General features: G+C 40.3%; 46 protein-coding genes and 1 tRNA gene (2 of these 47 only partly in view). 24 read left to right on the top strand and 23 right to left on the bottom strand.

What is annotated here, in order from left to right; translation table 11 throughout:
* Nucleotides 1-489: the 3' portion of a 7-carboxy-7-deazaguanine synthase QueE gene (locus MB380_RS11000; protein ID WP_253522226.1), read on the top strand. The gene continues 123 nt to the left of window position 1, outside the view; the window shows 489 of its 612 coding nt (coding positions 124-612); its start codon lies off the left edge, out of view; its stop codon occupies nt 487-489.
* A gap of 64 nt (nt 490-553) precedes the next feature.
* Here the strand turns inward: MB380_RS11000 and MB380_RS11005 are convergent, their stop codons facing one another.
* Both MB380_RS11005 and MB380_RS11010 read right to left on the bottom strand, forming a co-directional pair.
* Nucleotides 554-1,108: a YbhB/YbcL family Raf kinase inhibitor-like protein gene (locus MB380_RS11005; RefSeq protein ID WP_253522228.1), complete on the bottom strand. Its 555-nt coding sequence runs from the start codon at nt 1,106-1,108 to the stop codon at nt 554-556.
* A gap of 66 nt (nt 1,109-1,174) precedes the next feature.
* Entirely contained in the window at nt 1,175-2,686 is a 1,512-nt protein-coding gene (locus tag MB380_RS11010) for a vanadium-dependent haloperoxidase (RefSeq protein ID WP_253522230.1), read from the bottom strand.
* A gap of 109 nt (nt 2,687-2,795) precedes the next feature.
* On the opposite strand from MB380_RS11010, the gene polA reads away from it, so the two are divergent.
* The 4 genes from polA to MB380_RS11030 all read left to right on the top strand — a co-directional run bounded on the left by polA (nt 2,796) and on the right by MB380_RS11030 (nt 8,284).
* Nucleotides 2,796-5,657, top strand: coding sequence for a DNA polymerase I (polA, locus tag MB380_RS11015; protein WP_253522232.1), 2,862 nt, complete (start codon nt 2,796-2,798; stop codon nt 5,655-5,657).
* Nucleotides 5,658-5,814: 157 nt separating this feature from the next.
* Nucleotides 5,815-6,432 (top strand): NTP transferase domain-containing protein, encoded by a 618-nt coding sequence (locus tag MB380_RS11020; RefSeq protein WP_253522234.1) that lies wholly within the window; start codon nt 5,815-5,817, stop codon nt 6,430-6,432.
* Nucleotides 6,432-7,331 carry a lysophospholipid acyltransferase family protein gene (locus MB380_RS11025; protein ID WP_253522235.1) on the top strand — a complete coding sequence of 300 codons (900 nt, stop codon included), beginning with the start codon at nt 6,432-6,434 and terminating at the stop codon, nt 7,329-7,331. Before MB380_RS11020 ends, MB380_RS11025 begins: the two co-directional genes overlap by 1 nt.
* Nucleotides 7,328-8,284: a glycosyltransferase family 9 protein gene (locus MB380_RS11030; protein WP_253522237.1), complete on the top strand. Its 957-nt coding sequence runs from the start codon at nt 7,328-7,330 to the stop codon at nt 8,282-8,284. The genes MB380_RS11025 and MB380_RS11030 overlap by 4 nt, the downstream gene beginning before the upstream one ends.
* 6 nt (nt 8,285-8,290) lie before the next feature.
* Here MB380_RS11030 and nudK read toward each other — a convergent pair whose 3' ends face one another.
* Nucleotides 8,291-8,875, bottom strand: a complete 585-nt coding sequence (nudK, locus tag MB380_RS11035; protein WP_253522238.1) for a GDP-mannose pyrophosphatase NudK — start codon at nt 8,873-8,875, stop codon at nt 8,291-8,293.
* A gap of 54 nt (nt 8,876-8,929) precedes the next feature.
* Here nudK and MB380_RS11040 point away from each other — a divergent pair, with 54 nt between their 5' ends.
* Entirely contained in the window at nt 8,930-9,682 is a 753-nt protein-coding gene (locus MB380_RS11040; RefSeq protein WP_253522240.1) for a DeoR/GlpR family DNA-binding transcription regulator, read from the top strand.
* Nucleotides 9,683-9,715: 33 nt separating this feature from the next.
* Here the strand turns inward: MB380_RS11040 and MB380_RS11045 are convergent, their stop codons facing one another.
* The 4 genes from MB380_RS11045 to MB380_RS11060 all read right to left on the bottom strand — a co-directional run bounded on the left by MB380_RS11045 (nt 9,716) and on the right by MB380_RS11060 (nt 18,119).
* A complete protein-coding gene (locus MB380_RS11045; protein ID WP_253522243.1) occupies nt 9,716-10,864 on the bottom strand; it encodes a DUF1624 domain-containing protein in 1,149 nt (382 codons plus the stop codon).
* A gap of 249 nt (nt 10,865-11,113) precedes the next feature.
* The gene (locus MB380_RS11050; protein ID WP_253522245.1) at nt 11,114-13,138 is read right to left on the bottom strand and encodes a beta-L-arabinofuranosidase domain-containing protein; all 2,025 of its coding nucleotides are present in this window, start codon (nt 13,136-13,138) and stop codon (nt 11,114-11,116) included.
* A 34-nt stretch (nt 13,139-13,172) separates the two neighbouring features.
* Nucleotides 13,173-14,702 carry an alkaline phosphatase family protein gene (locus MB380_RS11055; protein WP_253522247.1) on the bottom strand — a complete coding sequence of 510 codons (1,530 nt, stop codon included), beginning with the start codon at nt 14,700-14,702 and terminating at the stop codon, nt 13,173-13,175.
* Nucleotides 14,703-14,858: 156 nt separating this feature from the next.
* Nucleotides 14,859-18,119, bottom strand: coding sequence for a YCF48-related protein (locus tag MB380_RS11060; RefSeq protein ID WP_253522249.1), 3,261 nt, complete (start codon nt 18,117-18,119; stop codon nt 14,859-14,861).
* A gap of 495 nt (nt 18,120-18,614) precedes the next feature.
* Between MB380_RS11060 and MB380_RS11065 the strand changes: the two genes are divergently transcribed.
* The 8 genes from MB380_RS11065 to MB380_RS11100 all read left to right on the top strand — a co-directional run bounded on the left by MB380_RS11065 (nt 18,615) and on the right by MB380_RS11100 (nt 28,212).
* The gene (locus MB380_RS11065) at nt 18,615-19,955 is read left to right on the top strand and encodes a Gfo/Idh/MocA family protein (protein ID WP_253522251.1); all 1,341 of its coding nucleotides are present in this window, start codon (nt 18,615-18,617) and stop codon (nt 19,953-19,955) included.
* A gap of 62 nt (nt 19,956-20,017) precedes the next feature.
* Nucleotides 20,018-21,274 carry a sugar MFS transporter gene (locus tag MB380_RS11070; RefSeq protein ID WP_253522253.1) on the top strand — a complete coding sequence of 419 codons (1,257 nt, stop codon included), beginning with the start codon at nt 20,018-20,020 and terminating at the stop codon, nt 21,272-21,274.
* Nucleotides 21,275-21,348: 74 nt separating this feature from the next.
* Nucleotides 21,349-22,527, top strand: coding sequence for an acetyl-CoA C-acyltransferase (locus MB380_RS11075; protein WP_253522255.1), 1,179 nt, complete (start codon nt 21,349-21,351; stop codon nt 22,525-22,527).
* Between the two features lie 55 nt (nt 22,528-22,582).
* The gene (locus tag MB380_RS11080; RefSeq protein WP_253522257.1) at nt 22,583-23,914 is read left to right on the top strand and encodes a hypothetical protein; all 1,332 of its coding nucleotides are present in this window, start codon (nt 22,583-22,585) and stop codon (nt 23,912-23,914) included.
* An 8-nt stretch (nt 23,915-23,922) separates the two neighbouring features.
* The gene (locus MB380_RS11085; RefSeq protein WP_253522259.1) at nt 23,923-24,783 is read left to right on the top strand and encodes a glycerophosphodiester phosphodiesterase family protein; all 861 of its coding nucleotides are present in this window, start codon (nt 23,923-23,925) and stop codon (nt 24,781-24,783) included.
* 137 nt (nt 24,784-24,920) lie between these two features.
* A complete protein-coding gene (locus MB380_RS11090) occupies nt 24,921-26,273 on the top strand; it encodes an amidohydrolase (protein ID WP_253522260.1) in 1,353 nt (450 codons plus the stop codon).
* A 98-nt stretch (nt 26,274-26,371) separates the two neighbouring features.
* Nucleotides 26,372-27,004, top strand: a complete 633-nt coding sequence (locus MB380_RS11095; RefSeq protein WP_253522263.1) for an L-threonylcarbamoyladenylate synthase — start codon at nt 26,372-26,374, stop codon at nt 27,002-27,004.
* A 275-nt stretch (nt 27,005-27,279) separates the two neighbouring features.
* Nucleotides 27,280-28,212 carry an SPFH domain-containing protein gene (locus MB380_RS11100; protein ID WP_253522267.1) on the top strand — a complete coding sequence of 311 codons (933 nt, stop codon included), beginning with the start codon at nt 27,280-27,282 and terminating at the stop codon, nt 28,210-28,212.
* A 37-nt stretch (nt 28,213-28,249) separates the two neighbouring features.
* Here MB380_RS11100 and MB380_RS11105 read toward each other — a convergent pair whose 3' ends face one another.
* Together MB380_RS11105 and MB380_RS11110 are read right to left on the bottom strand one after the other, a co-directional pair.
* On the bottom strand, nt 28,250-28,855 hold the full coding sequence (locus tag MB380_RS11105) for a LysE family translocator (RefSeq protein ID WP_253522270.1): 606 nt from the start codon (nt 28,853-28,855) through the stop codon (nt 28,250-28,252).
* Nucleotides 28,856-28,876: 21 nt separating this feature from the next.
* Entirely contained in the window at nt 28,877-29,434 is a 558-nt protein-coding gene (locus tag MB380_RS11110) for an NUDIX hydrolase (protein WP_253522272.1), read from the bottom strand.
* A 597-nt stretch (nt 29,435-30,031) separates the two neighbouring features.
* Here MB380_RS11110 and MB380_RS11115 point away from each other — a divergent pair.
* From MB380_RS11115 to MB380_RS11125, 3 genes are all read left to right on the top strand, one after another.
* Nucleotides 30,032-33,286 (top strand): TonB-dependent receptor, encoded by a 3,255-nt coding sequence (locus MB380_RS11115; protein ID WP_253522274.1) that lies wholly within the window; start codon nt 30,032-30,034, stop codon nt 33,284-33,286.
* 28 nt (nt 33,287-33,314) lie between these two features.
* Complete coding sequence (locus tag MB380_RS11120; RefSeq protein ID WP_253522276.1) at nt 33,315-35,084, top strand: RagB/SusD family nutrient uptake outer membrane protein; 1,770 nt, start codon at nt 33,315-33,317, stop codon at nt 35,082-35,084.
* Between the two features lie 130 nt (nt 35,085-35,214).
* A complete protein-coding gene (locus MB380_RS11125; RefSeq protein ID WP_253522278.1) occupies nt 35,215-36,741 on the top strand; it encodes a c-type cytochrome domain-containing protein in 1,527 nt (508 codons plus the stop codon).
* Between the two features lie 9 nt (nt 36,742-36,750).
* Here the strand turns inward: MB380_RS11125 and MB380_RS11130 are convergent, their stop codons facing one another.
* A complete protein-coding gene (locus tag MB380_RS11130; RefSeq protein WP_253522280.1) occupies nt 36,751-38,313 on the bottom strand; it encodes a GH3 auxin-responsive promoter family protein in 1,563 nt (520 codons plus the stop codon).
* 107 nt (nt 38,314-38,420) lie between these two features.
* Nucleotides 38,421-39,188, bottom strand: coding sequence for a 5'/3'-nucleotidase SurE (gene surE / locus MB380_RS11135; protein WP_253522282.1), 768 nt, complete (start codon nt 39,186-39,188; stop codon nt 38,421-38,423).
* A gap of 129 nt (nt 39,189-39,317) precedes the next feature.
* Here surE and MB380_RS11140 point away from each other — a divergent pair, with 129 nt between their 5' ends.
* Nucleotides 39,318-39,827 carry a GNAT family N-acetyltransferase gene (locus MB380_RS11140; RefSeq protein WP_253522285.1) on the top strand — a complete coding sequence of 170 codons (510 nt, stop codon included), beginning with the start codon at nt 39,318-39,320 and terminating at the stop codon, nt 39,825-39,827.
* Here the strand turns inward: MB380_RS11140 and MB380_RS11145 are convergent.
* Nucleotides 39,822-40,379, bottom strand: coding sequence for a YdeI family protein (locus MB380_RS11145; RefSeq protein WP_253522286.1), 558 nt, complete (start codon nt 40,377-40,379; stop codon nt 39,822-39,824). The two genes, MB380_RS11140 and MB380_RS11145, sit on opposite strands and share 6 nt — an antisense overlap.
* 114 nt (nt 40,380-40,493) lie before the next feature.
* A complete protein-coding gene (locus tag MB380_RS11150; RefSeq protein WP_253522289.1) occupies nt 40,494-41,528 on the bottom strand; it encodes a rhodanese-related sulfurtransferase in 1,035 nt (344 codons plus the stop codon).
* A gap of 134 nt (nt 41,529-41,662) precedes the next feature.
* Here MB380_RS11150 and MB380_RS11155 point away from each other — a divergent pair, with 134 nt between their 5' ends.
* Complete coding sequence (locus MB380_RS11155) at nt 41,663-42,304, top strand: deoxynucleoside kinase (RefSeq protein WP_253522291.1); 642 nt, start codon at nt 41,663-41,665, stop codon at nt 42,302-42,304.
* A 15-nt stretch (nt 42,305-42,319) separates the two neighbouring features.
* Here the strand turns inward: MB380_RS11155 and MB380_RS11160 are convergent, their stop codons facing one another.
* Nucleotides 42,320-43,792 carry an LptF/LptG family permease gene (locus MB380_RS11160; RefSeq protein WP_253522293.1) on the bottom strand — a complete coding sequence of 491 codons (1,473 nt, stop codon included), beginning with the start codon at nt 43,790-43,792 and terminating at the stop codon, nt 42,320-42,322.
* Nucleotides 43,793-43,871: 79 nt separating this feature from the next.
* The gene (locus MB380_RS11165) at nt 43,872-44,255 is read right to left on the bottom strand and encodes an START-like domain-containing protein (protein ID WP_101726918.1); all 384 of its coding nucleotides are present in this window, start codon (nt 44,253-44,255) and stop codon (nt 43,872-43,874) included.
* Between the two features lie 204 nt (nt 44,256-44,459).
* On the opposite strand from MB380_RS11165, the gene MB380_RS11170 reads away from it, so the two are divergent.
* Nucleotides 44,460-44,533 (top strand) — tRNA-Met (locus tag MB380_RS11170).
* Between the two features lie 852 nt (nt 44,534-45,385).
* A complete protein-coding gene (locus tag MB380_RS11175) occupies nt 45,386-46,987 on the top strand; it encodes an HTH domain-containing protein (protein WP_253522295.1) in 1,602 nt (533 codons plus the stop codon).
* Here MB380_RS11175 and MB380_RS11180 read toward each other — a convergent pair.
* Entirely contained in the window at nt 46,979-48,862 is a 1,884-nt protein-coding gene (locus tag MB380_RS11180; RefSeq protein WP_253522297.1) for a sigma 54-interacting transcriptional regulator, read from the bottom strand. The genes MB380_RS11175 and MB380_RS11180 overlap by 9 nt on opposite strands.
* 642 nt (nt 48,863-49,504) lie before the next feature.
* On the opposite strand from MB380_RS11180, the gene MB380_RS11185 reads away from it, so the two are divergent.
* Nucleotides 49,505-49,672 carry a hypothetical protein gene (locus MB380_RS11185; protein WP_253522299.1) on the top strand — a complete coding sequence of 56 codons (168 nt, stop codon included), beginning with the start codon at nt 49,505-49,507 and terminating at the stop codon, nt 49,670-49,672.
* Nucleotides 49,673-49,918: 246 nt separating this feature from the next.
* Here MB380_RS11185 and MB380_RS11190 read toward each other — a convergent pair whose 3' ends face one another.
* The 4 genes from MB380_RS11190 to MB380_RS11205 form a co-directional block, all read right to left on the bottom strand.
* The gene (locus MB380_RS11190) at nt 49,919-50,305 is read right to left on the bottom strand and encodes a VOC family protein (RefSeq protein ID WP_101726915.1); all 387 of its coding nucleotides are present in this window, start codon (nt 50,303-50,305) and stop codon (nt 49,919-49,921) included.
* Between the two features lie 89 nt (nt 50,306-50,394).
* Nucleotides 50,395-50,739 (bottom strand): hypothetical protein, encoded by a 345-nt coding sequence (locus MB380_RS11195; RefSeq protein WP_253522301.1) that lies wholly within the window; start codon nt 50,737-50,739, stop codon nt 50,395-50,397.
* A 557-nt stretch (nt 50,740-51,296) separates the two neighbouring features.
* Nucleotides 51,297-52,304 (bottom strand): DNA polymerase III subunit delta, encoded by a 1,008-nt coding sequence (gene holA, locus MB380_RS11200; RefSeq protein WP_253522302.1) that lies wholly within the window; start codon nt 52,302-52,304, stop codon nt 51,297-51,299.
* A 4-nt stretch (nt 52,305-52,308) separates the two neighbouring features.
* On the bottom strand, nt 52,309-52,935 hold the full coding sequence (locus tag MB380_RS11205; RefSeq protein WP_253522305.1) for an ACP phosphodiesterase: 627 nt from the start codon (nt 52,933-52,935) through the stop codon (nt 52,309-52,311).
* Between the two features lie 103 nt (nt 52,936-53,038).
* On the opposite strand from MB380_RS11205, the gene MB380_RS11210 reads away from it, so the two are divergent.
* Nucleotides 53,039-53,551, top strand: coding sequence for a peptidylprolyl isomerase (locus MB380_RS11210; RefSeq protein WP_253522308.1), 513 nt, complete (start codon nt 53,039-53,041; stop codon nt 53,549-53,551).
* Here the strand turns inward: MB380_RS11210 and MB380_RS11215 are convergent.
* From MB380_RS11215 to MB380_RS11225, 3 genes are all read right to left on the bottom strand, one after another.
* The gene (locus MB380_RS11215; protein WP_253522311.1) at nt 53,545-54,021 is read right to left on the bottom strand and encodes a dCMP deaminase family protein; all 477 of its coding nucleotides are present in this window, start codon (nt 54,019-54,021) and stop codon (nt 53,545-53,547) included. The genes MB380_RS11210 and MB380_RS11215 overlap by 7 nt on opposite strands.
* A gap of 192 nt (nt 54,022-54,213) precedes the next feature.
* Nucleotides 54,214-55,506, bottom strand: a complete 1,293-nt coding sequence (locus tag MB380_RS11220; protein ID WP_253522313.1) for a M43 family zinc metalloprotease — start codon at nt 55,504-55,506, stop codon at nt 54,214-54,216.
* 56 nt (nt 55,507-55,562) lie between these two features.
* Nucleotides 55,563-56,510 carry a PhoH family protein gene (locus MB380_RS11225; protein WP_253522316.1) on the bottom strand — a complete coding sequence of 316 codons (948 nt, stop codon included), beginning with the start codon at nt 56,508-56,510 and terminating at the stop codon, nt 55,563-55,565.
* A gap of 255 nt (nt 56,511-56,765) precedes the next feature.
* Here MB380_RS11225 and dnaB point away from each other — a divergent pair, with 255 nt between their 5' ends.
* Nucleotides 56,766-57,671 carry the 5' portion of a replicative DNA helicase gene (gene dnaB, locus MB380_RS11230; protein ID WP_253522318.1) on the top strand. 702 nt of this gene lie beyond the right edge of the window, so the window shows 906 of its 1,608 coding nt (coding positions 1-906); it begins with the start codon at nt 56,766-56,768; the stop codon falls past the right edge of the window.

The following is a 57,671-nucleotide window of genomic DNA, read 5'->3' on the forward strand; positions in this document are numbered from 1 at the left end:
TGGTGCGATGTGAAGGAGTCGTGGGATGCCTCCATTCATCCGCAATTTACTGTGGATGAAATTGTTGAGGGCGCTTTGGCCTATACAGGCAGAATGGCAGTAATTACAGGTGGCGAACCATTGATGTATAACCTTGATGAATTAACGGCTTCACTGCAAAAAGCCGGTTTTAAAACCAATATTGAAACGTCTGGCGTATATGAAATGAGCGGGCATTGGGACTGGGTGTGTTTCTCGCCCAAGAAATTTAAAACACCACATGAAAGCATCTATAAGCAGGCCAATGAACTGAAAGTAATCGTTTACAACAAGAGTGATTTTGCCTTTGCAGAGAAATACGCGGCATTGATGAATGAAAACTGTATTTTGCTATTACAACCTGAATGGAGCAGGCACCAGGAAATGCTACCGCTGATTATTGATTATGTAAAAGCAAACCCCAAATGGAGAGTGAGCCTGCAAACCCATAAGTATATGGATATTCCATGAAACCTAAATATGCCCCTTCCCTTCTAAAGGGATGGGGCTAAAGAAAATCTCCTTTAAGGTTCAACTATTGCCCATACTTAAAACGTTGCCCGTACATCACAATAGAGGCTATAGCTAAAGCATTGGCATGAAGGTTAAAACCTACTATGGCCGGGCTTGCATTTTTATCTAAATCAAGCTTTGTTTTCAAAGCATAAACTGTAATGAGGTATTGGTGCGGGGCACCCGGAGGAGGGCATGGGCCGCCGTATCCGTTTGTACCATAATCAGTAATGCTCTGGATAGCCTCTTTTGGAGCAATAAATTTGTTTATATCGCCCGCACCGGCCTTCAGTTCCGTAACGTTTGCCGGAATATTGAATATCACCCAATGCCAGAAACCACTGCCTGTCGGGGCATCCTTATCATACATGGTAACCGCAAAACTTTGAGTGCCTTTGGGAATACCTGTCCAGGATAATTGAGGAGAGATGTTCTGACCGGAACAACCAAAACTATTATAAAACTCTTTGATGGTGGCTTGCCCACCAAGGTCATTGCTTTTTAACGTGAAGTTCTGCGCCAATGCCACATTGCCAAGTAGCATCACGAATAGTAAATATACACCTGTTTTTTTCATATCAATTTGGTTTTTAGTTTTGAGTTTATCAATAAATTTTAGACCGAGTCTCTTAAAAACACATACCTACTTTTTATATTGAAGACGCAATGTATTTTTACCAATCATTTTCCCCATTGCCGCACCCTGTTCTATACCATCTCTGAAATGGATACCCCCATAAACCCTTGATATACTGCATTCGTTGGCTGCTTCCCAGAAAGAACTGAATTTGCGGGGCGCACCTACAAAATATTTTGAGTAATCAATAAAATTCTGGTTGTCGCCCATTTTTTCGGTAAGGATGGTAGCCATCGTTGCCGATTGCGCAGAATGCCCCGACGGAAACTCCGGGAATGGCGGGGTAAGCAGGGCTGGTTCCCACTTGCTGTCAATATAGCGTTTAATATACGCAATAGGCCTGATAAAATTCTGCTCGTATTTGGTTTTCCAGCAGGCAATAAAAGTATCATTCAGGCCAATTGTCAGATTACTGTAAAGCTCGGCGGCTACATCAAGGCTTTTCGGATTTTGTTTCAATACCTGTGTAAGAATAGAAATGGAGTGCCCGGGTGCCGAGTAAGTAAATGCTGCGGCGTCGTCCCAGAAATTGGCAATCTGCAGTTTCTTACTGTTGGGTTTTACTTCTTTTGAAATATTGTAGACTTCCATAGCCATCTTATAGAACTGAGAGCTGGGGTAAATAGAAAACTCAACCTTTGGCTTTATATCAACGCCATTCTGGTTTTCAAGCAGAAAAGTGCGGTTTTTCCCCCAATACGGATGCAGCGGCCCTGTGTTTTCGAGGTCGGCCACGCGGTTTATTTCAAAACATGAGGTACAAACAGGCAATTTATAGTTCATGTCATAAGTGCGCATAAAGGTATTATGCCCACCGTCTGTCATGGAATAATTATAAACCCAGTTGGCTATTTTTACACCATATTTTTGCGATTTCTCAACAGTTTCGGTTGGTAATTTTTTTGAAAAATAACTATTGATTGAATCTTTAAGGGCATAGACTTTTTCCATCCAGATAAACGGAGACGACACAAACATTTTGTCGACCATGGTAAACATGGCTGTTGAGGCAGCCAGAGGGGCGTTGAAATCGGTGCTGTCTATAAAGAGGCTGTCGGGCTTTTTGAAATCCTGTAACTGACCCGATAACGAAAAATTGTCGGTGTAGGCTGGTAAAATTGCCTCGTAAGCCGCAATATTAATGTAAGCGGTGTTTCGTGCGGCTACATTGGGGCTGTAGCCCTGGGTTTGTTCAATTAAATCAAAAATGAGCTCATGCCAATGCACCATCAGGTCAGAGGTCTCGTAATTGTATTTACGTTGAGGCTCCTTCTTTCTGAAAGTTGAACCTACATTTGCCGAATCTGCGGCCGATGCGTCGTCAATTTCTTCAATTTCTTCTTCCTGTTGTGTATTTACAGTTGCAGGCTTTACATTTGCAGTTGTTTTAGGAGGATTAGCTTTTTTAGCGGCCGGTACTTGCTTGCCAGTTGTTGTGGATTTGGCAGTTGGTTTTTGTTGCCCAAATACTCCTAAATAAACTATGATTAAAATTCCAGTCAAAAAAGATTTCTTCATAGTTGAGACATATTTATAAAAAAGACGAATATTTGAACCTTATTTCTATTTTCGACAAAAATCTGACTTAGAAAAGGTTTTTGCAACAATTTTTTAGACAATTTAAGTAATGCCGGACAAAAAACTATTTCTTCTTGATGCGATGGCCCTTATTTACAGGGCCCATTTTGCATTTCTGAAAGCACCAAGAATTACCTCTAGGGGACTGAACACCAGCTGTGTTTTTGGCTTTGCCAATTCGTTGCTGGAGGTGATTCAGAAAGAAAAACCTACACATATAGGCGTGGCTTTTGATTTGCCCGGTGGCACTTTCAGAAATACAATGTACCCTGAGTACAAAGCTAACCGGCAGGAACAACCCGAAGATATTACCGTAGCCATACCTTACGTAAAAAAACTGGTAGAAGCGATGGATATACCCACCCTGATGTTGCCAGGCTACGAAGCTGACGATATTATTGGTACGTTAGCCAAAAAAGCAGCAAGAGATGGTTTTGAGGTTTACATGATGACGCCCGACAAAGACTACGGGCAGTTGGTAGAAGAACATATTTACTTGTATAAGCCTGCTATTCTGGGTAAGGATGTTGAGATAATGGGGCCCAATGAGGTATGCACCCGCTGGAACATAAAAAATGTAGACCAGGTGGTGGATATACTTGGCCTGATGGGCGATGCCGTTGATAACATACCCGGCGTGCCTGGAGTTGGCGAAAAAACCGCCGCCAAACTGGTAGCAGAATACGGCACTATTGAGAACCTGCTTGCTAATAGCGACCGGCTGACAGGAAAACTGGGTGAATCGGTAAGGAATAATAAGGAAATAGCCTTGCTTTCTAAAGAACTGGCTAAAATAGAACTGAACGTACCCATAGAGTTTGAGGCCGACAGGCTGAAAATTATGCCGCCTCACGTAGAGTTACTTTCGCCGTTGCTTGATGAGCTTGAGTTCAGAACCTTAAGAAAGCGGCTTTTGCCAGACGAACCTGGAGCAGCACCAGCACCCAAAGCCACAGGCAGTGCAGATGCCGGCAAAAAATCGGCTATAGGCGCCAAGTCAGGTGAGCAGATATCTTTGTTTGAGTCGGCGCCGGCCGGAAATCTTTTTCCGGAAGAGCATGAAGAGGGCTTTGCGGCGCATTACGCTTCTAATAAAGATACCATTGAAACAGTTGTACATGATTATTATCTGATTGATACGCCAGAACTCCGTAAAAGCCTCATTTATTATTTATCGCAGCAGGATGAATTCTGTTTTGATACTGAAACTACCTCGGTAGATGCCATTGATGCCGAAATAGTAGGTATGTCTTTTGCCTACAGAAAAGGAGAGGCCTATTATATACCTATGCCTGAAAATCAGGAAAAGGCATTAGCCATTGTACAGGAATTTAAAGAGGTTTTTGAGAACGAAGCCATTATGAAAATTGGCCAGAACATTAAGTATGATTTGATGATTCTGCAAAATTATGGCATTGAAGTAAAAGGCAAACTGTATGATACCATGCTGGCCCATTATATTATTGAGCCAGAGCAAAGGCATGGTATGGATTACCTGGCCAATGTTTATCTGAACTATGAACCGGTTTCTATTGAAACCCTGATTGGTAAAAAAGGCAAGACGCAGCTATCTATGCGCCAGGCCGAACCAGAGAAAATAAAAGAATATGCCGCGGAAGATGCAGATGTAACCTTGCAACTGAAACAGGTATTAGCGCCAAGGCTGAATACGAGCCAGCAGCAGGAAAAACTAATGGCCAATGTTGAAATGCCTCTGGTAACGGTTTTGGCCGATATGGAAATGGCAGGGGTGAGGGTAAGCATGGAGACACTGCACGAAATGTCGCGCGTGCTTGATACTGATATTCAGGAAATTCAGGGGAATATTTTTAAGCTGGCCGGTGGAGAATTTAATGTGGCGTCGCCGAAACAATTAGGCGAGATTCTGTTTGAAAAACTGAAACTGGACAAAAACGCCAAGAAAACCAAAACAGGGCAATATGCAACCGGTGAAGACGTGCTGTCTAAGCTGGAAAGCGAACATGAAATTGTAAGAAAGATATTGGATTTCCGTGAGTTGGTCAAGCTGAAAAGTACTTATGTTGATGCCCTTCCTGCACTGATATCGAAGAAAACGGGAAGAATACATACTTCCTATAATCAGGCTGTAGCTGCTACGGGTCGTTTGAGTTCAACTAACCCGAACTTGCAGAATATACCGATTCGCACGGTGCGTGGCCGTGAAATCAGAAAGGCATTTATACCAAGAGACGAAAACCATGTGATACTTTCTGCCGATTACTCGCAGATTGAATTGCGTATCATGGCTGCATTCAGTGAAGACGACAGTATGCTTAATGCCTTCAACCAGGGTATTGATATTCACTCAACTACGGCTTCAAAAGTGTTTAAGGTAGCTTTAGACCAGGTAACCTCTGATATGCGCCGGAAAGCCAAAATGGTAAACTTCGGTATTATTTATGGTATTTCGGCCTTTGGATTAGCACAGCGCCTGGGGATTCCGAGAGGTGAAGCCAAAGACATAATTGATGCCTACTGGGTTGAGTTTCCGAAGATTAAAACCTTTATGGATAATGCCATCAATAAAGCCCGCGAAACCAAATATGTTGAAACCATTATGGGCCGACGCAGGTATCTGAGAGATATTAATTCTCAGAATCAGGTAGACAGGGGCTTTGCTGAGCGAAACGCCATTAACGCGCCCATTCAAGGTTCAGCAGCAGATATGATAAAGGTTGCCATGATTAATATTCATGACTTTATGAAAAAAGAAAAGTTGCAGTCGAAAATGATATTACAGGTACACGATGAGTTGGTTTTTGATGCCCTTAAAAGTGAGGTAGATTACCTGAAACAGAAGGTAGATGAACTCATGTGTACGGCAATTCCGTTACCAGTAAAGATGGAAACCGGTATGGGTGTTGGCAGCAACTGGCTGGAAGCCCATTGATATTGAAAATTTTTAATTTAAGTAAATTTTATAACCACCATAATGGTTGCTTTCATGTACCGGTTGCAGCACCTAATAGTTGGGTGTGTAAACCGTGCAGAGGCTCTGGGGTTATATAATCTAAAACAGTGCTTGTTAGTCACTTTAAGTAGAGTAAATGAACGTAAGTATAGTTATTTTAGCAGCAGGGGGGTCTACCCGCATGGGCGCCCCAAAACAATTGTTGCATGTTGAGGGGCAATCGCTTATGAAGCGTGTAGCAGAAATGGCCATGGATACACCCTGTTATCCGATTGTGGTAGTGCTGGGGGCTAATAAAGCGTTGGTGCGTAAAGAACTGGAGCGTATGCCTGTTACCCTGATTGATAACCCAAACTGGCAGGATGGCATGGCCAGTTCGCTAAAGATGGGGCTGGTTGGTGCCTACATGACATTTAAAGACCTGGAAGCCGTTATTTTTCTTACAGTAGATATGCCTTACGTATCTGTTGAGCTGATAGAACACCTGATTAAGAAAGCACAGGAAAACATGAGCACCACAAACGAAACCCCAGACATAGTGGCTTGCCATTATGATGGGCAGCTGGGGATACCTGTTCTTTTTAAAAGAAATATGTTTAACGATTTACTTGAGCTGAAAGGAGACACCGGAGCCAAAAAAGTGATAATGGCGCATCAGGATAAAACCGCTAACATAGATTTTCCGCAAGGTAAATTTGACCTTGACACAATTGAAGAATACAGGAATTTTTTGTCAAATTTTAATCAGAACTAATGCAGGCAGTTGGTTATTATATTTCGTTACCTTTTCTATACTTTATTTCGGTTTTACCTTTTCCGCTGTTGTATCTGCTTTCTGATTTTTGCTACCTGATAATCTATTATGTAATTGGTTACCGGAAAAAAGTAGTAAGAACGAACCTGAAAAACAGTTTTCCTGAGAAAAGTGAAGCTGAATTGTTGGCAATTGAAAAAGACTTCTATCAGTATATTGTTGATTTTTTTCTGGAGATGTTCAAGTGCCTTACTATATCAAAAGAGGCGCTGCTGAAAAGAGTAAGTATTGAAAACCCGGAAGTAGTATTGGAGCTCTATAAAAACGGGCAAAATTGCATCGTTTCAACGGGTCATTACGGCAACCATGAGTGGGTAAACCAGGTGTTGCCATTTCTGCTTCCGTTTAAAATAAAAACGGTTTACAGAGTACAGCACAACACTTATTTTGACCGGATGTTTCTTGATTTCAGGTCGAAATACGGGGTTGAAATGATTTCGATGGAAGAAGCGTCAAAAAAAATCACAAAAGCAGAAAAAGACCCTTTTCTTCTGCTGCTTGCCAATGACCAGTCTGCTCCGCCAGACAGAGCATTCTGGACGATGTTTCTGAATCAGGAAACTTCATTTTTTATTGGTACAGAAATATTTGCGCGTCGATTCAACATTCCGGTGGTTTATGGCTGTATAAAAAGAGTAGGCAGAGGCCAATACAAGGCTGTTTTTGATATGATCAGCGATGCCCCCAACACATTGCCCAAAGGTGATATTATTGCAGCACACGCGCAAAAGCTGGAGCGGGATATAAAGGCGGACCCATCGCCCTGGATGTGGTCTCATAAACGCTGGAAATACAAAAAAGTAAACGGCCAATACATTGATTTAAATTATAAAGAGTGAAAACTAAGTTTTTAATCTTACGGTTTTCTTCCATCGGAGACATTATACTCACCACACCCGTTGTGCGGTGCCTGAAACTGCAATACCCCAATGCTGAGGTACATTTTGCTACCAAAAAGCAATTTAAGGTGCTGGTTGAGAATAATCCGTATATAGATAAGTATTTTCTGCTAGATGGCCCGCTGAATAATTTTGTGGAAACCCTGAAAGCAGAGAACTACCATTATGTAATAGACCTGCATAATAACCTGCGTACATCGGTTATCAAGTTTCGGTTAGGAAAACCTTCGTTTGGCTATAACAAGCTGAATTTTGAAAAATGGCTGCTGGTTAATCTAAAAATCAACCGTATGCCAAATGTGCATATTGTAGACCGAAACCTGAAAACCGTTGAAAGCCTGGGTGTAATAAACGACAACAAAGGGCTTGATTACTTTATACCCGAACAACATAAAGTAAATCTATCTCAGGTTATTGGTGATACGCCTTCATTTGTTGCCTATGCCATAGGCGGGCAGCATTTTACAAAAAAACTACCTACCGAAAAAATTATTGAATTGTGCAGTAAAATTGATAAAAAAATTGTGCTGCTGGGTGGTAAAGAAGATGAACCCAACGGCGACATAATAGCCAATGCAATGGGTAACAAGGTCTATAACGCCTGCGGTAAATATAATCTAAACCAGTCGGCCTCTATATTGCAGCAGGCTGAATACGTAATAAGCCATGATACCGGCCTTATGCATATAGCATCGGCACTAAAGAAAAGAATAGTTTCTATCTGGGGCAATACAGTACCTGAATTTGGTATGTATCCGTATCAGACACAATTCAGTATTATTGAAAACAAGGGCCTGCCATGCAGACCCTGCTCAAAAATAGGGTATAGTAAATGCCCTAAAGGCCACTTTAAGTGTATGAATAACCTCGAAATAAACAAAATTGAGTTTTAGCGATTATCAATTATACTTTATTAATTGGTTGATTTGCGCATATTGTAGAAGCATAATGGTTTTGCCGTCCTTAATTTCACCGTTCTGCACCATTTTCATTGCCTTGCTAAAGTCTAGTTCCAGCACGTCAATGTCTTCTTCATCGGTTACCCCGCCACCTTCGGTTACTTTCTGGTCTTTGGTGTATTCGGCCACAAAAAAATAAAGGATTTCAGTTACAGACCCCGGCGACATATAGGCCTCAAATACTTTTTGTACCTGGTTAATGTGGTATCCTGTTTCTTCTTCTGTTTCGCGTTTAATGCAATCTTCCGGATTATCTTTGTCTAACAAGCCTGCACATGCTTCAATAAGCATACCGCTCTCGTTTCCGTTTACGTAGGTAGGTATCCTGAACTGCCGCGTAAGTATGACCGTTTTGCTGTTGTTGTTATAAAGCAAAATTGTTGCGCCATTACCTCTGTCGTAGGCTTCGCGGCTTTGTTTTTGCCATTCTCCGTTTTTCTTTTGCCATTCAAATGTTACTTTGCGAAGAATATACCAGTTATCTGACAAGACCTCGGTACTCAGATTTCTAACTTTAGGATTCATTTTGATTGTTTGTGTTTTATTTTGATTACTTTTGAACAAATGTAAAAATTAAGTATGAATTTTCAAGAACGAAAACACATTATTTTAGAAAAAGTGGAAGAATCTGGCTCTGCTGATGTAAAAGAGCTGGCTGTTCTTTTGAATACCTCAGAAATAACAGTTCGCCGTGATCTGGCCGCACTTGCCGAAAAAGGGTTAATCTACCGTACACACGGCGGGGCTATGAAAATTAGTCTGGCCAAAGACCCGGTAAGCTTTATTAATAAATCGGCCACGAGAAGCGAACAGAAAGACCATATCTGCCAGATAGCGGCTTCATTTATACAAGAAGGAGACGTGGTGTTTCTTGACTGCGGCAGTACTGTTTACAGGTTATGTCCGTTTATCAGAAACATGAATATAAAGGTTGTTACTAATTCTATACCTGTTGTTAATGCACTGCTCAATTCGGCAGTAAGTTTGAATTTTGCGGGTGGTGAAATTGATATGGAACGGCAGGCAAGCCACGGCACTGTTGCAATTGAGCATTTTGCAAGATACCGGGCCGATAAGGCATTTATAGGCGTAGACGGTATTTCTATAGCCACAGGGCTGAGCGCTTCCAGCGAGAAAGAAGCAGAAATATCAACAACCCTGGCCAGATACAGCCGGGAAACTTTTCTTTTGTGCGATTCTACCAAATTAGAAAAAGATAAGTACTTGCCGTTTGCACCATTAACTATGGCGCAGTATCTGATAACCGATAAAGAGGCAGATGCAGAACTAATGAAGCGCTATGAAAGCTACGGCATCAGGGTATTGAATTAAAAAAGGCCCGAAAACCGGGCCTCAATTATAAAATCATAGATATCTTAACCACTTGTTTTCTTTATGCTCTGCCTTGTAGCTGGCATACCACTTACACATCGGATACAGCAACGCAACAATACCAAGCCAGATAGGGTATATGTACCAGATTTCAAGACCTGAAGGGGCTTTGGGTTTTCCAAACTGAAACGAACCGAAAACAAGGTCTTTGAACTCAAAACCCTGAAAAAACAGCATCACTAACATTGCTGTATGAATAATGTACCAGTGGATTAAGTAATAAAACAGTGGTACTTTACCATAAGTGGACACTATCTTAATGAATTTGCCATGCTTATTGGCACTCACTGATAAGATAATGAAACAAATACCCAGTGTTACTAAAGTATATAAAAGAGAAGGCGGATATTTGGTTACATTGAGGAACGACATAATCACTAAAACCGGGTCACGGTCAATTTTCCAGGGTATAGGGTCTCCGTAAATATTTATGTATCTCAACACAACAAACAAGAGCAGCGAAAGCCAGCCCAACTTATACAGCAGGGTTTTCCGTTTACGGGGCGATAAGCTGAAAACGGTTCCACCAAAGCCATAACCCAGCAGCATTATACCAAACCACGGTATTGGAGGATAACTAATTGCAAATACGTGGGTATCTGACAACTGAAAAACAGAAAACGTAAATAAAGGTGCCAGGTAAGAATAGGGTGGCTGGTTAAATGGCAATAAGCCTAATAGATTATGCAGGAAGATAATTGCTAAACCAATAATCAGAATGGTTTTTGAACTTAAACGAATCAGGGGTGCCAGAAGAATAAAGCCAATGCCAATTGCGCCGATAACCTGAAAGAACAGCGTTCGGAACTTCAGGTCAAACCATATACCTAGCCCGACTATCGTAAACTCAAGCAAAACCAGCCAAAGGCCTCTGCTAACAAGAAACTTCTGGTTTTCTTTCAATTCAGAGTTTTGAAATGACAAATAAGCAGATACACCAGATAAAAACACAAAGGTTGGCGCGCAAAGATGGGTTATCCAGCGAGTAAAAAATAAGAGAGGAGTAGTAACAGACAAGTCGGTAGGGTCTGTCCCTATGTGAAGCAGGTCCCGGGTATGGTCTAATGCCATAATAATCATAACAAGACCCCGCGTGAAGTCAATAGAATTAATTCTTCGCATTTTCAGTAAGTTGGCTATAGGTTCTTTCCAGGTAGGTTAGAAGCGTTATTCATCTCAATACAATTACTCAGTAAAACTTCTCCGCTTGAAAGTGAAAGAAACTTTTACAAATACAATTTTATTAAAAAATATTTAAATTAAAATGCTTTACGAAAGAAAGTGTATTTTCGTTGCGTCAGGAATTAAAAAAAAATCACCTTTACAAATTTTCAGGTCTGTAAAGGTGATGTATGGGTATCTGTAAATGCTTTATTTAACAACCGGGAAAGCCACAATTCTTAACTTACTACAACCATAAGGAATAAGCGTAATGGTTTCTTCTTTTTTATCTACTTCACCCAGATAAATACCGTCGCGCGGGGTAACCGGTTGCCGGGCAACGCCTTCTACTAATTGCCATGCAGGTATCTTTTTACCTTTTGCTTTTATTTCAACAGGGGCATTGGCGCTGTTCCAGACAAAGGCATCTGTTGGCGGCTTTACCACAACGCTTGTATTTTCTACAGGTTTTTGAATAATAGAGAGGGGCAAACCGTAATTCCAGTCGCTTTTGGGCTGAATTTCATAATAAGTGCCTTCTTCTTTTATTTCTTTCTGCGACCAGCTTTCTTCAATTTTAAGTGCATAAACCAGCGGCCCTCGTTCAATGGCCTTTGAGTTTTTTGCCCAACTGGTTGTTTTAACTTCCATTGGTAATTGCAGGGTAAGTTTGTCTCCGTTTTTCCATACACGTTTAATTCTTGCTATATTTCCACCTTGTTCGGTTTTCAGTTTTTCACCATTGAGTATCAATACGGCTTCCTTGCACCAAACAGGAATGCGAATTTCTAATGGAAAATCAACCGCTTTGGGTGTACTGATTGTAAAATTGATTTGGTCTTCAAACGGATAACCGGTTTCTTCAGCTATGCTTATTTGGGTGCCGTCGCCTACTTTGGCTGTTATGGTGTTAGGAGCAAAAAGCAAGGCGGCCAGCCCTTTGTCTGGGGTGGCATACCACAGGTGCGACGTAAATTTTGTCCAACCCTGGTGCATATTAGCAGTACAACAGGTGTAGCCCGCATAAGGACCAAATACATTGCACATACCACGCCAGAAAGGCAATGAGAAATCAAAAACCCCACGACTTACCTGTACCTGATTGGCTATTTGGAAGTATTGGCGCGAATTAAAGTCGTCGGTAGTTTGCGTAGGCAAGGCGTTATAGGTCATACGTTCAAGGGCATCCATGTAATGTGGGTCGCCGGTTACTGAAATCATTTGTTCCATTGAAAACATGGTTTCAACAATAGAGCAAAGTTCTATGCCCTGGGTGGGATCGTTGCCATGTAAATCTTCATCGCCCGAATACATACCATTTGGCAAGCCGTGCAGCGTCATGATGTCTGTCCAGCCGGTTTTCAGACTTTTAAGTAAATCAGGATTCTTTGTAGCCTGATAATAAATAGCTGGCAGCTTAATGCCCATGCCCACGTTAACTGCGTGCCTGGTCATCCATTTTTCGTCTGTCTGGTTGGCGGCGGCCTGCATTACCCAGTTGCGTTTACCCAGCAGGTCTGTCCAGGGTGTAGTTTGCTTGTAAATGGTATCGCCAAGCTCTAACAGAAATTTCTCGCCTGTCAGGTTATACAACCAATAGACTGACATCAGGTTGTCTCCACCGCGCGCCTCTGCCCATTCTGTCCATTTCGCAAGCGGACAGCCGTTAAGGCTATTATATTGATACTTAAAGTACCTGCTCAGGCAGTTTATCACCCGCTTGTCGTTTGTAGCCGTATAATATTGCTGCAATACCTTTATCATCACCATTTTAGGCCACCAGTCTTCTCCCTGGCTACAATCGGTCATGGGTTTACCGGCTCTTTCAGCTTTTGTTATGCCGCCAATGTATCCATTTGGTCGCTGGTTTGTTATTACCCAATCAATGTATTGTTGTACTTTGGCTTTCAGCTTTACATCATCAAGCAAATAGGCCAGAGGTACTGCGCCATCGAGCCAATAGGGGGTTTCTTCCCAGGCATCACCCTTACCGCCCAGCCAGCCGTTATCTTTCATCAGTTTGGGATAATATTCATCCAGATGCCCGGTGGTACCGTCTCGCATTATGGTCAGTTGCTTATGCAGCCAGCCTTTTGGTTTTACCGCACCCAAGGGCAACTCTATGTATTTTAGTGGCGCAAGAGGCGCTTTATTGCCGATGTAAAAAGAATTTTGCGCCTCAGCCTGACCTACAGACAAGCCAATTAACAAAATGCCCAGCAAGTTTTTTTTCATGGTGTTATTTAAGGTTGAAAAGATTAAATCAGCATTATTTTGATGTACGCGTTACTTTAGAGAAATCAAGGTAGCGATATTTACCCAGAATTGTTTGCTGCAAGGTTAGTTCATAAGAACCACCATCATAAATTGCTTTGGTTTTTATGGTTTCTACTTTTACGGCGGGCTGTTTGGGCGCATTTTTACTATTCAGTAATTCATAAAAAACGCGGCCGTTCATAGAGGCCGGAATAGGTAGTTGATGCAAATGTAATATGGTAGGGGCCAGGTCAATATTTGAGGTGGGCAGGCTGCTTTCATACGCTTTTTTGAAACTTGGGCCATAGGCCAGAAGCGCTATATGCACTTCATAAGGGCTCATGCTGCCATGCCCGGCTACGCCTTTGGCATAGCTTGTGCCAGCGTAGCCTTTGTCATTCTTATCATCATTCCAGTTGTAGTCAACCAATATGTCGGCAGTGCGGCTTGGGTGGTTCCAATGAATGGTCTCAAAAGATAAGGTGCCTTCAACAATGCCTTGTGTGCTTCCGGGTTTTGCTGCTTTGGTGTAAATACCGCCAACCCATTGCTGCGATTGCAGGCGACTAACAATTGATTTGATTTTACTTTTGTCTTCCACATAAATGGCACCTTCAGTTACGATTACGTCTTCACTGTCTTTATTTTGTTTCAGGCCTTCTTTAATCAGGAAATCAACCACATTGGTTTTGCCGATGAAGGTTGCAAAACCGTGGTCAGCTGAAATCAGGATATTGAAATTATTCGTTAGCCCTTTTTGTTCAATATCAGCCAGAATACGCCCGAACTGTTCGTCTACCACTTTGATTGATTCCATGGCGTAGTCTGAGCCAATGCCAAAAGTATGGGCTGTGCCGTCGGGGTCTGTAAACCATACAGAACTGACAAGGGGGCCATCCAGGGTAATGGCATATCTCATAACAGCATCGGCAATCCATTTATTAAGCTGCGTATTGGGTTTTGGTTTTACACTAGGTGGAACAGGGCCCACTTCGCTCAAAACTTTAGCTTTTAAAGATTCTGGTCTGATCATGCTTGTTGAGATAACCGCGCCATTACCTATTTTATGATTCTGTAAAAGAGCCGAACCGGTTGAACCTGAGCTAAAAACCATCATTTTTTTTCCTGCCTTGGTCAGAATCTCTCCTAAAGATATAGCTGTAAGCAAATTTCCGTTTTCAGAATCATTAATTTTATCCAGATTTTCGGCATCACCGGTGTTCAGGCCCTGTGTTTTATTCACAGCAGGGAAAAACACCGTATTACCCATTAAACCATGCGCTTTACAATAGCCGCCTGTTGCAAACGAAGAAGCATTTACTCTGGTAACAGTTGGGAACACACTATGATGTTGTTTACCATAAGCGGCTTTCTTACTGAAAGCGTATAAATTGGGCATGGCCTCAGGAGTAATGTAATCCGGCCGCAAGCCATCAAAAAATATAATCAGGGTTCGTAGTTCTTTGGTTTGCTGTGCCGGGGCAGTAAAACAGTTTACCAATAATATAGCAAAGGCCAATGCCTGCCGCAGTAGAGATTTCATAGATGGAATGGGTTTCAGGTTATCGGACAAAAAACAGGGTATAAACCGAATGGATATTCCTTCGGTTTATACCCGCTAAAATACTGGATTAAAATATATTCAGGCTATTTTTATGCGTGAATAATCTGTTAAATCCTTTTGTAGTTTTTAAGACTATTACTGCCTGATTACTTTGTTAGATACCACAGACCTTGGCGTTGAAACTCTCAGGATATAAAGCCCGGTCGGTAAGTCTGCTATATCAATCGTATCAGAATCATTTGTTATTTGCCTGAGTAAAGCCCCATCTGTTTTAAAGATTTCTTTTTTAATAATTTTATCCGGGGTAATGATTTTTATAAAATCATTAGTGGGGTTAGGATAAATCAGCAAATTACTTTTATTCTCGGGTTCGTTTGAAAGTAGAGTTCCGTTAAAAAAAGTAAAAGGCTTTGAGAGATAGGTATTAGAACTTGTGATAGCTTTAAATTGTCCTTTATAATAAGTATTGGGTTTCAGGTTTATCAAAACAGCAGATAAATTAGTAGTAACAAAATAGTTACCCCCTGATTCTTTACTTTGTGCTTTTACCGAATCAGTGAGAACACCGTTTTCTCCATAAAGAAACTTGGTTCCGTAAATACTATTCCATCCGGTATACAGCAATGCTTTCAAAATAGTTGTTTTCGAATCGAGAAATTCAATATCAGTAGGAATAATTTCTACCTTCTGAGTTAATGAAAATAAATCAAGAGGTCCATACACAATTTCATCTCCAATCGTAAATTTCAATCTTGAATAATATAGTTTTTCAGGGTCGAGATTTGACAATTCTACTCTTATATTCGCTGAAGAAGTCCCGGTTGGACCTTTTATACCAGAAATTGTTTCAATCTTTGGGGTTTTAAATAGCCTTGTGGTGTCATACTCATACACAATATTTTTAATGCTGTCATCCGGGACTCGAATCCACCCATTTATATATACTATTCCATTACTCACTGATGGGGGGTGTATGTAAAGAGAATAGATTGGCAGTGTTTTATAATATAGTATTGGGTCAGAAAAAAATGTCTGGTTATTTGATTTTACCCTTAGCCTGGTTACATAACTGGAGTCAGGGGTGAGGCCTGTGAGTTCGACTTCAATTTCCTTCGATTGCAGTGCCTGAACCGAATCCGGTTTAGCTTTGGTAAGTTCATTGAAAACGTTATTTTTCCCATATTCAATTGCAATATCAGTAACAGATTTAAAGTTGGAAATTACACGCGCTTTAAATTTCCCTTTTCTGCTCCCTATGATGCTTCCCTCATAAGACATAAATAGCTCAACCTCCTGTAGGGTTCTAAAATACGAAGTGTCAGAGGTTTGGCGTTTGCCATTGTAATCAAACGAAATAAAAAACCAGTATTTAGTGCCCGATTTCAGATTCTTGATATTGAACGCTTGATTCCTACTACTATTAGGCGCAAGGGTAGATTCACTTGCGGCTAAAACCATACGGCTTTCATCACTATAGCCATATTCTAACTTTATATTGCTTATAGGTAAGTAATTGGCAAAAACTGTACCTGACACTTTGGCATCAAAACATCCAATATTCTCAGCACTTAAAGGTACTTTCACGCCATAATCTTCTATTTTTATCTTGCTTCTTATAAGCATTCCGTTAGGACCAGCGCAATAAATATTTTCTGAATTTGCATAAACTGCACTAATGCCCGCATTTAATGGATAATCCGTACCCTTCCATGATAGTCCACCATCTATTGTATAATAAATTGGGCCTGTTAATCCTGCTGAGAATCCTACATTTTCATTTATAAAGAATATTGACTTTACCTGATTACCTGGCATTACATGGTCCTTCCAGGTCCTGCCTTTATTAGTGGTTCTTAATAAAATTTTGCCATTAGAAGAAACATAGGCTACTGAATCAGTAACCCCATTAATATCTTTATAATAATCATTAATATCCGACAGCAATGTCCAGTCCCACCCACTATTAATAGTCTTGTACAAATCTCCATTCCTTATTCCTATACCATTCTCAGTATCAAAAAAATGCAGTTTAGTAAAATTGCCGATATCACTTGTTTTTGAGTTCCAGTTTTGTCCTCCATCTTTAGTGATTTTGAAATAATTAACAGAATTATTAAAAGTAGCAGATGCTGCCCACGTGGTTTCAGTAATAAAATAAAAAGCATGAGTATTCATGGTCCCGTTAATACCATCAAAAGGTTTGATTATTTTCCATGTTTTGCCCCCATCTTCTGTTTTGTAAACTAACCCATTCATTACAACCACTCCTTTATCATCTGAAAAAAAACGTAGTTGAGATAGATGATTTTCAAAATCGTACTTTTCTGCCCATGTATTCCCTTTATCCTGTGTTTTATAGAGTTTCCCGGATGATGAAGTAAAGTATCCGATACGACTTGAAGAAAAAGTTATATGATTAATGTCATTCGCATAAAGCGAATATGGCTGCCATGTTTTACCTCCATCTGTAGTTTTAAAAATCGCTCCTTTGTCTCCTCCTGCAAAGCCAATGTTTTTATTCAGAAAATAAATACTGTTTAGTGAGATATTGATTTTTACACCCCCAGTTATAGATTTCATATACAGGGTTTTGCCTCCATCAGATGTAGTATTAATTAAACCATCTCCACTTGCCAGAAAACCATTATTTTCATCAACAAAACTAAAGCTATTAATGGCAACCGACAGATTTTGTATTGTTGACCATGTTTCTCCACCGTCAATGGTTTTTATTATTGAATTATTCTCTCTAGATGCGTATCCAACTTTATCATTCAAAAAATACACATTTCTGAAGTCTGTTGATACGTAATCCTGCATTAATGTCAATTTCCAATTCTGGCCTTTATCTTCTGTTTTATAAATCCTCCCGTCAGTGGTCAACAAAAGCCCAGTTACATCAGTAAAGAAGTAAACTTTAGATATCTTTGTATTGGCTAGTTGTGCAGAGAAATATCTCCAGACCGTCCCATTGTCTGCTGAAAAGTATATAAAATCACTGTCACTAAAACCAATTTCAGAATCTGAAAGAATAATTGCTGTATGGCTTGTTTCATAAATAAGAGCTGAAGGCAGAATATCCAACTTTTTCCATGTTTTACCTTTATCTAATGTTAAATGTACAGCATTCTTCTCCACAATAAGACCTTTGGTCCCTTTAAATTCAATATCTACCGGACTTGAAACCGGATAATTAATCTCCCAGCTTTCACCTGCATTATCTGTTTTTAAAAGCTGATTCTTAGTCAAAATAAAACCTTCCTTTTCTGATATAAACGTCATATCGATAATATCACTTCCGGAAGGTTTAGGATTAAGCCATTGCCAGTCAAACTGCGCAAACGAAATAGAATGAAATACAAAGAAAATGAGTGCGGAGAGTAAATAATTTTTCACAACAAAATTGTTTTAGATGGTTATTACATCGTTTTTTTTTAGCAAATAAAAAACACATCAAGCAAAATTAATGCTTTATGAGGTAATTTCATCCAAGACAATAAACATAATTTTTTAAAGTCAGCTTGAATCAAGATTATGAAGAATACTCTGTAAATTCGGGTAAGTCTTCTATGTCAATTGTATCAGAATCATCTGTTATTTTCCTGAGTAAAGCGCCATCTGTTTTAGAGATTTCTTTTTTGATGATTTTATCCGGTGTAATAATTTTTATAAAATCATTTGTGGGGTTAACCGGGTTAATTTGCCGCTTCCTGAAAATCTTTCAGCCAGCTTTTTTAGCTAGACCGGTGTATCCAATAGTCAATATTATTAATCGGCGGTATTATTAAAATAAGGCTGTAAAAGGCCGCAAAAAATAATATTTATAACCTAAACTTTTGAAATTGAATAATTAGTCTATTTTTTTGCAAAACTAATCTCCTAACATAAACTATGAATAGACGCGACTTTATCGGTACAACCCTTGCCTCCTCAAGTATACCATTTATTGTAAAAAAGAACCCCACCGAAGAGAAAAAAGTAAGACTTGGTTTTATTGGCGTTGGCCTCAGAGGCCGCACTCACCTGCAACAGGTGATGTATCGCCCCGATGTGGAGGTTCCGGCTATTTGCGACATTGATAAAAACTCAATTGCAGAGGCAAATAAAATATTCCAGAAATTTAATAAAGCCTTGCCTGTTGCCTACACAAAAGGTGAAAGAGATTTTGAGAACATGGTAAAGCGTGATGACCTGGATGGTATTGTAATTGCCACCCCTTGGGAATGGCACGTACCCATGGCCATTGCCGCCATGAAAGCAGGCAAATACGCAGGCGTAGAGGTGTCGGCAACGGTTACATTGCAGGAATCGTGGGATCTGGTTGATACCTACGAAAAAACAGGCTCGCACTGCATGATTCTTGAAAACGTATGTTACCGACGTGACATTATGGCCGTGCTCAACATGGTTCGTAAAGGTATGTTTGGCGAGTTATTGTATGGCCATTGCGGGTATCAGCATGATTTGCGCTTTGTTAAACTGAACGATGGCAAAACCGCGCATGGCAAAGGTGTTGAATTTGGAGAAAAAGGATTTAGCGAAGCCCGCTGGAGAACCCAGCACTCGGTTGACAGAAACGGAGATCTTTACCCAACGCATGGCCTTGGCCCTGTAGCACACTGGATGGACATTAACTATGGTAATCAGTTTTTATACCTTACGTCAATGGCTACAAAAACACGCGGTTTGCATAATTATATAGTTGAGAACGGCGGCCCCAACCACCCTAATGCAAAGGCAAACTTTAAACTGGGCGATATTGTAACTACCACTATACAATGTGCTAACGGTGAAAACATTGTAATTATACATGACACCAGCAGCCCACGCCCGTATTCACTGGGTTTCAGGGCGCAGGGAACAAAAGGTATTTGGATGAACGACGGCAACCAGATTTATCTGGATGGTGTGTCTAAAAAGCACGATACCTGGGAGCCATTTGCTGATTATCAGAAAGAATATGACCATCCGTTATGGAAGCGTTTTGAACAGGATGCGGCCAATGCCGGACATGGCGGAATGGACTTTTTTGTTATACGCGCATTTATTGAATCTATTAAAAAGAAAGTGGCTCCGCCAATTGACGTTTACGATGCCGCCGCCTGGAGTGCCATCAGCCCGCTATCTGAACTATCAATTGCCAGAGGCAGCTCTCCGGTTGAAATTCCTGATTTTACCCGTGGCAAATGGCGTACACGCAAACGCACGTTTGGCCTTAACGACGAATATTAAGAGTAATCAATTACCTAAACAAATATTTTACTTATCAGCAAACTGATTTTAACCCTATTATTATGGAGCAAAACAATAAAAGCTATCTGATGCCATTAGTAATGATTGGTGTTTTGTTTTTTACCTTTGGTTACATTACCTGGACCAACGGCACCCTCATACCTTTTCTTAAAATTGCATGTGAGCTAAAAACAGACACACAGGCATTTTTGGTTACTACGGCTTTTTATATGTCTTATTTCTTTTTATCAATACCATCTTCTATAATACTTAATAAGGTAGGTTTTAAGAATGGCATGGTAATAGGGCTAATAATTGTGGCTGTTGGCTCGCTGGTTTTTATTCCTGCCGCCAATTCACGTAAATTCGAACTCTTCCTTGCCGGTTTGTTTTTGCAGGGTACAGGTCTGGCACTTTTGCAAACCGCGGTAAACCCTTATGTGAGTATACTGGGGCCAATTGAAAGCGCTGCCAAAAGAATCAGCATTATGGGTATGGCTAACAAACTGGCGGGTATTCTGGCGCCAATTATTCTGGGTGCTATTGTACTAAAAGGAATAGGCGACATTGAACACAAGCTGGAGGTTACTAAAAGTGCTACTGAAAAAGAAGCGCTTCTGAACGAATTGGTGCAAAGAATTAACACGCCGTATTTGGCGCTGGCAGTTGTGCTTGTTCTGGTTGCTGTATTGTTCTGGTTTTCAAAATTACCTGAGGTAAAAGAAGAAGAAGAACAAACGGCAGGTGCTCAGAAAAAAGACTCAGTTTTTGCTTTTCCGAATCTTATACTGGGTGTTATGGCCATTATCTTTTACGTTGGTGCAGAAGTAATTGCCGGCGACGGTATCGGCCAGTACGGTAAAAACATAGGCATCAGCCTTGACGAAGCCAAAAACTTTACGTCATATACTTTAGGGGCCATGCTTGTTGGTTATCTGATAGGCATAGTGGCTATACCTAAATATATAAAGCAAGAGAATGCCCTTAAATACTCGGCTATTCTTGGTATAGGCCTTACAGTTGCCGCAATTTTTACAGAAGGCTATGTGTCTGTTTTCTGTATTGCTTTAATGGGTTTATCTAATGCTTTAATGTGGCCGTCTATTTTCCCGCTGGCTATTAAAGGATTGGGCAAATTTACAAAAATCGGTTCGGCCTTGTTGATTATGGGTATCGGACCCGGTGGCGGAATTATTCCGTTGGCATATACGGCCATAGGTGGCGAGGCCAATCCGCAGAGAGGATTCTGGATTATGGCAGTTTGTTATATTTTTATTTTGTACTATGCAATTGCCGGCCATAAGAAAAAAAGCTGGTGAAATTTTTTGTCATAAAATTTGTTTAACTGTTGCAGATACAACGCTGCAACAGTTTTATTTTTTAATAAATACCTATGAAAAAGGCCTATATCTTATCTGCCGTGCGCACGCCAATCGGAAGTTTCGGTGGTGCGCTTTCATCAGTTCCGGCTCCGAAATTAGGAGCAATTGCTGTTAAAAAATCCATTGAAAAAGCCGGAGTTTCTGCTGACGATGTTGATGAACTGTTTTTTGGTAATGTGTGCCAGGCAAATGTAGGGCAGGCACCTGCGCGTCAGGCTGCTTTATATGGTGGGTTATCGGCCAAAACCAATACCACAACCATAAATAAGGTTTGTGCCTCAGGTATGAAATCGGTTATTTTAGGCAGCCAGTCGATTGAATTGAACGAAAACAATATAATAGTGGCAGGGGGAATGGAAAACATGTCGATGATTCCGTTCTATCTTGAAAAAGCTCGTTATGGATATGGTTACGGAAACGGTGTTTTAATAGACGGCCTTGCTAAAGATGGCCTTACAGATGCTTATCAGCCATTGGCTATGGGCTGTTTTGGTGATGCCACCGCTGCCAGATATAACATAAGCCGCGAAGAACAAGACAACTTTGCGATAGAGTCGTACAAGCGAGCGGCAGCTGCCTGGCAGAGCGGAGTTTTTAACAATGAAGTTGTGCCTGTTGAAGTAACCGACAGAAAAGGTAACGTGAAAGTAGTGGCAGAAGATGAAGAGTTTAAGAACGTAAACTTTGATAAAATACCAGCCCTAAAGCCAGTTTTTACCAAAGATGGCACCGTTACAGCGGCCAATGCTTCAACCATTAATGACGGAGCGGCGGCATTGGTTTTATGTTCGGCTGAAACAGTTGAGCGTGATGGTCTGAAGCCGGTAGCCAGAATAATTGCCTATGCAGATGCAGAGCAGGAGCCGGAATGGTTTACCACTTCGCCGGTTTATGCGGCTCAGAAAGCCTTGAAAAGAGTCGGACTAAGCGTAGCCGATATTGACTTTTTTGAAGTTAATGAAGCATTTTCTGTAGTTCCTATCGTATTTTGCCGCGAACTTGGCATTAGCTACGATAAATTGAATATCTTTGGAGGTGCAGTTTCGTTGGGGCATCCGCTTGGTTGTTCAGGTGCAAGAATTATTGCTACTCTTATAAACGTACTGCAACAAAAAAATGGCAAATATGGTCTTGCTGCTATCTGCAACGGTGGGGGTGGTGCAAGTGCTATTGTTATTGAGAAATTATAAATAACGCTAAATTTTTCGGAAAGATGTGGCCATGGCATCTTTATTATGATTAACTATGGAAATAAGTTCTAACAGTTCTACTGATTTACGTAATTTTTTCGGCTCTGCTCAGAGTCTGGTTAGGGCAACTTCTACCGGCCGTCTTGATATTATGGGGGGTGTAGCCGATTACTCCGGCTCAATGGTATTACAGATGCCAATAAAAGAAAAAGCCACTGTTACTATTGGTCACAGAAATTATAATCAGCTTCATATTAAAAGTCTTGACCTGACAGAAAACAACGAAGTTTTTATAGATCTGGAAGAACTGCCAAGAGACTATGAAGAAGCCCACAGATATTTATTTGAAATGGAAGGCGGCGACTGGGCATCTTATCTGGTTGGCTGCTACCTGGTTTTATTGAAAGAAAAAAATGCCCGGCTGGGTGGTCTGGATATTCTGATACAATCTGAAGTTCCGTTTGGTAAGGGGGTGTCTTCATCCGCAGCTATAGAGGTAGCTATGTTTAAAGCTCTCGGCGAATTGTATTCGATTGATTTTTCTGGAACCGAACTGCCGCTTCTTGCACAAAAAGCAGAAAACTTGGTAGTAGGCGCTCCTTGCGGCCTGATGGACCAGCTTACCTCGTACCTTGGCAAGCCCAATTATCTGCTACCTATTTTATGCCAGCCCGATAAGGTTTACCCGAGCATAAAAATACCCGATAATTTGTATTTTGTAGGTATTGATAGCGGTATACGCCACAAAGTGGGTGCGGCATCTTATGGCGATGTACGCACGGCCGCATCAATGGGTTACTCAATTATAGCGCAAAATCTGGGGGTATCAAAGCAAGATCTGAAAGTGGCAGAAAGCAATCTTTTGCCTTATTCGGGTTTTCTCAGCAATATTTCGCCTTCGCAATACGAAACTAATTTTTCTCGTTTGCTTAACTCAATGTATGGCAAAGAATTCATGAACGACTTCGTGGTGGTTACTGATCCTCTGGCACACGTGAAGGCAGATACCTACTATAATATTAAGGCCAGCACCGAACACCCGATTTATGAAAACATAAGGGTAAGGCTTTTTACGGAAATGACCAAAGTACTTAATAACCATAATTATGTAGACCTGCTGCCGCTGATGGGCGAATTGATGTATCAGTCGCATGAGAGTTACAATAAGTGTGGTCTTGGTGATGAACACACCGACATACTGGTTGAAATTGCCCATGCCAAAGGAGCAAAGTCTGGTGTATATGGAGCCAAAATAACCGGTGGTGGCAATGGCGGAACAGTATGCCTGATGGTATATGGGGTTAAAGGACTTTTAACAGCCAAAGAAATTCTTAATATTTACCAGAAAGAGACCAATCAGGAAGGACTTGCGTTTTTTCAAAGCTAAAATTACTTATGAGATACCTATATCTGTCTATTATACTTTTTGTTTTTAGTTGCAGAAGTGTTCCGCAAAAAACATTTATTCCTGTTCCGAAGCAGGGGTTGGTTGAGTATTTGAAGTATAAACCCGGATTCAAACCGATGGTTTCATCGCATCGGGGCGGGGGCGATATCCCGGGGTATCCTGAAAACTGCCTAGAGTCTTTCGCTTATCTGGCAGGTAAAATTCCTAATATCATTGAATGTGATATTGAAATTACCAAAGATAGCGTGCTGATGATGATGCATGACAACTCGCTTGACAGAACCACCACCGGGAAAGGCAAAATTATCAATCAGAACTGGGCCGACATGAAAGACCTGAACCTGAAAGACAATGCAGGCAAGCTGACCAGTTTTAAAATTCCGACATTAGAACAGGTACTCAAATGGGGTAAAAATAAGGTCATATTTACGCTTGACGTAAAAAGAAATACACCCTATGAAAAAGTAGTGGCTATGGTGAAACAGCTACAAGCCGAAAACTACTGCGTTATTATTACGTATGATGTTAACCAGGCCAGAAAAGTTTATAACCTTGACCCAAACCTGATGATTTCGGTAACTATCCGCGACTTGAAGGAATACGAAAGACATCATGAGGCGGGTATACCAGATAAAAATATGGTAGCTTTTATAGGAACCCGGGAACCCAACAAAGAATTTAACGATTTTCTGCACCAGAAAGGTATTGTTACCATACTGGGTACCTTAGGTAACCTTGATAAAATGGCTGGAGCAAAAGGTGATAACCTCTATAAAGAATTTGTAAATAAAGGGGCTGATATTCTCTCTACCGATAGAATGATTGAGGCCTACAAAGCTATTCAGTAACAATTGCCAGTAAATTTCTAAAAGCTAAATAAACCTTTATGCCCGACGTTTTATAAGCTTTTGATTAGTAAATGTTTTCAAATACAACTATACTGCAACAGAAATCTATAAACAAGTACCTAAACTATATTTCATCAATGCGAAATCTACTGATTACACTCCTTACAGCTACTTGCAGTGTGGCGGTGGGGCAATCTTCACTGAAACCAAAAATAAGCGCTGGTGCCGATGCCATTGAAAAGAAAGTGGTAAGCTGGCGCAGAGATTTTCATGAAAACCCTGAACTCGGCAACCTTGAATACAGAACATCAAAAATTGTGGCCGACCATCTGCGTTCACTGGGTATTGACGTACAGGAAAAAGTAGGTGTTACGGGTGTAGTTGGCATTCTGAAAGGAGGTAAACCTGGTCCGGTTGTTGCCTTGCGTGCCGATATGGATGGCCTGCCTGTTACAGAAAGAGTAGATGTGCCGTTTAAATCTAAAGTAATGACCGAGTATAACGGTCAGAAAACCGGGGTTATGCATGCCTGTGGGCATGATTCGCACGTGGCTATTCTGATGGGTGTGGCAGAGATTCTGTCGTCAATCAAAAGCGAGCTTGCCGGTACGGTAAAGTTTATTTTTCAACCGGCTGAAGAAGGTGTTTATGACCCTAAATTGCTGAAAAACGGAAAATCGGGGGCCGAATTGATGGTCATGGAAGGAGTTATGGAAAACCCGAAGGTTGATGCCATTTTTGGTCTTCATATCAGCTCGGTAACAGAAGCCGGAAAAATTGGGTATCGCCCCGGGGCAACCATGGCGGCGGTAGACCAGCTGGGTATAAAAATAAAAGGCAAGCAAACTCATGGTGCAAACCCCTGGCTGGGCATAGACCCGATTGTAACGGCATCGCAGATTGTGCTGGGGCTGCAAACCATTGTAAGCCGTAATGTAAATATTACCGAAAACCCGGCCATTGTTACAGTTGGGGCTATACATGGAGGCATCCGCCAGAATATCATTCCGGAGTCGTTGGAGATGATTGGTACCATCCGCACCTTTGCGCCAGACCAGCGCCAATTGGTTCATAAAAGAATCAATGAGATAGCAACCCACATTGCAACCAGTGCCGGAGCAGTAGCTGAAGTAAAAATTGATACGGGGTATCCGGTTACTTATAATGACCCTGCGCTTACCGAAAAAATGATTGGTACCCTTGAAGGAATTGCAGGTAAGGAAAACGTAATTGTGCAGGCTGTACAAACCGGCGCAGAAGATTTCAGTTTCTTTCAGCAAAAAGTACCAGGTCTTTTCTTTTTTCTGGGTGGTATGCCCAAAGGACAAACCAACCCGGCGCCACACCATACCCCAGATTTTTATATTGACGAATCAGGCTTTACGCTGGGCATCAAATCGCTGGCTGGTTTAACAGTCGATTACTTTGAAATGAATGCGCCTAAAACCGTAGAAGCAAAGCCAGGCAAAGGCAGAAAAAAAAGTAAATGATATCAATCATATTTGTAAAAAGGTTCGAAGAAAACTTTACTTCGAACCTTTTTGTTTTATACCCAAGTACGCAAACTGAACCACAATAAATTAAGATAATGCCTGCTGAAATCATCGAAATATTTCCGGATAACCCTGATATGCGTAAAATACGTCAGGTAGTAGATGCCCTTAAAGAAGGTGCCATTGTAATATACCCGACAGATACCGTTTACGCAATGGGCTGCGATATTTTTAATACGCGTGCCGTTGAACGCCTCTGTAAAATAAAGGGAATAAAGCCTCAGCAGAATAATTTTTCTATTGTTTGCCATGACCTGAGCAACATTGCCACTTATGCCAGAGTTTCTAACACGGCGTTCAGGTTAATGAAGAGGGCTTTCCCCGGGCCTTTTACGTTTATTCTGCCAGCCACCGGCGATTTGCCCAAAATTATGCAGACCAAGCGTAAAACCATAGGAGTCAGGGTGCCAGACCATGAAATTCCGCAGAAAATAATTGAAATGCTGGGTAACCCAATTATTACTACTTCAGTAAAAGATGATATTGACGACATCATTGAGTACCCCAATGAAATAGAGGTGATTTACGACCAGAACAAAGAAAAGGCCGATATTATTATTGATGGTGGCTGGTGTGGTATTGAAGCATCAACCGTTGTGCTGGCCATTGATGACGACTTTGAGGTTATCAGAGAAGGCCTGGGCGATTTTGAGGAAATAAACCGATAAGGGAAATAAGCAGCCAAAAGTGGCTGGTTTTATACAGTAATAAGGTCGATAAATTTGTGTATAAACCCTGATAGTGGCTTTAAATGGCTTAAGTTGAGTAATTGTTTCCGGTAATTCAATTTTTTTGTTACATCTTACAGAAAATTTACTTTATTAATCTGTGTACCTGATATCCATATAAAAAGGCTGAAATTACCATTTATCAACAAATATTTTTTGGTTTGTGTAAGTATTATACCTTTGAAACAACATTCTTAACTAAACATTTTTAAATCATGGGTTACATCATTTTTGTCGTTCCGGTTATAGCCCTACTTTACCTTTCGGTAGTAATTGTACAACAGGGCAATGTGGCAGTTATTACAGTTTTTGGTAAGTATCAGCGCATCATGTCACCGGGTCTTAACTTCAAGATTCCGTTTGTTGAATACGTTTTTCGTACCATTTCTATTCAGAACCGCTCGGTTGAGTTGCAATTTCAGGCCATTACCAACGATCAGGCCAATGTTTACTTTAAAGCCATGCTTTTGTATACAGTAACCGACCAACAGGAAGAATCTATCAAAAACGTTGCTTTTAAATTTATTGACCAGTCCAACTTTATGCAAGCGCTGGTGCGTTCAATTGAAGGCTCTATCCGCAGCTTTGTAGCTACAAAAAAACAAGCGGAGATTCTGAGCCTGAGAACCGAGATTGTGTCTGACGTAAAAGAAAACCTCGACCACATTCTGCTAGGCTGGGGGTATCATCTGATTGACCTGCAGATAAACGATATTACATTTGACGACGAAATTGTGCGCTCTATGGCTAAAGTGGTGGCATCTAATAACTCAAAGGCCGCTGCCGAAAACGAAGGCCAGGCTTTGTTAATTACCAAAACTAAAGCGGCAGAGGCAGAAGGCAACTACATCAGGATTCAGGCTGAGGCAGAAAGAGAGGCAAGCCGTTTAAGAGGCCAGGGGTTGGCGCAGTTTAGGGAAGAGGTGGCCAAAGGTATGGCTGTGGCCGCCAAAGAAATGGAAAAAGCAAACCTTGACTCTTCGTTGATTCTGTTTTCACTTTGGACGGAGTCGCTGAAACATTTTGCCGAACAAGGTAAAGGCAACGTGATTTTCCTTGATGGCTCGGTTGATGGAATGGAACGCACCATGAAACAAATGATGGCCATGCAGCAGAAAGAAAGCAATGAGAAAGGTATAAAAAAATAGGGAGGTTATCAGGGGATAGGGCATATCCCCTGATAATTCAGAAAATATCGTAAATGAGCTTCATTCCGATACCTATGAAAATAATACCAGAAAAATATTTGATACGCTGAATGGTATTATTATTCATTTTGTTTTTGATTTTATGGGCAAAAATAGCAAAGGCCGACTCCATAACGAATATCATCACTACGCAGGTTGTAAAAAAGGCAGTTTCGTCATAAATATCATACTTATAGCCTTTTAGCGTTGCCGAAACTACCATCCAAGATATAAAATTGACCGGATTGATTACGTTAAGCAAAAAGCCCTTCCCAAAAAAATAAAAGAACCTTGCCAGTTTAAAATCCTGAACACCGGCCGGTGGCTTTGTGTTTCTGAACTGCGCAATGCCCAGCCCAACCAGTAGTAAAGACCCAAAAACTCTTGAAATGGTGGCAAAGTGGGGTATGTCTGGCAAAAAAGAAGTACCCAGATAGGCAATGGTTATCATGATGATATCGCCAAATATTACTCCCAGAGATATTTTAACGCCGGCCATGTAGCCGTAATCAAGGCTTGTCTGAATAAGTGCAAAGAAAACACTGCCAAAACCGAAACTTAATACTACTCCTGTTGCAAAGCCTAAAGAAATCGCTTCAAGCATATTGGTGTTAATTTGTTAGGTTTATAATTGCTGCGGAAACTTCAGCAACATGGTTTTTAGGATACCTGCCACGCTGATTGAATCAGTTATTTCATCTTTCATAACCATTTCGTAAGCCTGACGTAACGGAATTTTTCTGATTTGCAGTTGCTCGGTTTCTTCAGGCTGGCTGTTTCCCTGTGTCAGCCCTTCGGCCAGATAAATATAAGCCACTTCTTTGCAAACAGAGTTAGAGGTATGTAGTTTTGAAATCATGGTCCACTGTTCGGCCACCAGACCTGTCTCTTCCAGAAGTTCACGTTTGGCCGACTCCAGCATATCTTCTCCTTCCGGGCTTCCGCCTTCCGGTATTTCCCATGAATATTCTTCAAGCGGAAAACGGTACTGGCCAACCAGCCAGGTATATCCTTCGCTATCTACCGGTACAATTCCGATAGCAATATTTTTAAAGTGTACTGTTCCGTAAATGCCTTTACCACCGTTCGGGTTAAGCACATTCTGATGTACCACCTGAATCCAGTTATTATCATATTTTACCTCGGTGTCGAGGATTGTCCAGGGATTATGTTTTTCATTCATGCAGCGAAATTAAGACTTTTTATGATAGCGAAAAAGTCAGGATATAAAAAGCCTTAACTAAAAAACAATTGTACTGCATTCGGGTTGATGCAACCTTCTTTTGTGTCTGATTACCCTGCGCGCCGGCATTCAATCAGCCGTGTAATTTGTCTTTATTACCATATTATACTTTTTATATTAATCATATAAAACTAAAACCTATTTAAAGCCTTAAAAAAACAACAATGGCGAGGCATTGAATCATTACTTGACGGTCTAATTGTCTAGACAAGTAATTGTCAAATTGACACTTTATTGATACCGATAAGTAAACGACAAATATTTGTAAATCTGGCTTAAAACAACAATTTAAAACGTTTGCATAGAAAAAATAAAAATTTCTTGCTACAACTATTTTTATATTAACTCTTAATATAATACTATTGTAATGTTTTTAGTATTGCATTCAACCCTAACAGATTTCATCCTTCTTTTTCCAGACTAAACGGGCGTCTAAAAACCAATTATCCCTTAAACCTTGAAAATAAAGTTTGCTAAACTTTAGACTGAATCGTAATATTATTACGCTTTTTTATTAACCTAATTTTATATTTTTTCATGAAACAATCCTACTCTGTTTCTATCAGAGCGAGAGCTCTGATTATGCTGTTTTTTGTCCTCGGGACCTCTGCATTCGCCCAAAGAAAAATCACAGGAAAGGTTCTTGATGCTGAAGCCCAAATGGGTTTGCCGGGTGTAACGGTTCTCTTGAAGGGCGCTACGAAAGGTACATCAACTGACGCCAACGGTAATTTTACGTTGGATGTTCCGCAAAATGGCGGAACGCTTGTTTTCTCTTCTATAGGGTATGAAACCAAAGAAGAAGTAATCGGTAACCGCTCTGAGGTAAACGTTTCGTTAATGTCTGACACCAAGACACTTAACGAAGTTGTTGTAACGGGTTATGCTTCTCAGCGCAAGAAAGACATTACCGGTGCCGTAACTGTGGTAGGAGCAAAAGAACTAACCGCCACACCTACCGCCAGCGTAACACAAATGTTACAAGGTAGAGCCTCTGGTGTAACCGTTGGTAACGACAACTCTCCGGGTGGTGGTACCATGGTTCGTATCCGTGGTTTTGGTTCAGTTAACAACAACAGCCCTCTTTATGTAATTGACGGTGTGCCTACTCAAGGTACCCTGAACCAGATTAACCCGAACGATATTGAGTCGATGCAGGTATTGAAAGATGCATCTGCTGCATCAATCTACGGTGCTCGTGCAGCCAACGGGGTTGTGATTATCACTACCAAAAAAGGTAAACCAGGTGAGCCAAGCATCTCATTTGATTTTTATACAGGTACACAAAGACCTGGTAAAATGCTTGATTTATTGAATACCAAAGAATTAGGCGAATACTTGTACCGTGCTGATGTTGGAGCAGGTAAAACACCTTGGACCACCTCACCATCAGTACAATACAAATTTGCACAGGATGGTACGCAAACCGTGGCCGATTATATTTACCCTAACGTTTATGGTTCTTTGCCTGCAGGTATTACTTATACCAATGACATTGCAGACCCTAACCTGGGTAAAACGGCTTTCAATATTACTAAAGCCAACAAAGAAGGTACTAACTGGCAGGATGTAATCTTTGATCCGGCTCCGATCTCAAATTACCAGGTTGGTGCAACGGGTGGTACTAACAATGCTAAATATGCGGTTTCTGCCAACTATTTCAAACAAGATGGTATTCTGAGATACACGAAATATGACAGATACTCAGTTAGAGCAAACACTGAATTGAAAAAAGGAAGATTTACTTTGGGTGAAAACCTGACGGTGTCTTATGATGAAAGACAAGGTATTACGAACAACGACGAATCTAACCCGATTATGTTTGCTATCCGCGTTCACCCTATTATCCCTGTGTTTGATATTACCGGTGGCCCGACTGCTTTGGGTGGTACTAACAGCTCGCCTTACAATGGTTTTGCAGGTAGTAAAGGTGTAAACCTTGGTAACGCGCCTAACCCATTGGCCAGATTGTATCGTGAAAAAGACAACATCACCAAAGGAACGCACATTTTCGGTAACGTATTTGCTGAGTTAGACCTTATTCCGGGTTTAAAAGCAAGAACCAGTTTAGGTTTGGAGTATAACCAATACAACCGTTCAGAGTATTTTCACCGCGATATTGAAGCTGCTGAGGCAAGAGCCGCAAACAGCTTGAACGTTATCAATAACTATGACCGCTCAGTTACCTGGTTCAATACCTTAAACTATAACAAAGAAATTGGCTCTCATAGCTTCAATGTTCTGGTTGGTACTGAGGCCGTTACAACTTATGCGTTTGGTTTCCAGGCCAACAGAAGTGGTTTTGCATTTGACGATTTGGAGTATCGTTATCTTGACGCAGGTGCTGCAGCCGGTTTAAATAACTCAGGCGGTGGTGCTACGGTAAGTGCTTTGTTCTCTCAATTCGGCAAAGTAAACTATGCTTACAAAGATATATACCTGGCTGACTTCACGCTTCGTCGCGATGGTTCGTCACGTTTCTCGGCTGCTAACAGATACGGTATCTTCCCGGCGTTTTCAGTAGGGGTACGTTTGTCTGAATACGCATTCATGAAAGAGTTGAAATTCCTTAACGATATGAAAGTGCGCTTAGGCTGGGGTAAAACTGGTAACCAGTTGATACCTAACGTTTACAATGCCTATACACTTTATGCAGCAGACCCTATCAGAAATGCTTATGACATCAATGGTACCGGCTCATCAATTGTTGGTGGTTTTGACCTTGTTCAGTTTGGTAACCCTAACGGTAAGTGGGAAACAACAACTTCTACAAACATTGGTATCGATGCGGTGTTGTTTAACAGCAAACTTGAGTTTGTGTTAGACCTTTACAAACGTGTAACTTCTGATATGTTAACGCAGATTGCTATTCCAAGAACTGCAGGTACGGGTACTATACCTTATACCAACATTGGTGAGGTGCAAAATAAAGGTATTGACCTTGGCTTAAACTACCGCGATAAAATTGGCGATTTCCGTTACACAGTGGGTGTTAACTTCTCGCACTACAAAAACGAGGTTATTAAGTTGAATAATGACCCGAATGCTACCATATTTGGTTTCACTACGCGTCTTCCGGCAATTTCAGCCACCAAAGCGGGTTTACCAATTGCCAGTTATTATGGATATATTGTTGATGGTGTAATTAAAGATGATGCGGAAGCTGCTGCTGCTCCTAAATTTGGTTCCTATACAAGAGCCGGAACATTCAAGTTCAGAGACGTAAACGGTGACGGTGTAATTACAGCTGCCGACAGAACCATTATAGGTAACCCGCATCCTGACTTTACTTATGGTATCAATGTAAACCTGGGTTATAAAAACTGGGATCTGACCTTATTCGGACAAGGAAGCCAAGGCAACCAGATTTTCAACTATGTTAGATACTGGACAGACTTCAACACGTTCCAGGGTAACAGATCAAAAGATATGTTATATAAATCATGGCAAAAACCAGGTGATGATGCTAAACTTCCTCGTTTGAACTCTGGTGATGCAACCAGCCAGCAGGTATCTTCTTACTTCCTTGAAGATGGTTCTTATCTACGTCTGAAAAACATTCAGTTAACCTACTCATTACCAACCAGCCTTATTAAAAAAGCTGGTTTAGGCAGTGCTCAGGTTTATGTACAAGGACAAAACCTCTTTACAATTACCAAGTATACTGGTCTTGATCCAGATATTAACCTAAGAAGATCTGGTAATGACAACCAGGATATCCACATGGGTATTGATGAAGGCGCATACCCTGTTGCGAAATCATACTTAGTTGGTCTTCGTTTAGGATTCTAATTATCATTAATTACATTGACAAAAAAGAATGAAAAAAACATTAATTATAGCATTATTAGTCGTAACAAACTTTGCTTGTTCTGACTCGTTCTTCGACCTGAAGCCGCAAGGACGTGCTTCTCAAAGTCAGTTGAAGACCAAAAATGGAGTAAACGCTCTTTTAATTGGGGTTTATTCTTTGCTTGACGGTGTAGGTTCTGGTAATACCGGACGTACATCAACTGTATCAAACTACGTGTATGGTGGGGTAGCTTCTGATGATGCCGTAAAAGGTACTGATGCCGGTGACCAACCTGAGCAATCGTTTATTGAGCAATACAACTGGTTGGCAGATAACACTTATTTTCTTGGAAAATGGTGGGGTATGTATGATGGTGTTGCCAGAGCAAATGATGTAATTCAGGTAGTTGCCAGCCCGGATATCAGGGATATGACTGACGCTGAAAAAACTCAGGTGGTTGCAGAGGCTCGTTTCCTGAGAGGTTTCTACCATTTTGAATGTAAAAAAATGTGGAATAACGTTCCGTACATTGATGAGAAAATCTACAATGCTGCGGATCCAAACTCAACAAAAATACCTAATACGGAAGATATCTGGCCAAAAATTGAAGCTGACTTCGCTTTTGCTGCGCAAAACCTTCCTACTGTTCAATCTCAAAAAGGTAGAGCAAGCCAATGGGCTGCAAAAGCAATGTTGGCCAAAGCATATTTGTTTCAGAGAAAATGGGCGCCTGCTAAAGCATTGTTGGAGGATATCCTGAAAAACTCTGGTAAAAAATTAATGACTAACTATCATGATAATTACAGAAACATTTATAATAATAATGCTGAATCAATCTTTGAGGTTCAGTTCTCTGTAAATGATGGTACTAACGGTGATAACGGTAATGTGGGTGACAACCTGAACTGGCCATACTCTTCAACCGCACCGGGTAGAGGTTGCTGCGGATTTTATCAGCCGTCACATAACCTGGTAAATGCATTTAAAACTGACACAAATGGCTTGCCATTAATTGGCAACTCTGCTGATGGTACGCAGGATACTTACAACCAGGTTGACCTACCAAACGACCAGGGTATCAGTGCAAGTACTGCTTTCACGCTTGATAAATCGATTCCGGTTGACCCAAGACTTGACTGGACAGTTGGCCGCAGAGGTGTTAACTTCCTTGACTGGGGCCCGATGCCTGGTTCTACCTGGGTACGTGACCAGACTTATGCGGGGCCGTTCATTGGTAAAAAATGGATGTATTACCTTGCTGATGAAAACAGCTCAACGCACTCAACCAACAAACGTGCAGTTAACAATAACTTCAGAGTTGTTAAATTGTCTTCGGTAATTTTGTGGCTTGCTGAATGCGAAGTTGAACTTGGCAACCTTGGTGCTGCTGAAGGTTATGTTAATCAAATTCGTAACCGTGCTAAAAATGGTTCAGTACAAGATGCAACCGTAAATTACAAAGTTGAGCCTTATGCTGCCGGTACATTTGCCAGCAAAGGTGCAGACTTTGCAAGAAATGCAGTTCGTATGGAAACCCGTCTTGAGTTTGCAATGGAAGGCCACCGTTTCTTCGACCTTGTTCGTTGGGGAATTGCAGATAAAGTGTTGAACAAATATGCACAGGAAGAAGCGCTTCCAGGTAAAGAGCCATCAGGAAGAACTTTCACCAAACGTGGTTATATGGCAGGTAAAGTATTTACTGCTCCTAAAAATAACTACTTCCCGCTGCCACAGGATGAAATCCTGAACAGCCAGAAAGACGGAAAAGCTGTATTAGTTCAGAATCCGGGATATTAATCTCCTGAAATATAGATTTTTAAAAATAGCCAAAGCCGCGTGCTTTGGCTATTTTTTATTGGTATAATTTATTAACTTTGGATTATACTGTTACTACAAGCAGTTGTTTCAACCTTATCATTATTAGTTAATGGCACTCCTTACCGTTTCTGAATGGGCTGCTTTTTTTGGCCGGTTTCATCCATTACTTGTACATTTGCCTATTGGCTTTCTGCTTATTGCGGGTGTCTTTGAGTTACTTAAAATTACCGGCCGGTTAAGTATAAGCGCAGAAGTAATGCAAAGCATTCTGTTGCTGTCAGCCATAGGGGCAACTATGGCTTGTGTGGCCGGATACTTTCTTTCTCTGGAAGGAGGCTATGAAGCAGATATGCTTGAAGAACATAAAATGCAGGGAATATGGCTGGCTGTATTTTGCTGGCTGGCCTGGCTGGGAAAAAACAGATGGGTAAATGAAAGGGTGGGCCTTAGCAGTGTTTTGTATCTTCCGGCTTTGGTATTATCATTATTGCTTATGATTGCTGCCGGGCATCATGGCGGTAATCTGACACATGGTGAAACGTATCTGACTGAAAACACACCACAACCCGTGAGAGGCTGGTTGGGTATGCCAGACAAAAAAGAACCTGTGCAAGAAAATGATGAGAAGAAACCAAAAATCAAAAACATTCAGGAGGCACTGGTGTATCAGGATATCATCAAACCTATTTTTAAGCAAAAGTGTGAGTCTTGCCATAATGCCAATAAAATGAAAGGAGACTTGAGAATGGATGAAATTGAGCTGCTTAAAAAAGGAGGAAAGCACGGTAATATTTTTGTGGCAGGTAATACAGAAAAGAGTGAGTTTATAAAGAGAATAATCTTGCCGGAGACGGATGATGACCACATGCCTCCCAAAGGCAAAACGCAGATTACTGAAGATGAGCTGGCGCTACTAAAATGGTGGATAGAACAGGGAGCCACTTTTGATAAGAAGGTGCGGGAAGTGCAAACCCCCGAAACCATAAAACCTATTCTGGCTAAATTAGGCTCTGGCGCGGGTACTGCTTCATCGGCAGATAAAGTGCCTCAGGATAAATTTGAGATAGAAGAAAAACTTCTTAACGAAAGCGTTGATAAATTAGATGAGGGTTCTGCACAAGCAATAAAAAAGATCGGAGCTTTGATTCTGCCTTTTGCCCAGAATAACAATTACATAGAGATTAGTTTTATCAACAAACCTAAACTGACTGATAATGAAGTTTCTGTGATTACAAAAGCAAAAGACCAGACACTCTGGCTAAAACTGAGTAACACCCAGATAACAGATAAAGCCCTTGCCGAAGTTGCCAAGCTGACTAAACTTACACGCCTGCATCTTGAAAATACCAAAGTGACTGACAATGGGCTGTATCAGCTCAACCCCTTGGTAGGTCTGGAATATTTAAATCTCACGGGCAACAAAATAAGCGATTCGGGACTAAAAAATCTTAAAACGCTTATAAATCTGAAGAAGCTATACCTTTGGAAAACAGATGTTACCCCAAAAGGTGCTGAGGAACTAAGAAAAAGCCTGCCAAAACTGCAAATTGAGTTGGGTATGACAGAAGCGCAAATTGCTGATTTTTTGAAAGCAAAACCAAATGAAGTAAGTGACGATTTATATAAGAAAAAATAAAGGTTGGAGTTAAACTCCAACCTTCGGATAATTCTTGTTCACAAACTCTTCCCAATCTTCTAACTGCTTGCCTTTCAATACTCTTGGAAATTTGTGCTGCCCACCTTCTTTTCCTTTTTGCTTCATCCATTCATAAAATGCACTGGTTGGCAATACACGTAAAAATACATTCTTTAATGCATGGCCACGTTCAACGGCATAGTCGTCGTTCAGCTCACACAGTTTTTTATCTATCAGTTCGCAAAGTAAATTTTCATCAACTTTGCTGTCAGTTGCAACGTACCATTGATGGGCAAACAAAGGTGGGTGCTTCATACCAATTACTGTAAACTCACGCACATCAATGTCCATTTCTTTTGACACCAACTCTATGGCGTTGTTCATGTTATCTACAGAAAGGTGTTCACCACACAGACTAAGAAAATGCTTGGTTCGGCCGGTAATTTTTATCTCGGCTCTGGCTTTGTTGGTAAACTTAACGGTGTCGCCAATAAGATATCGCCAGGCACCGGCGCAGGTTGAAATCAGAAGGGCATAATCAACATCTTCTTGTACCTGATGTACCATTAGCGTTTCGGGTTTATCAACCACGTTGCCGTCTTCATCAAAATTATTTTCGTTAAACGGAATAAACTCAAAAAATATACCCTGGTTCAAAACAAGGCGCAGGTGGCCGTCGGGTCTGTCCTGGTAAGCCAGAAAACCTTCAGAGGCCATATAGGTTTCTATATAAATTACTGGTTTACCAAATAATTTTTCAAGACCTTGCTTGTAGGGTTCAAGAGAAACACCACCCCAGGCAAAAGCTGTAAGGTTGGGCCAAAGCTCATGAATATTTTTAAGATTGTAACGCTTGATTATTTTTTCGAGCAATATCGTATGCCAGGCAGGCACCCCGGCCAAAAAGCCAATATCCCAATACTGTGCATTTTCGGTAATTTCTTCCAGTTTGTTGGCCCAGTTTTTTTCTGCGGCAATTTTCTGACCCGGCTTATAGAAATTCTGAAACCAGAATGGGAGCGTACCAGTGGTTATTCCACTCAGGTCGCCTTCATAATGGGAATCTACTTCATTAAGAGCCGTGCTGCCACCCAGCATCAGGTAACCTTTTTCGTAAATGTTTGAAGGAAGCTCATTGTAATGGCCCAACGCAATAATCTGGTTGATACTTGTGCGCTGAATAGCCTTTATCATTTCTTTAGTTACGGGTATGGCCTTTGAGGCGGCGTCTGAAGTACCCGAACTTAAAGCAAAATATTTTACTCTTCCCGGCCAGCACACATTTTTTTCGCCGTTACGGGCTTTGTGCCACCATTCGGCATAAATTTTATTGTAGTCGTATATAGGAACAGATTCCTGAAACTTGGTGTAAAACTCATTACCTTTTTCAAAAATAGCTGTACTCAGAATCTCTTCAAAATTGTATTTCTCGCCGAACTGAGTATATCTGGCTTTGGCAACTAACTTTGTAAAAGCCTTTTTTTGCCATTTCTGAGGTTTTACCTTTCTTATTTTTTGTATTGTACTTGTAAACTTTATACTTCCTTTTAATAAACTTCCTAAGACTGCCATAATAATAAAGTTAGTAGTTGAAGTGTAAACAGAGGCAATTATTATATATTTCAGAAAGAATCTTTTCAAAACAGGTTAACAAACCCTAAATCACCCAATCATTTAATCTAAAGCTTCCACTTTTTCAAAGTTTTGATTTCCGGGTACGCTGTACGGTCATATTGTACCGGCACAATGGCTGCATAATTATTCTCCATAGCCCATATATCCGTATCCTGGCTGTCTGGTTCTCTATTCACAAAATCGCCACCCATCCAGAAGTATGGTCTGCCATATAAATCGGTGCGGGCATCAAATTCTTCGCGCCAGTAGCCGTTGGTTTGTCTGCAAATTTTAATGCCCTTGATAGGCTCATCAGATTTTACCGGAAAATTTACATTGAGCGCCGTATGTGGAGGAACGCCATTTTTTAAAGATTTTTCAACAATTTTTTTCAATAAACGTTTCGTGTGGCTAAAATCTGCATCATAGCGGAAATCATTTAAAGAAAAGCCAATGGCAGGAATACCCTCAATTGAGGCTTCCACAGCAGCCGACATGGTGCCGGAATAAAGCACAGAAACCGAGGCGTTCATGCCATGATTAATGCCGCTCACAACCAGGTCTATTTTTTTTCCTTTCAGAAAATGATGCTTGGCCAGTTTAACGCAATCGGCCGGAGTACCAGAACACTCGTAGGCTTCAACTCCTTCAAAAATCTTTGATTTTTTTATATGTATAGTACTATCAACTGTTATCGCATGGCCCATTCCTGAGTTGGGGCTGTCTGGCGCTACCACAAACACATCGCCGATTTTCTTTACTATATCAATTAAAACAGAAATCCCTTTTGATGTTATACCATCATCATTGGTTACTAAAATAAGTGGTTTCATATAGTTTTGTTAATATCACGCTCACGGGTACCCAAAATAAAGGCGCCTTTAGTAGAATGCAATTTTTATGCAAATTAACAAAATGTTATGTAAGCAGAGTTTATATTTGCAAAGAAAATTATACAAAGTATGAACCTGACCTACCGATTTGCCAATACTGAAGATGTTGCCCTGATTCGTGAAATTGCTGAAAAAACCTGGTTTGCAACTTATGTGCCTATTTTGGGCAAGGAGCAACCCCAATACATGTTTGATTTAATTTACAGCATTGAAGGTCTTGAAGAACAACTAAACGATGGCCAGGTTTTTGTTTTGCAGTTTTTGGCTGATGATACCGGACAGCAAATACCCGTTGCCTTTGCTTCTTATTCTATAAAAGATATTTCTATAAAGATTTATAAGCTAAACAAAATATACCTGAACCCTGATTACCAGGGAGGCGGCCTTGGCAAAAAACTGCTGGCAGAAGTTGAGAATGAGGTAAAAGGATTAGGAGGGGTTTGGCTCGATTTGAATGTAAACCGTTTCAACAAAGCCAGATTCTTTTATGAGAAAATGGGCTTTGAAATTATTGCAGAAGAGGATATTCCTATTGGAGATTATTTTATGAACGATTATATAATGCGCAAAAAGCTATAATCGTTCATTTTTTGCGCAGGCGTTTATTAATTTCTCAAGTCTGGAGCTTTGCGTTGCTTTTTGCTTGGCGCTTACCACCCAACGTGTCATTAGCTTTTTGTAATAGGGTGGTTGGTTCTGAAAAAACGCCCAGGCTGGTGGATTTTGTTGAAAGATTATCTCCATTTCGGCAGTAAAAAAAGTCTCTTCGGCTTGTTCGTAGGTGTAGACATTAGACTTGTGTTCTTTTCTTTTATGGTAGGCCTTTAGGCCGGCCGATTTTACCAGGCCTTTCGGAATCATCTCCTCCATTTTATTAATATTCACTGTACTCCAGTTACTACCCGGCTTACGAGGCGTGAATCTAATGCAATAGCTTTCATGGTTTACCGAACGGCGCACACCATCAATCCAGCCAAAACAAAGCGCCTGATCTACAGATTCAGACCACGTAAGGCTTGGCTTGCCTGAATCAACTTTATAAAAGCCAACTATCAGTTCGCTTTCTTTCTCGTGGTTCTCTTCCAGCCAATCCCTGAAATCTAACTGATGGGCAAAAAACTTAATTTCCATAATTGTAATGCTAATGCTAAGTAAGTACTAAATATAAAAAAACAGCCCCGAAACCAGACAGAATTTAATGAAAAATTCTTTAGTTTTTTCGGGGCTGCTGATATTTAATAAGGCTTACAAGCCCAGTTCTTCTACAATATGTAAATTTTTGGTGTTTTTCCGGGTTCTGAGTGCTATTTCGGGTTTATAGCCCTCAACTGTTTTGGCATAATAGCCGGTACCATTATAGATGCGTTTTCTTGGATTCTCCTTGCAGGCTACTGAGCAGGCGCCTTCCATTTCCCAGCCACATTTTTCGCAAATTGCCACGTGCTCGTTGCAATCGGGGTTAGCACAGTTAACCATGCGGTCGCACTCGGTGCCACAAATATGACATTTGGATATCACAACCGGATTCACCTTATTGACATCCGTAGTAAGGCGGTTATCAAATACATAACATTTGCCATCAAAATCTTCTCCGCCTTCTTCCAGACCATATTTGATAATACCGCCATGCAGCTGATACACATCAGTAAAACCCTGTGATAAAAGATAAGCGCTGGCCTTTTCGCATTTAATGCCTCCTGTGCAGTAGGTTATTACCTTTTTATTTTTGAGGTGTTCAATTTCATGCACGTGGTCGGGTAATTCACGCAGGTTCTCCATATCAAAGGTTATTGCACCTTTAAATTTACCCACAGAATGTTCGTAGTTTGAGCGCATATCTACCAGCACCACGTCTGGGTCATTCTTGATAATTTCCTTAAACTCATCAGGTTCAAGGTGTTTACCTGTTTGCTCTAATGGGTTAACCGGAAGTTCAGAATGTACAATTTCTTTTTTTATTCTTACATATAACTTAGTAAAGGCATGTGTTTCGTGGTTTTCTACCTTAAAATCAACCTTTGCAAATCTTGGGTCTGCCTTTACCCAGCTCATGTATTTTTCACAATCTTCAACCAGGCCTGAAACCGTTCCGTTTAATCCTTCCGGGGCAATCACAATTCTACCCAGAATATTGTTTTCGATACAGAACTGGTGGTGTATATCACGATACTCAACCACGTTTTCAATGGGAGCGTATATATAATAGAGTAAAACTGAATATTTACCCTTTGGCGTATGATTCGCCGGAATAGTTTGATGGTTTAATTCTATTGTGTTCATAAGTAATTCAATATTTCAAGGCGTAGACTTGATTTGAATGCTGCAAAATTACAAAAGTTATTTTTGATGTTCTATGATTTTAGTCATTTTAGCGTTTATTTTGAAAAATTATCTGAATTTTAATTACTATATAAATGCATATTGCGATTACCGGGAATATCGGGGCAGGAAAAACAACACTGGCCACTAAGCTGGCCGAACACTACGGTTGGGATGTTTTATTTGAAGCTGTTGAGGGCAATCCATACCTGCCGCCTTTTTATGAAGATATGGAGAAGTGGTCGTTTCATTTGCAGATTTATTTTCTGAACAGCCGGTTTGAGCAGGTATTGAAAATCAAGAAGCTAACCGAAGATAAAACCATAGTGCAAGACAGGTCAATTTATGAAGATGCCTATATTTTTGCTCGCAATTTATACGAATCCGGCAAGTTTAACGAAACGGATTATCAAACATACACTGGTTTATTTAATACTATTACTCAGGCGATTTCTCACCCGGACCTGATGATTTATTTACGTGCCGATTTGCCAAAACTACAAAGGCAGATTTTGAAACGCAACCGTGATTTTGAAAGAAACATAGACCCGGCATACCTGATAAGCCTTAACAAACTCTATGAAGATTTTGTAAACCTGTACACTCACGGAAAGCTATTGATAATAGATGTCAATAACCTTGATTTTGCCGAAAACGAGAGCGATTTTATGGGCATAATAGACCAGATAGATAAAAACATTAATCTGGGTACTCAGCTGGAAATCAAACCTTTATGATAAAAAAAGCCTGAATCAGGCAGAAGGGATGGATGCCTTCCGTCTGAATCTGGCTTTGAAATAGGTTTTCGCTTTATCAATGTAAATATCGTAGATGTCGCTGTCAAACAAACGGGCATCGTTGGTGGCCTTGTATAAAAAGTAGATACCAAAGAGAAGTAATATTAAGTCGGGCATCCAGACCCCGATAATTACGTAAACAATGCTTTCTTTTGCATATTTGTCTCCGAGCTGCATCAATACATACATTAATATAAAGAAAGTGATGGATATCAGCACCGGCATTCCGAAGCCACCTTTCTTGATAATTGAGCCAAGCGACGAGCCAATCAGGAACATTACAAAGCAGGCAAATGCCATTGTAAACTTGTGCCAACGCTCAACATCGGCCTTATTGGCGTCTTTAGTTTTACTTTTCCAGATATCCAGATTGGTTTTGTAGTGGTCCTGTACGCTTTTGGCCTGGTTAAAAGCCGACTCAAACACTTCAAGCACCTTGGTTGAGTCATTCTGGGGTTTCATTCTTTCATCAATCCATTTACCGGCCAGTATTACCTTTTTATGCGTGGTGTCTTTATAAATACGTTTTAGATGATGGTTGTAGTATTGGTCCATCGTAGCCAGTTGAACCCTGTTGGTGGTTTCTATTTCTTTATGAATTGAATCTACCTGTTGTGCAAGGCCCTTCACATCTTTCATGAACTCATGGTATTTGAACTGAGATTCGTCTGTTCTTTTCATACCAAAAGACTCCAGCGGAAAAACCAGCCGGTTTTTCTTGAATGAGTTTTTTACAAACTGCGTTTCGTTATTGCTACCACTCTGGGCATTCTTGTAGTCCATGTAATTGGTACCATTAAATAGCTCAAAAACCAGATAATTGTTATTGAGCATGGTGTACATTTTGCCAGAATCTGCAATGGTAACATTAATGTTGCCCTCGTTGCTGGTATGGTTATAGATGGTTATGCCCTTCAGGGTTTTGCCATCCGGAAACTTCTCCTGTACTTTTATTTTATAACCAGGCAGCTCGCCATAAAAAATACCTTCTTTTATATTTAGGGTTACTTTGGTGGTTTTAACGTCATACAATAAACTATAGCCCTTCAGATTGGCCCACGGAGCCACCGTATTATTGAACCAGAACGAAAATATGCTCACACCAAAGGCAAATACAAGCGTTGGAAAAAGCACCCGCCAGATAGGAATACCCGATGCCTTAATAGCTGTAAGCTCAGAATGCTCGCCCAGATTACCAAAACACATTAAAGAGGCAAGCAATGTTGCCAAGGGTAATGATATAGGAACCGTTATGAGAGAGAAATAAACAAAAAGTTTCAGGAAAACGTCATAGCCCAGGTCTTTACCAACAAAATCGTTGAAGTAAAGCATCAGGAAACGCATTAAAAAAATAAAAACTACCACGCAGGTAGTTAATATAAATGGTCCGATAAAAGACTTTATTACTAAAGAATCTATTTTCTTCATTAAAGAAATAAACAATTGCCTGCGCAAAATTCGTCATTGAATTTTGTTTGCACAAGCTGTTTAAGCATATTTAACAAAATTATCCGCCTACTATCTCTCTCAGTTTATCAATCATGCCATCCCACAAATCGCTTAGCTCTTCTTCGTCGGTGTTGTCTGAGCAGTCAATAACCTTAAAGAAAGTGGCATTGGTAAGTTCGCTTTGCTCTAATTTAAACTCCACGAAATTACCGCGCTGTTCTTCATTCAGAAAATCAAATTTGGTGGCTTTATTCATTCTTTGCGAACTAAGCCTGGCCGGGTGGCTTTCGTTATCCCACACAAAATCAAAGTTGCCATCGTTCACGTACTTTACTTTAGAAGCGAACCACTGTTGCAAACCTGAAGGCGTGCTGATGTATTGATACAAGACTTTAGGCGAAGCCTTAAATTCATACTCCCGTGTAAACTTAAATTTTCCCATATCAAGTAGTTTGTTGGTTAATCACCCAGGCTATATAGAAACCCAGCGTGAATGAATCATTATTTAAAGAATTTGTATAATTTTTCCTTAAAATTAAGGTTGGTGAATTTTATTTTTTGCAATGTATGAAAACTTTCCCTAATATTGCAACATAATATTAAAACAGGGGCTCGCAAGAGCATTTTTTTTTAATAATTATTATTTGGCGGGGTAGCTCAGATGGTTAGAGCGTAGGATTCATAACCCTAAGGTCGGCAGTTCGATCCTGCTCCCCGCTACTAGTTTGCAATTGAGGCATTTCAGGTTAAAACCTTGTAATGCCTCTTTTTTTTGCTATATATTACAACAGTGTCTGGTTGGACTTCAATTGTTATTTTTTTAGGATAAAAAATTGAAACTGCCGTAAATATTGACTCATTGAGTTACAATGCAAGACATGGCCTGGTTAAATTTTATGCAAAAGTAATGAATTTTTCAGCCTGCTAATTAGAATACTGATTATCAGTTAATTAAGTTTCAATATTGTAATAAATAAATGTTTCAGGTGAATATACGTAAGAAATAGGTGATAAACTGTTTTCTTGATATCTGAATAAATTCCCTTTTTAAAATCAGGATGTTTTCCGCCCGTTTTTAGAGTACCTGAAGCTATCCTTACGCATTTAAATGTGGTAATTTTTTAGATTTTGTATTCTTAATGTACTCCATTTTATTTACAAAGTAAGGGAAACATCATTCCGTCCGCCTTATATGAATGGTTTTTTGAACATTAAAATACTTAATTAAAATAACGCATTTTAATTAAATATAAAATATAAAGCGCAATAAACAAGCCAAATATTTAATTTATTAGCACAGGTAACAAATTTTTTGCGTATTTTTTTACCCGATATACAATTGGGCGTAACACCAACTTTTAGAATCAACATTTTTTAAATTTAGATGATTGTTGATTTTTTTGACAAAAGCCAGGTATTTTAAATAATTGCCTTTTATATAATGCCAGCCATATGAAAACTAAAACTAACCTGTTTAAGTGCTTATTTAGCACATAAAAAGCTGATATTCACCTGAATACAAGCAAAATGATTGAATCCTGAAACCTAATATCGATATAAATCTTAATACTAATGTTCTCCAGAGACTATATTCATTATCTGATAGAAAGAGGAAACGATGAGCAAACCCAATTAATTAATACAGACAGGAAGTTATCAGAGGCTTTTTTTTATACGTTATGCGCTTTTTTGAACACCAGCGGTGGAGAAGTGCTGATGGCCTATTCTTTTGATAAAGGTGTGATAGGGCTTACTGATAATGAAATTAAAATACTGGAAAAAAGTATGCTTGACGGCATAAATGATGCTGACAAGATACACCCAAAACCCAGACTGGTAATAAAACCTATCAGCTATGATAACGAAAAGCTATTGTATATAAAAATACCCAACAGCTATTCGGTGCATACATTAGATGGCACGTGGGTTTATGAACGCCGCGGGCCTAAAAATATTCAAATTGATAGTTTATCAGACCAGATTCGTATTCAGGAAAGAAAAAGGTTTTATTACCCCGACAATAAAATTATTAAATATGTAGATACCAGCCATTTTAATATGGATGTCTACAAAAAGGCTATGAATTTTCTGGCACAAACCAGGCCTTCGCACCCGTGGCTGAATATGGATTTTGAGCAGGTTACGAAGAGTTCGGGCTTGTGGAGAATGGACCTGGAAACCAGAGAAAGTGGTTTTACAGTGGCTGCAGTACTGCTTCTGGGTAAAGATGAGGTAATAAGGGGGATTTTTCCGAGTTTCAGGATTGATGCCATCAGAGAAAAAGATGGTTTTGAAGGCTATTATGACCGCGAAACCTTTACCACTAACCTGATAGACACTTATTACCAGTTAATGGATTTTGTGCGAAAGCATCTGCCAGACTTCTTTGTAATGAATAATGCCACGCGAGTGGGTATCAGAGACCTGATGTACAGAGAGATATTTATCAATTTTCTGACACATCAGGACTACAGCTCCGGGCTGCCTGCCAAATTTGCCATTACCCATACAGACAGCACTTTTACGGCCAACAGCAACCGCATGAACCGTAATACCGACATAGACCCCAACGATTACCAGCCGATGCCTAAAAACCCTATCATTGGCCGTTTTTTGCGTGAACTGGGCCTGGCAGAAGAGTTAGGGTTTGGGCTTAAAAAAATTGCTTCTTTTGTTAGTCAGTTCTCATCAGAAACTGCGCAGTTTCATGATGGTCCTACTTTTCTGGCATCTATACCGCCTTTAACCAAAAAAGCTGCACCAGAAGCAGAAAAGCAAGAAGAAAAAGATAACAAAACAGGAGAGAAGGCTCTTAAAAGAGCTGATAATCAACCAGTTAGCGCCAGTCAGCCGGGTAATACCCACACAGAAAAACAAAAAGAAAGCCCGTCTGGAACCGGGCCCCTTCAGATATTTGATGACTTGAGTGATACAAAAAAGGAAAGATTGTTTGATATCATACAGCTTTTGTCGCAAACGAAGCATACCAACACGCAGGTTTTAACAAAACAACTGGGGGTGTCAAGAGAAACAATAGCCAGAGAAGTCAAGATTCTTCGCGAACTCAGGCTTATTGAATTTAAAGGCGCCTTAAAAAACGGCTATTATTTATTAACTGACCGAGGGAATAACATTGCCGATTATTTAGCTCAAAACCGGTTTAATTCAAAATAAACTCCCGTTTGATTTCTGAAGTGCCGACACCTCTGCACCGTTTTCAGGCACATTGCTTTCAAATAATTCGGTATTTTCGCTCAGTATTTCGTTAAAAAAGGTTACTTTTCTCAGGAGCGGCCACTTCTCAGGGTGCAGATTCAATAAATATCTGGCAGCCAGCCTTTGCTGATTTACCTTACCGTTTTTGGTGTCTTTATAGCGGCTCACTGTCATACATTCGTTTTGCCGTTTTCTGCCTCTGGTAGACTTCTTCTCGGCTATCGAATCATGAAACTCACGATGCGCCATCTTGTCAAGTTCTACTACTTTTATTACCTCAAAATCAGTAAAGAATTCTTCGGCGGTTTTTTCAAGAAAATCAAGGTTTTTGCTGACAGTACTAATGGTTTTTGTATTCAAATGCAAACGATACAGCGCCAACTGAGGGGTATCTTGTTTAACTTCAAAACCTTTTTTGTAGGTGCCGAATATTTTTTCCATTTCAAAGCCGCGAATGACCGAGAACTCCGGTTTGGCCAGATTCATCAGATAAACATTCACAAAATGTTCGACAGATACAATGCCGTCCGGCCAGTTTTGTTTCGACAAAAATTCAATGGCCGTTTCATCTACAATAAATTCGGCTCCGGCATTTACCAATAAGTAATGGAAAATATACTTAAAGTCTTGCTCGCGCTCATGGAACATCGGAATTTTAACTACACTGCCTTGCAAAAGATAATTAAGCAGATGCCACTTAAACTCACCTTTGTTAATCATGGTGTGTAAATTTCTGGCTGCTCCGGCAATAAGTGTAAAGTCAATATCTACTCTGTGTTCTTTTAGAGAACCGCCAACCGGTGTAATGTAACCATTTTTAAGTGCAGCAAAAAGGGCCTCCTGATTGCTGATACTTAGCTGGTCTATATTGTTAATAAACAAAAAGCCCTGATTGGCCTGTTCCAGCTTGCCCAGTTTTTCTTTACCCTGGTTGGTTACATATCGGTTATTCATTATCCGCTTAAAATGCCCGAACGCCTCAGCTTCAAAATCTTCGTTACTGATTAAGGCGCAATCAAGCTCAATAAGAGGTACTTCATACGGCAGATTCTTAAATAAATATATAAACGTAACCAGATCTTTTATTTCGGCACCAGATTTACCATAAATAAGCATATTGCTGCCGGCGGCAATTGCCTGGCTGGTTTCTTCAAAAAATGTCTTTGTTTTCTTGCTGTTGCCAAGAAACGATTTTTCGAAGAATGGTATGCGTTTCAGAATGTCTTCATCATGTATATCTATGTCTTTAAAAAACATAGAACGGAAAATCTCACGCTCTTGTAAAAATATCTCTCTTTCTGATTTCAGGTACTTAAACAAAAAGCTGCCAGACTCTAATTTTTTACTTTCTGCCTCTCTTGAAACTTCCGACTTTGCCTTTTGTACTTCCTCGCTCAGTAAATTGATTTGGTCTTCCAGCTTTCGTTTGATCAGATTGTTTCTTTTCAAGGATTGTTCAACCCTAAATAAAATTGCCTTAAAAGCCGTAAACTGACTTTTTGAATCAATCTGGTAACGTTCAATGACATCAAACAAACCACCCTTACGATAAATCTCGAAAATATCTTCATAGCTGTCTCTGGGAGAGATAATCATAATAGTAGGCACCTCCGGGAAGTTACGGTGCAGCCCCCAGGCAAATTCAATACTCTGCTTGGTAGAAGAGAAGAAATGCTCGTCTATGATGATGGCATCAAATGAATACTTCGGGTTATCTAACAAATCGAAGATAACAGCATGATCCAGCTCAACATGGGTTGAGTGATTTTTTCTTAACCACGTTACGAAGTCTGTTCGTTCATGGAAGAATTTACCTGTTAATAATAATTGCATTAGAGGATAAGCACGAAATAGGATTTGCAAATAAACTTACTGCAAGTGATTGAAAATGAAATTTTTACGATGGCATTGATGAAGTAAAAAAATACCTCTGCACAGGTAAGGCCTGGCGTCTGATTCGTTTTTCATGTCTATCACTTATGTAAATGTAGAGAAAACAGCAGCAGATAGCAAATTTTTATAATGCCAATTAGGCATTGACACAATAAAAACACAAGAAAAGAGTAGAAAAAACAAGAAATTAAAGCCTGATGGCACAAAAAACAACTTCAAGATAAATACTAAAGAGGTCTGATAATCAATAGTTTGAGCAATGGCTTAAAATTGGTTCGGGTAATAATAGGTCTATTATATGCCTTAATTAATTTAATATTTTGTTTTCAATGTTTTTATATGGGCATAACATAAAACCGGTATTATAGGAGACCTGATGTATGGCACTTTATTTTCTCATTCAAACCAGCATAAATGGCCAATGGATAAAGCCTAAACACGCTTAAATTCGCTTGGCCATAAAAACCCAAAAAATAAATGACCAACTTATTATTTTGGATACGGATTGACGTATCGTTGACAATTATTCCCTTCAAATAATACTTTAATACGTTTCAGGCAATTATTTCCCATATTTAGCTTTTGTCTGGTACTGAAATGATATATGAATCTGCCGAAGCTGAAATAGTTGCAACGGCTTGCAACGCATTAGATATGAAGCACTTACCAACGGTCTGTTTTATGAGCAACAATAAAGGCTCAATAGCAAAAGAAGGAACATGGGCATTGATGGCCAGATTGAAAGGCTGAATATAAATACAAACCATTGAAGATTTTTTAGCAAGAAATATAGTTTCTAAAAGAGGTGCAGGTGCCTTGAACCGTCTAAAAATGCAGTTATTTATAGCGTAAAAACTGATTGACACTATAAATACACTACAAACAAGAGCATTGACATAATAAAACAATTAATAATAAATAGAGGCCGAAATGAAAAATAAAAAGCGTGGCAGTGTTCTTTTACGAATACGGCCACGCTTATCAAATAAGAAAAGTTTATTTGTTTGAATGAAGGCCTAAAGAATTACCCTCAGAGTCAATAAAGAAAGCCATAAAACCGGTTTGTTCGTCAATGAGGGTTTTGGGCATAATAACCTGCCCGCCTGCAGGCACAATTCTGTCGACGACCAATTGCAGGTCAGGATTAGCATTCAGGTACACCACTATTCCGGTGGTGCCGGGTTCATGGCTTTGGCCTTTTACAAGCGCACCGCCAACATAAGGTGGTTCTGAAGGAAACATGGCCATCTGGAAGCCCGGCATGTCAAGGGGTGTCAATGTAAGGTCAAAAATGGCTTCATAAAATTTTTTAGCCCGGTCGAAATCAGTCACAGGAATTTCGAACCAGTTGAGCGCATTGGTTAATTTACTGAGTTTTTCCATTCTTTTTCAGTTTTGCAATAAGTTGATATTTATGAAATACTAACAATACCAGCAAATACCTCAGACAATTCTTCAAACACTCCAAAAGCCTAAACTACCAGATACTTTCTTATCAGCATCAGCATGTGCAGATAAGTGCTGTCTTCTTCATATTGTGATTCGTCTGAGTAATCTATTTCTTTAAGGCGGTCTTTGTCTTTTCTAATCATCCACCAATCGCGCAGCTCAACAATATACTTTTTTACCTTTTTATATTCATTGCTGCTATCCCAGTCTATTACCTCCAGCACTTTGTCTTTCTCCAGGGCATCCATAAATATCTGAAACGCAATGTGCAATAATAAAGTATCTCTCTCTATCCAGCTATAATTAGGCAGCGATTCAATATGCACCGGGTTATTGGAGAAGGTCAGTTTTCTTTTCTTCTGTTCCACTAATTATTTAGGTTTTTTCTCTGCTAAGTGCAGAGCCATTTAGAGGATACGAATTTAAATATAAAATCCCGACTATGGGTCAGGAAAGACCAAATAAAAAAATGAAGTAACTCAATTCATAGTATCCGAGCATAGAAGCCGTGCCATAAACTACCAATTCCATTTACGGTTATTTATAATTGTACCAACCGCTAAAAACCGGAATGCTGCTTAACAATCACTAAAATAGTAGTTTGTTTATAATGGCTAAAATGCCATAAAACAGGAGAGAAGAATCGTACTTTAAAAATGAGGCAGTTGATGGCCGATGTGAAAAAACAGGCAATTTTTTAAAACCAAAAGCCTTTTGAAAGCTGCGCTAAAAGCAAAAAAAATTGGTAGTTGCTGGTGATTATTGAAGCAAAAAGAACCGGAATGGCTTTTATAAGATTCAGCGCATTTTACCAAAACCTTAGCAGCAAATTGGCCAGTTTAGTTGCTGCTGTAAATCAGATTCAAAACCCTTAACACTACCATTTACCTACTATATTTAATTAAAAAGCGAAATACTTTTAATACTAATGAAGAATTTCAAAAACCAGTCTTTTAAGAATATCACCCTCCGTTTCTTCGCCGGTTTCCACACCTTTTGACTTCAAATCAGCTATTTTCAACGAGTGAATTACCGACCTCAATTTTGGAAACGAATAGTTTCTTGCAGCATTGATATAATCTTTGGCAAAGAAGCTGTTTACCTTTAATAAGGCTGCAATACCGCTATCAGACTTTTCGCCGGAAGCATGCACCAATAAAACCTTGCTGAAAAAATTATAAAGGATAATGATGATAGGTTGTATGGGGTTGTCTTTAGGGTTATTGCCAAAGTAAATAATTATCTGGTTAGCCTTTACTATGTCTCGCTGAATAAGCGCTTTCTGAAGCTCAAAAACATTGTATTCTTTACTGATACCTACATACTTTTGAATCAGGTCTGCGTCAATACCATCACCGGCTTTTATATTCAGTATTACTTTCTCAATTTCGCCGGTTAGTCGTTTTAAATCATTGCCTATGTGTTCAACAAGTAACTGAATGGCCTTGGGGCTTATCTTAACGCCCTTGCCATGGCAGTAATCGGCCACAAAATCGGGCAACTGGTTGTCATATAATTTCTTTGAGTTAAACAGCACGCCACTTTTGCCAAATGCTTTTACCCAGGCTTTGCGTTCGTCTTGCGCATTACCAAAAGCCAACACCAATATTGTAGTACCCAAGGGTAGTAGTGCATATTCTTCTATCAGTTTCTGATTTTCTTTCTGGTCAATTCCCTGAATCTGCTGTGCGTCTTTCACTATTATTAATTGCCGCTCGGCCATCATCGGGAAACGCCTCGCATAATTCAGCAGGGCACCCATATTCAGGTCTTTACCAAAAAGCACAAATTCATTAAAGCCCTTCTCGTGTTCCGGAATGGCCAGCTTCTGAATTTTCTCTACTATTTGCTCAATATGAAAAGGCTCTTCGCCGTGTAAAAAATACAGGGCTTTAATTGCGTCTTTTTTTATTGATTTCAGTATTTCTGACATAATCTTATTTTATTACGATACTGTTATGTGAAAAATGGTTTTCCTGCAAAAAGCCTGTACACTGCCGCACCAGCTGCGGGAAAAAGATTTTGAAGTTTTCATCAAAAAAAGCATAATGTGCCTGCAGGTCTGTTACGGCCTGCTCCATATTCGACTCAAAAACTGCTCTTTTGGCTACACCCGTAAGGGCGCGTTCAATGCCCCAGAACTCGGCATAGTTTTTCAGCCAGTCGTGCTTAATCATCGATTCAATAACCGGCCTCATTTTATCCGGCAACAGGTGCCAGTGGTCTATAAATGCCTGATGCACTCTTTTTCTGAATCCATCAAATGGCTCAGAAGAATACAGCTCCCAATGGCGTGCCAGAAAGTGGTCGAAAAAAATATCAATTACCACCGAAGCATACTTATGGTATTTATCATAAAGCACAGACTTTGAGGCGCTAATCAGCAGATGGGTATCTGTAAATGAATCAATGAGGCGATGCAATAAAATGCCTTTTTTGATGTTTTCTGAAAAATGGCTGTTTCTCGGATGCTCAATTCTACCAACCACGTAGTCTTCCAGCATATTGCCAACGAGTATTTCCTGGTTGTCGCCGGATAGAAATAAATGCGCTAAAAAATTCATTTATAAGGGTAGAATTTGTACGTTTGTGGCAAAGTTATGAAATTACGGGGTAATAAAATACCTCATTTTTAAAATTGAATTGTAATACATTAAATCGAAAAATATGAAAGTTGAAGCCCAAAAAGTTGTCACTGCCATCTACGAGCTCTATGTGGGCGAGAATGACGAGAGGGAAATTATCGAGGTGTCGGATGAGAACGATCCTATTGTGTTTATACATGGCCTGAGTGGCTTGCCAGAGGCATTTGAAAAAAATCTGATTGGGCTTGGTGCAGGTGATACCTTTGATTTTTCCATCAGCCCGGAAGATGGGTATGGCGAAGTAGACACCGAAGCATTAATTGATTTTCCGATTGAGAATTTCAAGATTGATAACGGAGAAGTACCGGAGGGAATGCTTGAAATAGGCAATTATATTCCGTTTTCGAACGAAGAAGGCCACCGCATGAACGGCAGAGTAGTGGAAGTACAACCTGAGATTGTAATGCTGGACTTCAACCATCCACTGGCTGGTGAAACGTTGCATTTTAAAGGCAAGGTACTGGGCGTAAGAAATGCCAATCCGGATGAGATTGCACACGGACACGTGCATGGCGATGGGGGAGTACATCACTGATTACCCCCATACTGCTCTACATCAATTCCGAACTTACGTAGAAAATCAACGCCTTCGTCAGACGGAATCCCTTTGTATTGAGCATAAGATTCCAGAAAAATTACACGTTTTATTTTCATACTGAAAATAACCCTGGCGCACGCTATACATGGCGACAACGTTACGTAGAGCGTGCTGCCTTCCAGATTAGCTCCGTTTTTTGAAGCGTAGAGAATGGCGTTTTGCTCGGCGTGCAAGGCCAAAGAACAACTTCCTTTAGAATCGCGCGGGCAGCCCGTTTCCGGATACTCCTCATCACAATTATGCGTGCCAGACGGCGGGCCATTATACCCAATAGAAATGATACGGGTGTCTTTGGCCAATACAGCCCCGACCTGAGCCTTTACACAATGCGAACGCAAGGCAAGGCTTTTAGCCAGGTTCATAAAAATATCATCAAAATCGGGTTTTTCTTTTTTTTCTATCTCCATTGTGGGTTTATGCGTATGCTTAGGTTTCTACGGTTACATAGAACCGCAAAACTAATGAAAACCTGTTAATAAAAATGCCGGCCGGCGCTGATTAAAAAAATAAAAAACAACAGATGCTAAAAAAATAAAACGTTGAGCAAAAGAAAAGGCTGCTCAACGTTCGTTTTATAAACTAATATTAAATTTTATGCGCTATAATATAACCAGCCGCCTGGTGGCTTGCTGCTCTTTAGAAATTACCCGCATAAAATAACTACCCGGCACCAGGTCTGTCGCATTGATACTAATCACTGTGCTTGGGTAATCTTTAAATGTGGCAGTGTAAAGGCTTCTGCCTTTTATGTCTATCAATGAAATGGTGAAATCCTGAAAGTCTGGCAGTAATACCTGCACCTGAATATTCTCTTTGGTGGTTGGGTTGGGTACCAGGTTAACGGCAAGAGTGGTTGACGGAGGCAGCTCAAATCTGGCGTAGTTAACAACCCTTTTACGTCTCTGGCTCAGGTCTAGTACCGCGCGCATTCTGTCTTTTTGCCCTACAGTAAAAATATTCATGCAAGAGTCTGGCGTGTAGTCCATATAATTCTCAATCATGTTTCTGGTAAGCGTTCCACTGCAATTAGAGAATTTATCGGTACAAAAGGCTGAATTATTTGATTCAGATGTTGGGGGTGTATCAGCTACATAATCTGTGCCACAATATTCATCTCCCCAGGTATGAATTAGCCCCAGCCAGTGGCCGATTTCATGAGTGGTGGTTCTGCCCATGCTGTAAAGGCCTGATGTATTAGTGCCTGATTTTTTCCCGAACACCCGGTAATCTATAAAGACACCGTCGATGTTTTCGTTGGCTTGTTCGCTTAGTCCGTCTACGGTTTCGGCATAAGGAAACTCAGCATAACCTATATATGGGCTGCGGAAGGTAGTTACCCAGATATTCAGGTATTTGTTGCTATCCCAGTAACCAAGATTAGAAAGACGCGTGCGGTCGGCATCGCTTATCAGGCTAAAACTTGCTGTACTAGTGTAATGACGTGTAATACCAGAAGTTGGATTACCATTCGGGTCTTTTGAAGCCAGAAAAAATTCAATTTTTATATCGGCACCTACCGGATTGGTATTAAAACCCAATGTGCCTTGTTTGCGCCGGTAATCTTCATTAAGTACTTTTATCTGTGAGAATACCTGCTCATCGGGAATATTATTATTACGGATTGAGCCATCTGCCTGATTATGGACGATATGCACCACCACCGGAATACGGATAACGTCTTCATTGGCTATACCTATACGACTTTTTTGGTTTTCGGCGCTAATTACGTTGGCTAATGCCTGTTCAAACCTGAGTTTTTTGATGGCCCGGCCTGCATTGTTAACGGAGCGGATAGAATCAATAGCAGCATGGGCACAAATTAACGTTCTTTGTGCCCATGTTTGCCATGTAAGCAGCATAAATAGCGGCGTAAAGTATAAAGTTTTTTTCATGCTTTTATGACGAGAGAAAAGTAGCCTATGGTTGCAACGGAACCCGCCGGTTATTATTATTTACTCTCGGCTTTTTCATAAGCATTTAATATGTCTTTAACCAGTCGGTGTCTTACCACGTCTCTGCCATCCAGTTCAACAAATCCTATACCGGTTATATTCTTCAAAATTTCTAAGGCATCAACCAGACCCGACCGCTGATTTTTCGGTAAATCTACCTGTGTTCTGTCGCCGGTTATAATGGTTTTAGAGAGTGGCCCCATGCGTGTCAGAAACATCTTTATCTGCATGGGTGTGGTGTTCTGCGCTTCATCTAACAAAATAAAGGCATTGTTCAGTGTACGCCCGCGCATGTAGGCCAGGGGTGCAATCTCTATGGTGCGGTTTTCGATATAAAATTTCAGTTTTTCCGCCTGAATCATATCGTCTAGCGCATCATAAATCGGCCTTAGATAAGGGTCAATTTTTTCTTTTAAATCACCCGGCAAAAAGCCCAGGTTTTCTCCGGCTTCAACGGCAGGGCGGGTAATGATAATCTTCTTTACCTGTTTATCTTTTAATGCTTTAACAGCCAATGCTACGGCGGTATATGTTTTACCCGTACCGGCAGGGCCTGTGGCAAAAACTATATCATATTTATTGGCGGCCTCAATCATTTTTTTCTGATTGGCAGTTTTGGCGCGTACAACTATACCTCTTGTTCCGTAAACGATAACGTCATCGTCAGTAGCTTCATGATTGGCCGACTCTATGTCTTGCTGAATATAATTTTTTACCTGGTCGTTGCTTATTCTTCCGTATTTATGATAATGCTCAAGCAGCGACTCAAGTATATCTGAAATTTTGTTGATTTCTTTGTCGTTCCCTTTTACAAGAATCTGATTCCCTCTTGAAATTATCTTGCTTTCAGGGAAAGCAGCCGCTACCATTTTGATATTACTATTTTCTACTCCGAGAAAATCTATCAGGGAAACCTCGTCTAATGTGAATACTTTTTCTGTCAAAATACTTTTGTGTTTGTTTTTTTAAGTTCAATTACCGTTTCTGTCTATAAAACGCAAGAAAACAAAATTAGTTTTTCTTACTGCTTTGAAATGATTTGTCAAAAATCAAAAATTATTCACAATATCTTAAGTTTTTTCCACAAAAAAATTCACGTTTATGAGTTAAATATTGATTATCAATTGTTTATATAATATCTGGCCAAAGGCGCCTGTTTTTTATGAAGTGTATTTTTTCTTAACATTGTATTAACATTGATGGAATATATGAATCCAAATACTACAACGGGCAGAAATCAGGGACAAAGAGGTATAGGCAAGAACCCAACGTACGAGGTGCTTCGTCCTGAGTCCGGCAAACTTCCACCTCAGGCAATTGAGCTGGAGGAAGCGGTATTGGGTGCTTTAATGATTGAAAAAGATGCACTGACTACGGTTGTGGATATTCTTCAACCCGGTAGTTTCTATAAAGAATCTCATCAGCGTATTTACAATGCCATTCTGATACTATTCGGTAAGTCTGAACCAATTGATTTATTAACGGTTACTTCTCAGCTGCGTAGTCTGGGTGAATTGGAGTTTGTAGGTGGTGCGCAGTATCTGGCCCGCCTTACAAGTAAAGTAAACTCGGCCGCTAATATTGAATGGCATGCTCGTATTATCTCTCAATCGGCAATTAAACGCGATATGATACGTGTTGCCGGGGATATTTTGCGCGATGCCTTTGAAGACACTACCGACGTATTTAATCTGCTTGACAGAACAGAGCAGACTTTCTTTGAGATTTCGGAGCGGAACATCAGAAAGAGCTATGCCGATGCCAGCTCTATTATGCGGGCTACGATTGACGAACTTGAAAAAAAGAAAAATAATAAAGACGGCCTTACGGGTGTTGCCAGTGGTTTTACTGAGCTTGACCGCATAACCAGTGGCTGGCAGAAAACCGAGCTGATTATTATAGCCGCCAGGCCTGCCATGGGTAAAACCGCCTTTGTGGTGTCGGCGATGAGAAACGCGGCCGTTGAATGGAATGTTCCGGTGGCCATTTTCTCATTAGAGATGTCATCAACCCAGCTGATGTTGCGTATGATTTCTGCAGAAGCTGAAATTGACAGCGAAAAGCTAAGAAAAGGAACCCTTGAAAGCCACGAATGGCAGCAATTG

This window comes from Emticicia sp. 21SJ11W-3, assembly GCF_024138715.1.
GTDB classification, from domain to species: Bacteria; Bacteroidota; Bacteroidia; order Cytophagales; family Spirosomataceae; genus Emticicia; species Emticicia fluvialis.

Coding starts and splice junctions, on each gene's coding strand:
- MB380_RS11005 (WP_253522228.1), bottom strand. CDS start 1,108: ATGAAAAAAACAGGTGTATATTTACTATTCGTGATGCTACTTGGCAAT.
- MB380_RS11010 (WP_253522230.1), bottom strand. CDS start 2,686: ATGAAGAAATCTTTTTTGACTGGAATTTTAATCATAGTTTATTTAGGA.
- polA (WP_253522232.1), top strand. CDS start 2,796: ATGCCGGACAAAAAACTATTTCTTCTTGATGCGATGGCCCTTATTTAC.
- MB380_RS11020 (WP_253522234.1), top strand. CDS start 5,815: ATGAACGTAAGTATAGTTATTTTAGCAGCAGGGGGGTCTACCCGCATG.
- MB380_RS11025 (WP_253522235.1), top strand. CDS start 6,432: ATGCAGGCAGTTGGTTATTATATTTCGTTACCTTTTCTATACTTTATT.
- nudK (WP_253522238.1), bottom strand. CDS start 8,875: ATGAATCCTAAAGTTAGAAATCTGAGTACCGAGGTCTTGTCAGATAAC.
- MB380_RS11040 (WP_253522240.1), top strand. CDS start 8,930: ATGAATTTTCAAGAACGAAAACACATTATTTTAGAAAAAGTGGAAGAA.
- MB380_RS11045 (WP_253522243.1), bottom strand. CDS start 10,864: ATGCGAAGAATTAATTCTATTGACTTCACGCGGGGTCTTGTTATGATT.
- MB380_RS11050 (WP_253522245.1), bottom strand. CDS start 13,138: ATGAAAAAAAACTTGCTGGGCATTTTGTTAATTGGCTTGTCTGTAGGT.
- MB380_RS11055 (WP_253522247.1), bottom strand. CDS start 14,702: ATGAAATCTCTACTGCGGCAGGCATTGGCCTTTGCTATATTATTGGTA.
- MB380_RS11065 (WP_253522251.1), top strand. CDS start 18,615: ATGAATAGACGCGACTTTATCGGTACAACCCTTGCCTCCTCAAGTATA.
- MB380_RS11070 (WP_253522253.1), top strand. CDS start 20,018: ATGGAGCAAAACAATAAAAGCTATCTGATGCCATTAGTAATGATTGGT.
- MB380_RS11075 (WP_253522255.1), top strand. CDS start 21,349: ATGAAAAAGGCCTATATCTTATCTGCCGTGCGCACGCCAATCGGAAGT.
- MB380_RS11080 (WP_253522257.1), top strand. CDS start 22,583: ATGGAAATAAGTTCTAACAGTTCTACTGATTTACGTAATTTTTTCGGC.
- MB380_RS11085 (WP_253522259.1), top strand. CDS start 23,923: ATGAGATACCTATATCTGTCTATTATACTTTTTGTTTTTAGTTGCAGA.
- MB380_RS11090 (WP_253522260.1), top strand. CDS start 24,921: ATGCGAAATCTACTGATTACACTCCTTACAGCTACTTGCAGTGTGGCG.
- MB380_RS11095 (WP_253522263.1), top strand. CDS start 26,372: ATGCCTGCTGAAATCATCGAAATATTTCCGGATAACCCTGATATGCGT.
- MB380_RS11100 (WP_253522267.1), top strand. CDS start 27,280: ATGGGTTACATCATTTTTGTCGTTCCGGTTATAGCCCTACTTTACCTT.
- MB380_RS11105 (WP_253522270.1), bottom strand. CDS start 28,855: ATGCTTGAAGCGATTTCTTTAGGCTTTGCAACAGGAGTAGTATTAAGT.
- MB380_RS11110 (WP_253522272.1), bottom strand. CDS start 29,434: ATGAATGAAAAACATAATCCCTGGACAATCCTCGACACCGAGGTAAAA.
- MB380_RS11115 (WP_253522274.1), top strand. CDS start 30,032: ATGAAACAATCCTACTCTGTTTCTATCAGAGCGAGAGCTCTGATTATG.
- MB380_RS11120 (WP_253522276.1), top strand. CDS start 33,315: ATGAAAAAAACATTAATTATAGCATTATTAGTCGTAACAAACTTTGCT.
- MB380_RS11125 (WP_253522278.1), top strand. CDS start 35,215: ATGGCACTCCTTACCGTTTCTGAATGGGCTGCTTTTTTTGGCCGGTTT.
- MB380_RS11130 (WP_253522280.1), bottom strand. CDS start 38,313: ATGGCAGTCTTAGGAAGTTTATTAAAAGGAAGTATAAAGTTTACAAGT.
- surE (WP_253522282.1), bottom strand. CDS start 39,188: ATGAAACCACTTATTTTAGTAACCAATGATGATGGTATAACATCAAAA.
- MB380_RS11140 (WP_253522285.1), top strand. CDS start 39,318: ATGAACCTGACCTACCGATTTGCCAATACTGAAGATGTTGCCCTGATT.
- MB380_RS11145 (WP_253522286.1), bottom strand. CDS start 40,379: ATGGAAATTAAGTTTTTTGCCCATCAGTTAGATTTCAGGGATTGGCTG.
- MB380_RS11150 (WP_253522289.1), bottom strand. CDS start 41,528: ATGAACACAATAGAATTAAACCATCAAACTATTCCGGCGAATCATACG.
- MB380_RS11155 (WP_253522291.1), top strand. CDS start 41,663: ATGCATATTGCGATTACCGGGAATATCGGGGCAGGAAAAACAACACTG.
- MB380_RS11160 (WP_253522293.1), bottom strand. CDS start 43,792: ATGAAGAAAATAGATTCTTTAGTAATAAAGTCTTTTATCGGACCATTT.
- MB380_RS11165 (WP_101726918.1), bottom strand. CDS start 44,255: ATGGGAAAATTTAAGTTTACACGGGAGTATGAATTTAAGGCTTCGCCT.
- MB380_RS11175 (WP_253522295.1), top strand. CDS start 45,386: ATGTTCTCCAGAGACTATATTCATTATCTGATAGAAAGAGGAAACGAT.
- MB380_RS11180 (WP_253522297.1), bottom strand. CDS start 48,862: ATGCAATTATTATTAACAGGTAAATTCTTCCATGAACGAACAGACTTC.
- MB380_RS11190 (WP_101726915.1), bottom strand. CDS start 50,305: ATGGAAAAACTCAGTAAATTAACCAATGCGCTCAACTGGTTCGAAATT.
- holA (WP_253522302.1), bottom strand. CDS start 52,304: ATGTCAGAAATACTGAAATCAATAAAAAAAGACGCAATTAAAGCCCTG.
- MB380_RS11205 (WP_253522305.1), bottom strand. CDS start 52,935: ATGAATTTTTTAGCGCATTTATTTCTATCCGGCGACAACCAGGAAATA.
- MB380_RS11210 (WP_253522308.1), top strand. CDS start 53,039: ATGAAAGTTGAAGCCCAAAAAGTTGTCACTGCCATCTACGAGCTCTAT.
- MB380_RS11215 (WP_253522311.1), bottom strand. CDS start 54,021: ATGGAGATAGAAAAAAAAGAAAAACCCGATTTTGATGATATTTTTATG.
- MB380_RS11220 (WP_253522313.1), bottom strand. CDS start 55,506: ATGAAAAAAACTTTATACTTTACGCCGCTATTTATGCTGCTTACATGG.